The organism is Kribbella ginsengisoli, assembly GCF_039537185.1.
Taxonomy (GTDB): domain Bacteria; phylum Actinomycetota; class Actinomycetes; order Propionibacteriales; family Kribbellaceae; genus Kribbella; species Kribbella koreensis.
The window spans coordinates 1-56,214 of the sequence record NZ_BAABAA010000004.1; the positions used below are offsets into that span (position 1 = coordinate 1).

Annotated in this window: 56 protein-coding genes (1 of these 56 only partly in view); 20 read left to right on the forward strand and 36 right to left on the reverse strand. The window is 68.2% G+C overall.

Features of this window, described 5'->3' with window-relative positions; translation table 11 throughout:
• Window positions 1-460 precede the first annotated feature (460 nt).
• From ABD768_RS16405 to ABD768_RS16440, 8 genes are all read right to left on the reverse strand, one after another.
• Window positions 461-784, reverse strand: a complete 324-nt coding sequence (locus tag ABD768_RS16405) for a DUF2469 domain-containing protein (protein WP_012922325.1) — start codon at window positions 782-784, stop codon at window positions 461-463.
• Entirely contained in the window at window positions 781-1,479 is a 699-nt protein-coding gene (locus tag ABD768_RS16410; RefSeq protein WP_343963359.1) for a ribonuclease HII, read from the reverse strand. The genes ABD768_RS16405 and ABD768_RS16410 overlap by 4 nt, the downstream gene beginning before the upstream one ends.
• A gap of 58 nt (window positions 1,480-1,537) precedes the next feature.
• Window positions 1,538-2,302, reverse strand: a complete 765-nt coding sequence (lepB, locus tag ABD768_RS16415; protein WP_344841424.1) for a signal peptidase I — start codon at window positions 2,300-2,302, stop codon at window positions 1,538-1,540.
• Window positions 2,299-2,946, reverse strand: a complete 648-nt coding sequence (gene lepB / locus ABD768_RS16420) for a signal peptidase I (protein WP_343963364.1) — start codon at window positions 2,944-2,946, stop codon at window positions 2,299-2,301. Before lepB (ABD768_RS16420) ends, lepB (ABD768_RS16415) begins: the two co-directional genes overlap by 4 nt.
• A gap of 119 nt (window positions 2,947-3,065) precedes the next feature.
• On the reverse strand, window positions 3,066-3,428 hold the full coding sequence (rplS, locus tag ABD768_RS16425; RefSeq protein WP_343963366.1) for a 50S ribosomal protein L19: 363 nt from the start codon (window positions 3,426-3,428) through the stop codon (window positions 3,066-3,068).
• A gap of 189 nt (window positions 3,429-3,617) precedes the next feature.
• Window positions 3,618-4,817 (reverse strand): tRNA (guanosine(37)-N1)-methyltransferase TrmD, encoded by a 1,200-nt coding sequence (gene trmD / locus ABD768_RS16430; protein ID WP_344841426.1) that lies wholly within the window; start codon window positions 4,815-4,817, stop codon window positions 3,618-3,620.
• The gene (rimM, locus tag ABD768_RS16435; protein WP_344841427.1) at window positions 4,814-5,368 is read right to left on the reverse strand and encodes a ribosome maturation factor RimM; all 555 of its coding nucleotides are present in this window, start codon (window positions 5,366-5,368) and stop codon (window positions 4,814-4,816) included. The genes trmD and rimM overlap by 4 nt, the downstream gene beginning before the upstream one ends.
• A 42-nt stretch (window positions 5,369-5,410) precedes the next feature.
• Window positions 5,411-5,998, reverse strand: coding sequence for a helix-turn-helix domain-containing protein (locus ABD768_RS16440; RefSeq protein WP_344841429.1), 588 nt, complete (start codon window positions 5,996-5,998; stop codon window positions 5,411-5,413).
• Between the two features lie 164 nt (window positions 5,999-6,162).
• Between ABD768_RS16440 and ABD768_RS16445 the strand changes: the two genes are divergently transcribed.
• From ABD768_RS16445 to ABD768_RS16470, 6 genes are read left to right on the forward strand one after another with little or no spacing between them, the layout of a single operon-like run.
• The gene (locus ABD768_RS16445; RefSeq protein ID WP_344841431.1) at window positions 6,163-7,074 is read left to right on the forward strand and encodes an ABC transporter substrate-binding protein; all 912 of its coding nucleotides are present in this window, start codon (window positions 6,163-6,165) and stop codon (window positions 7,072-7,074) included.
• Between the two features lies 1 nt (window position 7,075).
• On the forward strand, window positions 7,076-7,954 hold the full coding sequence (locus ABD768_RS16450; RefSeq protein WP_343963378.1) for an amino acid ABC transporter permease: 879 nt from the start codon (window positions 7,076-7,078) through the stop codon (window positions 7,952-7,954).
• 8 nt (window positions 7,955-7,962) lie between these two features.
• Entirely contained in the window at window positions 7,963-8,715 is a 753-nt protein-coding gene (locus ABD768_RS16455; protein WP_425558434.1) for an amino acid ABC transporter ATP-binding protein, read from the forward strand.
• On the forward strand, window positions 8,715-9,692 hold the full coding sequence (speB, locus tag ABD768_RS16460) for an agmatinase (protein WP_344841435.1): 978 nt from the start codon (window positions 8,715-8,717) through the stop codon (window positions 9,690-9,692). Before ABD768_RS16455 ends, speB begins: the two co-directional genes overlap by 1 nt.
• Complete coding sequence (locus ABD768_RS16465) at window positions 9,685-11,412, forward strand: thiamine pyrophosphate-binding protein (protein ID WP_344841437.1); 1,728 nt, start codon at window positions 9,685-9,687, stop codon at window positions 11,410-11,412. The genes speB and ABD768_RS16465 overlap by 8 nt, the downstream gene beginning before the upstream one ends.
• The gene (locus tag ABD768_RS16470; protein ID WP_344841439.1) at window positions 11,409-12,824 is read left to right on the forward strand and encodes an aminobutyraldehyde dehydrogenase; all 1,416 of its coding nucleotides are present in this window, start codon (window positions 11,409-11,411) and stop codon (window positions 12,822-12,824) included. The genes ABD768_RS16465 and ABD768_RS16470 overlap by 4 nt, the downstream gene beginning before the upstream one ends.
• Before the next feature lie 65 nt (window positions 12,825-12,889).
• On the opposite strand, the gene ABD768_RS16475 is transcribed toward ABD768_RS16470, so the two are convergent.
• From ABD768_RS16475 to ABD768_RS16490, 4 genes are all read right to left on the reverse strand, one after another.
• Window positions 12,890-13,141 (reverse strand): RNA-binding protein, encoded by a 252-nt coding sequence (locus ABD768_RS16475; RefSeq protein ID WP_328335296.1) that lies wholly within the window; start codon window positions 13,139-13,141, stop codon window positions 12,890-12,892.
• Between the two features lie 5 nt (window positions 13,142-13,146).
• A complete protein-coding gene (gene rpsP / locus ABD768_RS16480) occupies window positions 13,147-13,659 on the reverse strand; it encodes a 30S ribosomal protein S16 (RefSeq protein ID WP_343963388.1) in 513 nt (170 codons plus the stop codon).
• 246 nt (window positions 13,660-13,905) lie between these two features.
• Window positions 13,906-15,249 carry a 6-phospho-beta-glucosidase gene (locus ABD768_RS16485; protein ID WP_343963390.1) on the reverse strand — a complete coding sequence of 448 codons (1,344 nt, stop codon included), beginning with the start codon at window positions 15,247-15,249 and terminating at the stop codon, window positions 13,906-13,908.
• Window positions 15,246-15,998 (reverse strand): DeoR/GlpR family DNA-binding transcription regulator, encoded by a 753-nt coding sequence (locus tag ABD768_RS16490; RefSeq protein WP_344841441.1) that lies wholly within the window; start codon window positions 15,996-15,998, stop codon window positions 15,246-15,248. Before ABD768_RS16490 ends, ABD768_RS16485 begins: the two co-directional genes overlap by 4 nt.
• Before the next feature lie 125 nt (window positions 15,999-16,123).
• Between ABD768_RS16490 and ABD768_RS16495 the strand changes: the two genes are divergently transcribed.
• Genes ABD768_RS16495 through ABD768_RS16510 form a run of 4 tightly spaced genes read left to right on the forward strand, consistent with a single transcriptional unit; the run spans window position 16,124 to window position 20,148 of the window.
• A complete protein-coding gene (locus tag ABD768_RS16495; protein ID WP_344841443.1) occupies window positions 16,124-17,101 on the forward strand; it encodes a carbohydrate kinase family protein in 978 nt (325 codons plus the stop codon).
• A 4-nt stretch (window positions 17,102-17,105) separates the two neighbouring features.
• Entirely contained in the window at window positions 17,106-18,392 is a 1,287-nt protein-coding gene (locus ABD768_RS16500) for an ABC transporter substrate-binding protein (RefSeq protein ID WP_343963399.1), read from the forward strand.
• Entirely contained in the window at window positions 18,389-19,321 is a 933-nt protein-coding gene (locus ABD768_RS16505; protein ID WP_343963401.1) for a carbohydrate ABC transporter permease, read from the forward strand. The genes ABD768_RS16500 and ABD768_RS16505 overlap by 4 nt, the downstream gene beginning before the upstream one ends.
• Window positions 19,318-20,148: a carbohydrate ABC transporter permease gene (locus tag ABD768_RS16510; protein ID WP_425552025.1), complete on the forward strand. Its 831-nt coding sequence runs from the start codon at window positions 19,318-19,320 to the stop codon at window positions 20,146-20,148. The genes ABD768_RS16505 and ABD768_RS16510 overlap by 4 nt, the downstream gene beginning before the upstream one ends.
• Window positions 20,149-20,151: 3 nt before the next feature.
• Here ABD768_RS16510 and ABD768_RS16515 read toward each other — a convergent pair whose 3' ends face one another.
• The 3 genes from ABD768_RS16515 to ABD768_RS16525 are packed head-to-tail and all read right to left on the reverse strand — an operon-like array spanning window position 20,152 to window position 23,086.
• Window positions 20,152-20,799 (reverse strand): maleylpyruvate isomerase family mycothiol-dependent enzyme, encoded by a 648-nt coding sequence (locus tag ABD768_RS16515; RefSeq protein WP_344841446.1) that lies wholly within the window; start codon window positions 20,797-20,799, stop codon window positions 20,152-20,154.
• A 24-nt stretch (window positions 20,800-20,823) separates the two neighbouring features.
• Window positions 20,824-22,701: a caspase family protein gene (locus ABD768_RS16520; RefSeq protein WP_344841448.1), complete on the reverse strand. Its 1,878-nt coding sequence runs from the start codon at window positions 22,699-22,701 to the stop codon at window positions 20,824-20,826.
• 1 nt (window position 22,702) lies between these two features.
• Window positions 22,703-23,086: a hypothetical protein gene (locus ABD768_RS16525; RefSeq protein WP_344841450.1), complete on the reverse strand. Its 384-nt coding sequence runs from the start codon at window positions 23,084-23,086 to the stop codon at window positions 22,703-22,705.
• A 180-nt stretch (window positions 23,087-23,266) separates the two neighbouring features.
• Here ABD768_RS16525 and ABD768_RS16530 point away from each other — a divergent pair, with 180 nt between their 5' ends.
• The 3 genes from ABD768_RS16530 to ABD768_RS16540 all read left to right on the forward strand — a co-directional run bounded on the left by ABD768_RS16530 (window position 23,267) and on the right by ABD768_RS16540 (window position 25,778).
• Window positions 23,267-23,461, forward strand: coding sequence for a hypothetical protein (locus ABD768_RS16530; protein ID WP_343963408.1), 195 nt, complete (start codon window positions 23,267-23,269; stop codon window positions 23,459-23,461).
• Window positions 23,462-23,485: 24 nt separating this feature from the next.
• On the forward strand, window positions 23,486-24,835 hold the full coding sequence (locus ABD768_RS16535; protein ID WP_343963410.1) for a flotillin family protein: 1,350 nt from the start codon (window positions 23,486-23,488) through the stop codon (window positions 24,833-24,835).
• 157 nt (window positions 24,836-24,992) lie between these two features.
• The gene (locus ABD768_RS16540; protein WP_343963413.1) at window positions 24,993-25,778 is read left to right on the forward strand and encodes a M23 family metallopeptidase; all 786 of its coding nucleotides are present in this window, start codon (window positions 24,993-24,995) and stop codon (window positions 25,776-25,778) included.
• Between the two features lie 49 nt (window positions 25,779-25,827).
• Here ABD768_RS16540 and ABD768_RS16545 read toward each other — a convergent pair whose 3' ends face one another.
• The 8 genes from ABD768_RS16545 to ffh all read right to left on the reverse strand — a co-directional run bounded on the left by ABD768_RS16545 (window position 25,828) and on the right by ffh (window position 36,348).
• A complete protein-coding gene (locus tag ABD768_RS16545) occupies window positions 25,828-26,955 on the reverse strand; it encodes a S1 family peptidase (protein WP_344841452.1) in 1,128 nt (375 codons plus the stop codon).
• Between the two features lie 101 nt (window positions 26,956-27,056).
• Window positions 27,057-27,695 (reverse strand): response regulator, encoded by a 639-nt coding sequence (locus tag ABD768_RS16550; protein ID WP_344841454.1) that lies wholly within the window; start codon window positions 27,693-27,695, stop codon window positions 27,057-27,059.
• Window positions 27,686-28,918 carry a sensor histidine kinase gene (locus ABD768_RS16555; RefSeq protein ID WP_344841456.1) on the reverse strand — a complete coding sequence of 411 codons (1,233 nt, stop codon included), beginning with the start codon at window positions 28,916-28,918 and terminating at the stop codon, window positions 27,686-27,688. The genes ABD768_RS16550 and ABD768_RS16555 overlap by 10 nt, the downstream gene beginning before the upstream one ends.
• Window positions 28,919-29,049: 131 nt before the next feature.
• Window positions 29,050-30,441: an N-acetylmuramoyl-L-alanine amidase gene (locus ABD768_RS16560; RefSeq protein ID WP_344841458.1), complete on the reverse strand. Its 1,392-nt coding sequence runs from the start codon at window positions 30,439-30,441 to the stop codon at window positions 29,050-29,052.
• A gap of 195 nt (window positions 30,442-30,636) precedes the next feature.
• Complete coding sequence (locus ABD768_RS16565; RefSeq protein WP_344841459.1) at window positions 30,637-31,731, reverse strand: amidohydrolase family protein; 1,095 nt, start codon at window positions 31,729-31,731, stop codon at window positions 30,637-30,639.
• Between the two features lie 72 nt (window positions 31,732-31,803).
• Window positions 31,804-32,853 (reverse strand): lytic transglycosylase domain-containing protein, encoded by a 1,050-nt coding sequence (locus ABD768_RS16570; protein WP_344841461.1) that lies wholly within the window; start codon window positions 32,851-32,853, stop codon window positions 31,804-31,806.
• A gap of 405 nt (window positions 32,854-33,258) precedes the next feature.
• Complete coding sequence (locus ABD768_RS16575) at window positions 33,259-34,611, reverse strand: lytic transglycosylase domain-containing protein (RefSeq protein ID WP_343963428.1); 1,353 nt, start codon at window positions 34,609-34,611, stop codon at window positions 33,259-33,261.
• A 183-nt stretch (window positions 34,612-34,794) separates the two neighbouring features.
• On the reverse strand, window positions 34,795-36,348 hold the full coding sequence (ffh, locus tag ABD768_RS16580; protein WP_344841463.1) for a signal recognition particle protein: 1,554 nt from the start codon (window positions 36,346-36,348) through the stop codon (window positions 34,795-34,797).
• A 133-nt stretch (window positions 36,349-36,481) separates the two neighbouring features.
• On the opposite strand from ffh, the gene ABD768_RS16585 reads away from it, so the two are divergent.
• Together ABD768_RS16585 and ABD768_RS16590 are read left to right on the forward strand one after the other, a co-directional pair.
• The gene (locus ABD768_RS16585) at window positions 36,482-36,922 is read left to right on the forward strand and encodes a hypothetical protein (protein WP_343963432.1); all 441 of its coding nucleotides are present in this window, start codon (window positions 36,482-36,484) and stop codon (window positions 36,920-36,922) included.
• Between the two features lie 3 nt (window positions 36,923-36,925).
• Entirely contained in the window at window positions 36,926-37,966 is a 1,041-nt protein-coding gene (locus ABD768_RS16590; protein ID WP_344841465.1) for a hypothetical protein, read from the forward strand.
• Window positions 37,967-38,047: 81 nt separating this feature from the next.
• Here ABD768_RS16590 and ABD768_RS16595 read toward each other — a convergent pair whose 3' ends face one another.
• The 5 genes from ABD768_RS16595 to ABD768_RS16615 all read right to left on the reverse strand — a co-directional run bounded on the left by ABD768_RS16595 (window position 38,048) and on the right by ABD768_RS16615 (window position 43,074).
• Window positions 38,048-38,989 carry an ArsR/SmtB family transcription factor gene (locus ABD768_RS16595; protein ID WP_344841467.1) on the reverse strand — a complete coding sequence of 314 codons (942 nt, stop codon included), beginning with the start codon at window positions 38,987-38,989 and terminating at the stop codon, window positions 38,048-38,050.
• Window positions 38,990-39,058: 69 nt separating this feature from the next.
• Window positions 39,059-40,393, reverse strand: coding sequence for a peptidoglycan recognition protein family protein (locus ABD768_RS16600; RefSeq protein ID WP_344841469.1), 1,335 nt, complete (start codon window positions 40,391-40,393; stop codon window positions 39,059-39,061).
• Window positions 40,393-40,581: a hypothetical protein gene (locus ABD768_RS16605; protein ID WP_344841471.1), complete on the reverse strand. Its 189-nt coding sequence runs from the start codon at window positions 40,579-40,581 to the stop codon at window positions 40,393-40,395. Before ABD768_RS16605 ends, ABD768_RS16600 begins: the two co-directional genes overlap by 1 nt.
• A gap of 28 nt (window positions 40,582-40,609) precedes the next feature.
• Window positions 40,610-41,896 carry a hypothetical protein gene (locus ABD768_RS43120; protein ID WP_425558430.1) on the reverse strand — a complete coding sequence of 429 codons (1,287 nt, stop codon included), beginning with the start codon at window positions 41,894-41,896 and terminating at the stop codon, window positions 40,610-40,612.
• A 20-nt stretch (window positions 41,897-41,916) separates the two neighbouring features.
• Window positions 41,917-43,074, reverse strand: a complete 1,158-nt coding sequence (locus tag ABD768_RS16615; protein WP_344841473.1) for a M23 family metallopeptidase — start codon at window positions 43,072-43,074, stop codon at window positions 41,917-41,919.
• Window positions 43,075-43,418: 344 nt separating this feature from the next.
• On the opposite strand from ABD768_RS16615, the gene ABD768_RS16620 reads away from it, so the two are divergent.
• The gene (locus ABD768_RS16620) at window positions 43,419-44,306 is read left to right on the forward strand and encodes an arginase family protein (protein WP_344841475.1); all 888 of its coding nucleotides are present in this window, start codon (window positions 43,419-43,421) and stop codon (window positions 44,304-44,306) included.
• Window positions 44,307-44,317: 11 nt separating this feature from the next.
• Here ABD768_RS16620 and ABD768_RS16625 read toward each other — a convergent pair whose 3' ends face one another.
• From ABD768_RS16625 to ABD768_RS16640, 4 genes are read right to left on the reverse strand one after another with little or no spacing between them, the layout of a single operon-like run.
• The gene (locus ABD768_RS16625) at window positions 44,318-45,358 is read right to left on the reverse strand and encodes a DUF2332 domain-containing protein (RefSeq protein ID WP_344841477.1); all 1,041 of its coding nucleotides are present in this window, start codon (window positions 45,356-45,358) and stop codon (window positions 44,318-44,320) included.
• Window positions 45,359-45,368: 10 nt separating this feature from the next.
• Window positions 45,369-47,630 carry a [protein-PII] uridylyltransferase gene (locus ABD768_RS16630; RefSeq protein ID WP_344841479.1) on the reverse strand — a complete coding sequence of 754 codons (2,262 nt, stop codon included), beginning with the start codon at window positions 47,628-47,630 and terminating at the stop codon, window positions 45,369-45,371.
• A complete protein-coding gene (locus ABD768_RS16635) occupies window positions 47,631-47,969 on the reverse strand; it encodes a P-II family nitrogen regulator (RefSeq protein WP_325036050.1) in 339 nt (112 codons plus the stop codon).
• The gene (locus ABD768_RS16640) at window positions 47,966-49,345 is read right to left on the reverse strand and encodes an ammonium transporter (protein ID WP_425552027.1); all 1,380 of its coding nucleotides are present in this window, start codon (window positions 49,343-49,345) and stop codon (window positions 47,966-47,968) included. The genes ABD768_RS16635 and ABD768_RS16640 overlap by 4 nt, the downstream gene beginning before the upstream one ends.
• A 216-nt stretch (window positions 49,346-49,561) precedes the next feature.
• Between ABD768_RS16640 and ABD768_RS16645 the strand changes: the two genes are divergently transcribed.
• Window positions 49,562-50,161, forward strand: a complete 600-nt coding sequence (locus tag ABD768_RS16645) for a TetR/AcrR family transcriptional regulator (protein WP_343963453.1) — start codon at window positions 49,562-49,564, stop codon at window positions 50,159-50,161.
• Window positions 50,162-50,170: 9 nt separating this feature from the next.
• Here ABD768_RS16645 and ABD768_RS16650 read toward each other — a convergent pair whose 3' ends face one another.
• From ABD768_RS16650 to ABD768_RS16660, 3 genes are read right to left on the reverse strand one after another with little or no spacing between them, the layout of a single operon-like run.
• Window positions 50,171-51,421 (reverse strand): TolB-like translocation protein, encoded by a 1,251-nt coding sequence (locus ABD768_RS16650; protein WP_343963455.1) that lies wholly within the window; start codon window positions 51,419-51,421, stop codon window positions 50,171-50,173.
• Window positions 51,418-51,879 carry a sigma factor-like helix-turn-helix DNA-binding protein gene (locus ABD768_RS16655; RefSeq protein ID WP_343963457.1) on the reverse strand — a complete coding sequence of 154 codons (462 nt, stop codon included), beginning with the start codon at window positions 51,877-51,879 and terminating at the stop codon, window positions 51,418-51,420. The genes ABD768_RS16650 and ABD768_RS16655 overlap by 4 nt, the downstream gene beginning before the upstream one ends.
• 14 nt (window positions 51,880-51,893) lie before the next feature.
• Complete coding sequence (locus ABD768_RS16660) at window positions 51,894-53,081, reverse strand: MFS transporter (RefSeq protein WP_344841482.1); 1,188 nt, start codon at window positions 53,079-53,081, stop codon at window positions 51,894-51,896.
• 38 nt (window positions 53,082-53,119) lie between these two features.
• On the opposite strand from ABD768_RS16660, the gene ABD768_RS16665 reads away from it, so the two are divergent.
• Window positions 53,120-53,683, forward strand: coding sequence for a CGNR zinc finger domain-containing protein (locus tag ABD768_RS16665; RefSeq protein WP_344841484.1), 564 nt, complete (start codon window positions 53,120-53,122; stop codon window positions 53,681-53,683).
• Here ABD768_RS16665 and ABD768_RS16670 read toward each other — a convergent pair.
• Window positions 53,670-54,641, reverse strand: a complete 972-nt coding sequence (locus tag ABD768_RS16670) for an NAD(P)/FAD-dependent oxidoreductase (RefSeq protein WP_344841486.1) — start codon at window positions 54,639-54,641, stop codon at window positions 53,670-53,672. The genes ABD768_RS16665 and ABD768_RS16670 overlap by 14 nt on opposite strands.
• Window positions 54,642-54,725: 84 nt before the next feature.
• On the opposite strand from ABD768_RS16670, the gene ABD768_RS16675 reads away from it, so the two are divergent.
• A complete protein-coding gene (locus tag ABD768_RS16675) occupies window positions 54,726-55,304 on the forward strand; it encodes a helix-turn-helix domain-containing protein (RefSeq protein WP_343963466.1) in 579 nt (192 codons plus the stop codon).
• Between the two features lie 46 nt (window positions 55,305-55,350).
• On the forward strand, window positions 55,351-56,214 hold the 5' portion of the coding sequence (locus tag ABD768_RS16680) for an asparaginase (RefSeq protein WP_343963468.1). 120 nt of this gene lie beyond the right edge of the window; 864 of the gene's 984 nt are visible here — the first part of the coding sequence; its start codon is at window positions 55,351-55,353; its stop codon lies beyond the right edge, outside the window.

Genomic DNA, 56,214 nt, shown 5'->3' on the forward strand with positions numbered 1-56,214 from the left:
GGCAGGTACCGGGCGGCGGTACCGGCGGCTGGGCGGTGGGACGCAGGTACCGGGCGGCGGTACCGGCGGCTGGGCGGTGGGACGCAGGTACCGGGCGGCGGTACCGGCGGCTGGGCGGTGGGAGGCAGGTGCCGGGTGGGCGGATGCGGGCAGCGGGCGGTAGCGCCAAGAGCGGCAGGTAGCAGGCGCTGGTACCGGCTACTGGCTGGCGGGCCGTAGGCGCCGGGCGGCAGGTATCAGCTGCTAGGTGATGGGCGGCAGGCGCCGGGCGGCGGTACCGGCGGTTGGTCGTCCTGACCAGCGGCCGGGCGCGGCCGGGTGCGGCGGGCGGGGAGGAGCAGCGACCTTGAACACCTTTCGGTGGCCTTGGACAAGTTATTTCATGTTCAAGGTCGCCGGAAGGTGTTCAAGGTCCCGGGAGCGCGACGCCAGGGGGCGTCGGTCGGACGGGTGGTGGGGGTTAGCGGCCGAAGTCGCTGTCCTTCGGGACTTCTAGGTCTGATTTGGCCAGTTCTTCGATGTTGACGTCGCGGAAGGTGACTACCTTGGCGTTCTTGACGAAGCGGGCTGAGCGGTAGACGTCCCAGACCCAGGCGTCGGCCATGGTGACTTCGAAGTAGACGTCGCCGCCTTCGGTGCGGACTTTGAGGTCTACCGCGTTGCACAGGTAGAAGCGCCGTTCGGTCTCCACGACGTACTTGAAGATCCCGACGACGTCCTTGTACTCCCGATAGAGCTGTAGCTCCATATCGGTTTCGTACTTCTCAAGGTCGTCTGCGCTCATCGGCTCTCCGCTCCGGTGGGACTGGACACATTCTGTCCCATATCGGGCCGCATACTGCGGCGGACATTCTCGAACCGCCGTCGATGTTGTGGACACGGGCCGTATTCGTCCAGTGCCGCCTGGTGTTCAGGGGTGCAATATCCCTTGTGAACCGCGAAATCGTACTGCGGGTACTCCTCGTGCCAGTGCTGCATGATCCGGTCCCGGGTCACCTTGGCGATCACCGAGGCCGCCGCGATGCAGGCTGCCACCCGGTCACCCTTCCACACCGCGAGGCCCGGTACGCCGAGCCCGTCCACCCCGAAACCGTCCGTCAGCACGTACTGCGGGCGCAGGTCGAGCAGGAAGATCGCCCGGCGGAGCGCCTCCACGTTGGCGACGTGCATGCCCAACCGGTCGCACTCGGCCGCCTCGATCGAGACCACCGACCACGCAAGGGCACGAGATCGGATCTGGTCGTAGCACCGGTCACGTGCCTTCGCCGTCAACAACTTGGAGTCGGCCAGTTCGGGGATCTGGCCGCGTTTGCCGTCCGGCAGGATCACCGCGGCCGCGACCAGCGGGCCGGCGCACGGTCCGCGGCCGGCCTCGTCGACGCCCGCGATCGGGTCGAGGCCGACCCGGCGCAGGGCGCGTTCGTACCCGTAGAGCCCGGCGTCACGCCGGATCGTGCTGCCGCGCGGAAGAGCGCTCATCCATCAACTCACTCGGGAGGCGGTCGCCGGCGAGAGGCTCACCGGCGAGGCGGATAGCTCACTTGGGAGGTGGTGTGAGGGAGATCGAGGGTTTGTCGGGAGCCGGCCCCGCGGCCGGTATCGACTTGAAGGTATCCGGTACTTCGAGTTTGTCGAACCGGTTCGCCGGCCACACCACCAGGATCGCCCGCCCGGTGATCTTGTCCATCGGCACGAACGCCGCATCACCCGGATTGCCTCCGTCGGGACCCGTGTCACTCAGGTGCACCCGGGAGTCACCCGACTCGGACCGGTGGTCGCCCATCACGAAGACCCGCCCGGCCGGCACGGTGACCTGGAACTCCATCGCCGACGGCGCGTCGCCCGGATACAGGTAGGTGCCCTCTTCGAGCGGCTGACCGTTCACCATCAGCCGGCCCCTGGAGTCGCAGCAGGCGACCTTGTCCCCCGGCATTCCGATCAGGCGCTTGATCAGGTGACCGTGGCTGGAGTCCGGCAGCAGACCGACGACCTCGAAGAACCGGCCGATCGAGCCCCGCTTCTGGCCGCTCTCCTCGTCGCCCAGCCAGCCGCCCGGATCCTCGAAGACGACGACGTCGCCCCGCTTGACGTCGGTCAGCTTCTCGACCACGACCCGGTCGCCGACGAGCAGCGTGTTCTGCATCGACTCGCTCGGGATGATGAACATCTGGCCGACGAAGGCCCGCAGGATCGACGAGACGATCAGAGCACCGACCACGATCAGCACGAACTCGCGGGCAGCTGCCGCGAGTCCGGAGCGGTGGGCGGGTTTCTCTTTCGTCGCGGTCGGTGTCTCAGTCACTTCTTCAGCCCCGGCTTCTTGAAGGTTTCCGGAGGACGCAGCATCGTCATCCGGTCAGACGGCCAGATTACGCAACAGGCACGGCCAACCACGTTGTCGACCGGGACGAAGCCGCCGCCGGGCCCGCCCATATGGGCACGGGAGTCCGCGGATTCGGCCCGGTTGTCACCCATGACCCACAGTGAACCAGGCGGCACAACGACGCTGAACGTCGTGGTGGACGGTTTGGCGTCCTTGAGCAGGTACTCGCGCTCGTCGAGCGGGATCCCGTTGACCGTGATCCGGCCCGCCTTGTCGCAGCAGACCACCTTGTCGCCGGCCACGCCGATCACCCGCTTGACCAGGTGACCCTCACCGCTGCGCGGCAGGATGCCGACGAACTCGCCGACCCGCCGCAGCGTGCCGGGCTCCTTCTGCTCCTCGTTCAGCCAGTGGCCGGGGTCCTTGAAGACGATGATGTCGCCCCGGTCCACGTCGCGATGCAGATAGCTGACCTTCTCGGCCAGGATCCGGTCGTTGGTGGTGAGGGTGTCGTACATCGACTCCGAGGGCACGTAGAAGGCCTCGGCGACGAAGAGTCGCAGCACGACGGTGATGACCAGCGCGAGCACCGTCACGGTGGTCATCTCCAGCAGCAGGCTCATCAGCGGGTTGCGCTGTTTGAGCCTGCGGTGTCGTCCTTTACTGCGACGAGCCCTCCTGGCTGGCGGGCGAGCGCGCGTCGCGGTGCTCGGCGCCATTCCTGACCGTCGTCAGTAGACGATCAGGAGGCCGGGATGTTGTCCCGCTTCTCCTTGATCTTGGCTGCCTTGCCGCGCAGCTCGCGCAGGTAGTACAGCTTCGCGCGGCGGACGTCGCCGCGGGTGACGACCTCGACCTTGTCGACGATCGGGGTGTGCATCGGGAAGGTGCGCTCGACGCCGACGCCGAAGCTGACCTTGCGGACCGTGAAGGTCTCCTGCAGGCCACCACCGTGGCGACGGATCACGACGCCCTTGAACACCTGTACGCGGGAGCGGTTGCCTTCGACGACCTTGACGTGCACGTTGACCGTGTCGCCGGCGCGGAAGGCGGGGATGTCGTCACGCTTGCTCGCGTTGTCGAGCTCGTTCAGGATGTTGCTCATCAGGTGTCTCTTCCTCGCGCGTGCCACAGGTCACCCACGAATGGCTCGTATGTGAGAGTCGAAGATGCTGTCATGCGGTGGTCACCCCCTGTGGCAGGAGCACCGAACGGCAACAGCGACCAAGTTTGCCACACAGCGTGAGCCGCCACGAAATCGCCTGCTCCCGGCACCCTCGGCAGAGCCCCGGAGTCAGCGACGTTTGCGCCGTTTGGCGAGGTGGACGAGTTCGACCTTGTCGGTCTGCCGTTCCCGCCTGGTCTCGCGGTAGCCGGCGTTGCGGTAGAGCTGGAGATTGCGCTCGCTGGCGGCGCCGGTGTTCAGCTCGTACGACGTGACGTCCGCAGGCGCGGCCCTCTCGGCCACCCGGAGGAGCTTGGTGGCGATGCCTTGGCCCTGCCAGTCGGGAGCCACCATCAGGCGGGCGATGTAGCCGACGTCGCCGATGACCGTCAGCTGGACCGACCCCACGATGCGGGCGCCGACCACGGCCTTCCAGACGGTCCCTTGGCCGAGCCGGGCGACGCACTCCGCCAGTGACTCGGTCAGCGGCGGAATGCCGAGGTCGTCGTACGCCTGCCCTTCGGTGAGGAAGGTGGCCCGCTGCAGCGTGAGCAACTCCCCCGCATCGGCCTCGGTCGCCGGCAGGACCGGCACCTGCGACGCAGCATCGTCCTCTGCCGCCAGGGAGCTGCCCCAGGCGGCCAGCAGGTCGGGCCTGCGCTCGGCAGTACGGCGAACGGACTCCTCGTGGCGCCACTCGGCGATGAGCTTGTGGTTGCCGGACAGGAGTACTTCCGGTACTTCGTGCCCGCGCCAAGCCGGTGGCTTCGTGTAGACCGGGTACTCGAGCAGTCCATGCCCCGAGTGCGACTCCTCGGCCAGTGACTCCGGGTTGCCGATCACACCGGGCAGTAGGCGGGCAATCGCCTCCACCATGACCAGTACTGCGACCTCCCCGCCGTTCAGCACGTAGTCGCCAATGGAGACCTCGGTGACCTGCATCCGCTCGGCCGCGTGCGCAGCGACCCGCCCGTCGATCCCCTCGTACCGTCCGCAGGCGAAGGCCAGCCACGGCTCGGCCGCGAGCTCGTAAGCCAGGTCCTGGCTGAAAGGGCGACCAGCAGGCGTCGGCACGATCAACCGGGGCTGCGAGGGACCATCGCCCGGCATGACGCTGTCGAATGCCTCTCCCCACGGCTCCGGCTTCATCACCATGCCGGCACCCCCGCCATAGGGAGTGTCGTCGACAGTGCGGTGCCGGTCATGGGTCCAGTCGCGCAGGTCGTGCACCCGGACGTCCAGCAGACCACTCTTGGCCGCCTTGCCCACCAGCGAGACGTCCAGCGCCGCCAGGTACTCCGGGAAGATCGAGAAGACGTCCAGCCTCATCGACCCGAGTCTCCAGGCTCCGACGGGACCACCTCTGCGCCCTCGGGGTCCAGCAGCCCGGGCCGGTCGGCCACCTCTACGTAGCCCGAGTCCAGGTCGATGGACGGGACCAGCTCCTCGACCAGCGGCACCAGTACTGCGTTCCCGGCCGGCCGACGGATCTCCAGCAGGTCCTGCGACGGCAGGTGGATCACGTCGATGACCTCACCGGCCTCCACCCCGTCAGTGGTCCGCACCTTGAGGCCGATCAGCTCACGGTCGTAGTACTCGTCGGGGTCCTCCGGCCGCTCGTCCTCGGCGATCTCGGCCTGGACCTCCAGGTTGCGCAGGTTCTCGGCGGCCGTACGGTCCGGTGAGTCGGTGAACTTCACCAGCAGCCGCCCACTGTGCCAGCGGCTGGACTCCACCGTCAGGGTCCGGGGTGGAGTCGACACCGTGACGAGCTGAGCGCCGTCAGCGAACCGCAGATCGGGGTCGTCCGTCCGGACGATCATGCCGACCTCGCCCTTGATCCCATGCGCCCGGCCGATCCGGCCGACAATCACCAGCACCGCAGTTCCTCTCGCTGACCTCCGACGTAACGCCACAGTGTCTCAGGCGCTACCGCTCCACGGCGCAGGGGTGAGCACCCAGACCAGCTCGGCCCGTTCCGTCTCGCTGGCATTGAGCCAGGTATGCGGCTCACCACCGGGGAAGGTCAGGGCATCCCCCGCCGACAGCGCCACCCGGCGATCGGTGAACAGCATCTCGATCGAGCCGGCCAGCACATACACGACCTCGTACTCGCAGTTGATCGTGTAGAAGTCCTTACCGCCCGTACCGCCGGGCTCGGCGTCGGTGTGCACCACCTGTACCCGGGACTGCCCGCGCGGCGTCATCAGCCGCTCATCCACCCCCGCGCCGCCCAGGTTGATCGCCGGCGCGCTGTCGAGCCGGACCAGCGCGACGTCCGGCACCGTGAACAGGGAGCCGACGTCCAGGCTCATCACCTCGCACAGGGTGATCAGCGAGGCGACGCTCAACGAGGTCTCGTCCCGCTCCACCCGGCTGAGGAATCCCTTGGTCAGTCCGGCGGCGGAGGCGAGCTGGTCGAGCGTGTAGCCGTGCGCCTGGCGGGCGGCCCGGAGCCTCGAGCCGATCCGGATCTCGTTATTCGACGGCGACACCGGCAACGGACGCATCAGGGGCCTTCCACTAGGCGGAACCAAAGAAAACAGCGGACTGACCGCTTGACACCCATCATGCCGCCCCCGATGCTCGTACGACAACCTTTGTTGCCTCTCATGAAACATTCTCGCAACACGAGGCAACAAGACCGCCATCAAAGGTCCGGGAGATACCCACCATGCGGATTCCACACCTCGCCGTCGCCGCCGCCCTGTCGGCGACGCTCGTCACCGCCTCCTGCGCGGCGCCCGACGCGGCCGAGAGCCCCGCGGGCGGCAACGGTTCGACCAGTACGGCGCCCACGCTGACCAAGGACGACGCCGCCGCCGCGCTGCTGCCCGAGGAGATCCGGACGGCCGGCAAGGTGCGGGTCGCCTCCGGCGTGAGCTTCCCGCCGATGGAGTTCTTCGACACCGACAACAAGACCGTGCTCGGCTTCGACGCGGATCTCGGCGCGGCGCTCGGGCAGGTGCTCGGGGTGACGTTCGAGTTCCAGAACACCAACTTCGACGGGATCATCGGCGGCCTCAACGCCGGCCGGTACGACCTGGCGCTGACCAGCATGATCGACAAGAAGGCGCGCCAGGGTACGGCCGATTTCGTCGACTACCTCAACTCCGGCGTCACGTTCATGGTTGCCAAGGGCAACAAGAACAACCTGAAGGAGAAGCTCGATCTCTGCGGCCGTACCGCCGCCGTGGAGAAGAGCGCGACCGGTGACCTGACCGCGGACGACATCACCAAGGAGTGCGCGACGGCCGGCAAGCCTGCCGTCAAGAAGCTGCCGTTCCCGGACCAGGCGAGCGCAGTACAGGCGTTGCAGTCCGGTCGCGCGGATGCGGTCCTCGCGCTGGACCTCACGCTGGCTTACAACGTCAAGCAGGCGCCGGATGCGTTCGAGATCGGGAGCAAGCCGTTCGGCACGTTGCCTGTTGGGATCCCGGTGCCCAAGAGCAATGCGAAGCTGCGTGACGCAGTACAGGCTGCATTGAAGAAGGTCATCGAGAGTGGCACGTACGACGCTCTGCTGGCCAAGTGGAACCTCACGGATCAGGCGCTGAAAGATGCTCCGATCAATCAGGGCAAGTGAGATGAGCACCGCCGACGAGCCGATCGTCCGGCTGCGGCATCCCGGCCGCTGGGTGGCCGCCGCGGTGATCGTGTTCCTGCTGGCCGTGTTCGTGCACTTCGTCGCCACCGCGCCGAAGCTGCGACTCGACCTGGTCGGCGGCTACCTGTTCGAGAAGTCGATCATGCTCGGCCTGCTCAAGACGCTGCAGCTGACCATCATCGCGATGCTGGTCGGCGTCGTCCTCGGCACCCTGCTGGCCGTGATGCGCCTGTCGGAGAACCCGGTACTCCGCGCCGTCGCCGGCGGCTACGTCTGGCTCTTCCGCGGTACGCCGATCCTCGTCCAGCTGCTGTTCTGGTTCTTCCTCGGCACCGTCCTCCCCCAGATCAGCATCGGACTCCCGTTCGGCGGACCCGATCTCGTCAGCTGGCCGACCAACACGGTGATCACCCAGTTCACCGCCGCCATCCTCGGACTCGGGCTGAACGAAGCCGCGTACATGGCCGAGATCGTCCGCGCCGGAATCGGCTCGGTCGACCAGGGCCAACGCGAAGCGGCCGAGGCGCTCAGCATGAGTCCGTGGATCACCTATCGCCGCGTGATCCTGCCGCAGGCGGCCCGGCTGATCGTGCCGCCGACGGCGAACCAGACGATCTCCATGCTCAAGCTCACCTCGCTGGTACTGGTGATCGGATTGCCCGAGCTCACCACGACCGCCCAGCTGATCTACGGCCGCAACTTCCAGCAGATCCCGCTGCTGATCGTCGCGAGCATCTGGTACCTCGTCCTCACCACGATCCTGACCATCGCGCAGAACCGGCTCGAGCGGCGGATGAGCCGCGGCGTCCTGGCCAACACCAGGGCCAACACCAGACGTCAGAAGGCAGGAGTCCGCTGATGACCGCGATGGTGCAAGCAGTCAACGTCCGCAAGTCGTTCGGCAACACAGAGGTACTGAAGGGCATCGACCTCACCGTCGACGCCGGCGAGGTGATCTCGCTGCTCGGGCCGTCCGGCTCGGGCAAGAGCACCTTCCTGCGCTGCATCAACCATCTGGAGCGGCTCGACGGCGGCGAGATCAGCGTGAACGGTGAGCTCGTCGGGTACCGGCGGCATGGCGGACGCAAGTACGAACTGCGACCGCGTGAGACCGCTGCGGCGAGGCGCCACGTCGGGATGGTGTTCCAGCGCTTCAACCTGTTCCCGCACCGGACCGCGGTGGAGAACGTGATGGAGGCGCCGGTCTTCGTCAAGCGCGAGACCAAGGCGTCCGCGCGGGCTCAGGCTCTCAACCTGCTTGATCGGGTCGGCCTGGCTGACAAGGCGGCGGCGTACCCGGCTCAGTTGTCCGGCGGTCAGCAACAGCGGGTCGCGATTGCTCGCGCGCTGGCGATGCGGCCGACGCTGATGCTGTTCGACGAGCCGACCTCTGCCCTCGACCCCGAGCTGGTCGGCGAGGTGCTCGAGGTGATGAAAGGCCTGGCGACCGAAGGGATGACGATGATCGTGGTCACCCACGAGATCGGCTTCGCCCGGGAGGTCTGCCACCGGGTGGTCTTCATGGACGGCGGCGTCGTCGTCGAGGCCGGTCCGCCCGCCGAGGTGCTCACCAACCCCCGTCATGCCCGGACCCAGTCCTTCCTCTCAAAGGTGTTGTGATGACCAACTTCCAAGGCCCGGTCGATGCGACCAAGGTCCCCCGGTACGGCGGTCCCGCGACGTTCGCGCGGTTGCCGCGGATCGACGAGGTCGCTCGTGCCGATGTCGCGGTGATCGGGGTGCCGTTCGACTCCGGCGTCAGCTACCGGCCAGGTGCGCGCTTCGGGCCCGGGCACATCCGCGCCTCGTCCAAGCTGCTGCGGCCTTACAACCCGGTGCAGGACATCGAGCCGTTCGCGCTGCAGCAGGTCGCCGACGCGGGTGATATCGCGTGCAATCCGTTCGACATTCTCGAGGCGGTGCAGCAGATCGATCTCGGCGTGCGCGAGGTGTTGAGTGCGGGCGCCAAGCCGCTGACGATCGGCGGCGACCACACGATCGCGCTGCCTTTGCTGCGGGTGATGCACGAGGCGCATGGGCCGATCGCGGTGGTGCACTTCGATGCTCATCTGGATACCTGGGACACGTACTTCGGTGCGCCGATCACGCACGGTACGCCGTTCCGCCGGGCGTCCGAGGAGGGGCTGATCGATCAGACCGGGTCGCTGCACGTGGGGATCCGCGGGTCGTTGTACTCGCGTGAGGATCTGACCGACGACCAGGTGCTCGGCTTCCAGGTGATCGGCGCGCATCAGTTCGACGACCACGGGTGGCGGGGTGCTGTTGAGCGGATCAAGGCACGGGTCGGCGATCGGCCGACGTACGTGTCGCTGGACATCGACGTACTCGATCCCGCTTTCGCGCCGGGCACCGGTACGCCGGAAGCCGGCGGGCTGACGAGTCGGGAGTTGCTGCAGATGCTGCGGGCGTTCGCGGAGTTGAACCTGGTGGGCGCGGACATCGTGGAGGTGGCTCCGGCGTACGACCACGCGGAGGTCACTGGCATCGCAGCCGCCCACGCGGCGTACGAACTGGTCAGCGCGATGGCGCCCAGAACCGACGGCTCGTCGACCGACGGGGTCCGGGCCGATGGCTGAGGTGGTCACGGGCGGGGCGGCCGTCATCGACGGGCTGGTTGCCAACGGGGTGCGGCATGTCTTCGGGATTCCGGGGACGCACAATCTCGAGCTCTATCGCTATCTCCCGGCGTCCGGGATCAAGCACATCGTCACGCGTCATGAGCAGGGCGCGGGGTATGCGGCCGACGGGTATGCCCGGGTGACCGGTGGACCGGGCGTGCTGATCACGACGTCCGGACCGGGGATCACCAACGCGACCACCGCCCTGGCGACGTCGTACGCCGATTCGGTGCCGACGCTCGCGATCTCCCCCGGCCCGCCGCGTGGCACGGTCGGCAAGGACATCGGTTGGCTCCACGAACTGAAGAACCAGCAGGGCGCGCTCGACGCCGTCTGCGACCGCAGCATCCGGGTCGAGAACGCCGACGAACTCCCCGAGACGATCGCCGACATCTTCACCGGCTTCCACACCCGCCGCCCCCGCCCGGTCCACCTCGAGATCCCAGTCGACGTCCTGGAAGGCGAGTGGGTACGCCGTACCGCCACCGCGCCGTCCAGCCCCGCACCGGCCGCCCTCGACTCAGTTGCCCTAGGCAACATCATCATCGCCCTCACCCAGTCGGTGAAGCCGCTGCTGATCGTCGGCGGCGGCGCCCGAGGTGCCGGCGAGCAGATCCGCACACTGGCGGCCGCCGGCGTACCGGTCCTGACCACCGTCAACGGCAAGGGCATCCTCGACGAAACCGACCCGCTGTCACTAGGCGCATCGATCCGGTTGGCCGCGGCCCACCAAGCAGTCTCGGAAGCAGACCTCGTGATAGCCATCGGCACCGAGCTGGGTGATTCGGACCTCTGGGGCGGAGTACTCCAAGCCGCCAAGGTGATCCGGATAGACGTCGACCCCGCCCAACTACAGAAGAACCTTTCCGCCGACCTCACCGTCACCGGCGATGCCGGACGAGTGCTGCAGGCCATCGTCACCGACAGCCTGTTCACCAAAGCCCGGGTCGCGGAGCGACCGGATCCGACAACAATCGCGAGTCGGCCGGAGGCCGAGCAAGGCATAGCGCCGGCGCAGGCGGCTGCCCGGCCGAAGGCCGAGACCTTCGCAGGACGGGCAGAAGCCGGCACGGGCGCGGGCCGTTGGGAGGTTGGGCACATTGCCGGCTGGCGGAAGGCGATCTTGGCTGAAGCCGCCAAGGATGCTGGGCCCTGGGCGGAGATTCAGCGAGTGCTGGCGGAGGCCTTGCCTGCGGACGCGGTGGTTGCTGGGGACAGCTCGCAGGTCACCTACTACGGGACCGTGCATTACTGGCCGTTCACGCCGGGGAATCGGCTGTTGTATCCGACGGGGTACGCGACGCTCGGGTATGGGTTGCCGGCGGCTATCGGGGCGAAGATCGCGGCGCCGGAGCGGGCGGTGGTCGGGTTGTTCGGGGATGGGGCGGCGATGTTCACCATCCAGGAGTTGGTGACGGCGACCGAGCTCAAGCTTGCGTTGCCGATCGTCGTCGCGGACAACGGTGGGTACGCGGAGATCCGCGAGCAGATGGTGGATCGCGGGATCGCACCGCAAGCGGTTGATCTCTACCAACCGGATCTGCCCGCCCTCGCCCGCGCCATCGGTGCGTACGGCGTCGAAGCCACCATCGACACCCTCGGCGCCCTCACCGCCGAGGCACTGACCGCCGGCCGTCCGACTCTGATCCACCTCGCCATCGAGCGGAGCCACGCGTGACCACACTGACCAATGTCATCGGAGGCAAGCCCACAAGCTCCGGTGAAGTGATGGAGTTCAAGGATCCGGCCACGGCCCAGCCAATAGGTGAGGCGCCGAGGTCGCGAGCAGCGGAGGTGGATGCGGCTGTTGGAGCTGCTGCTGAGGCGTTCAGGAGTTGGCGGCGGACAACGCCGGCGCAGCGGCAGCAGGCGATTCTGGGGTTGGCTGAGTTGGTTGAGGACAACGCGGAAGAGCTGATCGAGTGCGAGGTGCGCAACACCGGCAAACCCCGGGCGGCCACGAGGGAGCTCGAGTTGATCCCGTGTGTCGACCAGCTCCGGTTCTTCGCCGGGGCCGCGAGGGTGCTCACCGGGATCGCGCAGGCGGAGTACGAAGCCGGTTTCACCTCGTCCGTACGCCGTGAGCCGGTCGGCGTGATCGCGCAGATCACCCCCTGGAACTACCCCCTGATGATGGCCATCTGGAAGATCGCCCCCGCCCTCGCAGCCGGCAACACCGTCGTCCTGAAGCCGGCCGACACCACTCCGTGGAGCACAGTCCGGCTGGCCGAGCTGGCGCAGGAGGTGCTGCCGCCGGGAGTGCTCAACGTCGTCTGCGGCGACCGCGACACCGGCCGCCTGCTGGTGACGCACAAGCGGCCGGACATGGTCGCCATCACCGGGAGCACCCGCGCAGGCGCCGAGGTGATGGCCGCGGCCGCGCCGACGCTGAAGAACGTCCACCTGGAGCTGGGCGGCAAGGCACCCGCGCTCGTCTTCGCCGACACCGATCTGCGCAGAACGGCGGAGGAGATCGCGTTCACCGGCTTCTTCAACGCCGGCCAGGACTGCACCGCCGCGACCCGGGTCCTGGTCGAGCAGTCGGCGTACGACGAGTTCCTGACCGAGCTGGCGGCCGCCGCCCACGCCAGCCGGGCCGGTGCCCCTGACGACCCCGACATCACCTTCGGCCCGCTCAACAGCGCGGACCAGAAGGACCGGGTCGAGGAGTTCCTGACCGGGCTGCCGGACCATACCGAGATCGTTGCCGGCGGCACCGGGCACGGGCCGGGCTACTTCCTCGACGCGACCGTGATCGCAGGCGCGAGGCAGGACGACGACGTGGTGCAACGCGAGATCTTCGGGCCGGTACTGACCGTGCAGCCCTTCGCCGACGAGGCCGAGGCGATCGAGCTGGCCAACGGCGTCGACCTGGCGCTGGCCTCGAGCGTCTGGACCACCGACCACGGGCGCGCGACCCGGCTGGCGGCCGAACTGGACTTCGGCACGGTCTGGATCAACTGCCACCAGCTGCTGCCCGCCGAACTACCCCACGGCGGCTTCAAGCAGTCCGGCACCGGCAAGGACCTCTCGGTCTTCGGCCTGGAGGACTACACCCGCCTCAAGCACGTGATGAGCGCCTGGTCCTGAAGCGTCCTGAAACGACGGAAAGGCCGCGCCCCCGAGGGGGTGCGGCCTTTCCGGTGGACCTGAGATCAGCGGCGCGGGCGCCGGTTGAACTCGTCGACGAAGTCGATCCGGACCGACTGCTCGGAGCTGAGCGCCCCGACCACGGTACGGATCGCGGTCGCCGTCCGGCCGTTGCGGCCGATCACCTTGCCGATGTCGTCGGGGTGCACGTGCACCTCGAGAGTGCGTCCACGCCGCAGGTTGCGCGACCGGACGCTGACCTCGTCAGGGTTGTCCACGATGCCTCGGACCAGGTGCTCGAGCGCCTCGGTCTCCATCATCGTCAGGCCTTGGCGTCGTCGGCCGGCGCGTCGGCGGCAGCGGCGTCGGCAGCCGGAGCGGCGTCCTCGACCTTGGCCTCGACGGCGTCGTCCTTCTTCTCGGCCTTGTCAGCCTTCGGCTCCGCCTTCTTGGCGGCGGCCTTCTTGGTCGTGACGGCCTCGGTCTTCAGCGTGCCGTGCGCCTCGGCGAGGGCCTCGTTGAAGATCTCCTGCTTGTCGCGCTTCGGCTCCTTGACCCGCAGCGGCGGCGGGGCGTCGAGGCCCTTGAACTTCTGCCAGTCACCGCTGGCCTTGAAGATGGCCGCGACGGCCTCGGTCGGCTGCGCGCCGACGCCCAGCCAGTACTGCGCCCGGTCCGACTCGACGTGGATGAACGACGGCTCGGCCTTCGGGTTGTACTTGCCGATCTCCTCGATGGCGCGGCCGTCACGCTTGGCGCGGGCGTCCATCACGACGATGCGGTAGTGCGGCGCACGCTTCTTGCCGATGCGCTTCAAACGGATCTTGACTGCCACGTTTGTGGTGTCTCCCTCGGGATTCATGTCTTGGTTGAGCGGCACACCGGCGTCGTGGGGACAACGGGTGACCACTCGGATGGGCCGAACCGGGACGTGGAGTTAGAGGGCTGCACGTGATCCGGACGGACTCAGCCCATCATTCTGCCAGATCAACCGCCCCGCCACCAATCCGCCCCGGACGCGAAACGCCCGGGCGCGGGGTACGGGCGATCAAGCGGCCCGGATCGAGGGTACGACGGGCCCTCAGGCGCGGAAAGCGGCCAGCGCCGGGAGCTGGTCGACATACCCGTCGAGGAGCTGGTGGGCGGCCGTGACGGAGTCGATCAGCGGGTGCCAGGCCAGCGCCCGGATCGCCGCCGCCCGGGAACCCGACGTCGCGGCCTCGATCGTCGACCGCTCGACCGCCTTCACCGCGCAGACCAGCCCGGCCTGATGGTCGGTGAACTGCGAGACCGTCACCGGCCGGGCGCCGTTGGCGTCGACCGTGCACGGGATCTCCACCACTGCATCCGCGTCGAGATGATGCAGCGTGCCCCGGTTGCGCACGTTCAGGATCAGCGACGCCCGCTCGTTGTGCGCGATCGCCCGCATCAGCGACAGCGCGACCTGCTCGTACCCGCCCGCCGACATGTCCCGCTCGTCGCGCTCCCCCGCGTCGGCGATCTCCCGGCTCTCCACCATGTACGTCGATTCGCGCTCGGCCCGCGTCTTCTGCCACAACTCAAGGGCGTTGGCCGGCTGCTCGGCCGTCTCCGCATAGAACCGTGACTGCTGCTCCAGCAAGAACGTCCCTCGCGTCTGCTCGACCGCCTGTACCGCGGCCAGCGTCTCGCGAGCGAAGTAGTAGTAGTGCAGGTACTCGTTGGGGATCGATCCCAGCGACCGCAACCACTCGACCCCGAAGAGCCGCCCCTCCTCGAAGTCCCCGAGCGCGGCCGGGTCAGCCAGCAGCGCCGGCAGGTGATCGACCCCGCCCGACTCCAGCCCACGCAACCACCCGAGATGGTTCAGGCCCGCGTAGTCGTAGAAGACCGCCGAAGGATCGAGCCCCAAGGACAGCGCCGCCCGTCGCCCGAGCCCGGACGGCGAGTCGCAGATCCCGATCACGCGATCACCCAGGTACGGGATCATCGCCTCGGTCACCATCCCGGCCGGGTTGGTGAAGTTGATGACCCACGCCTCCGGCGCCAGCGCGGCGATCCGCTGCGCGATGGCCGTCGCCACCGGCAGCGTCCGCAACGCATAAGCGATCCCGCCGGCGCCGACGGTCTCCTGCCCCAGTACGCCGAGATCGAGCGCGACCCGCTCGTCGATCGTGCGGCCCTCGAGCCCGCCGACCCGGATCGCCGAGAAGATGAAGTCGGCGCCGCGCAGCGCCTCGTCGAGATCGGTCGTCTCGGTCACCGCCGGCGCATCGGCGTACGGCAACGCCTGCTGCCGTAGTACCGACCCGATCGACGCCAACCGCGACCGATCGGTGTCGTAGAGCACGACCGAGGTGATCCGTCCGTCGCCCCGATCCCCCAGCAACGCCTGATAAACGAGCGGAACCCGGAACCCGCCGCCCCCGAGAATGGTCAGTCTCACGCCAGTACCACCTCTACCCCCGCCTCGGTCAGTTGAGTCCGGGTCGCCTGGTCGGCGGCGGGCTCGGTCACCACCATGGAAAGTTCGGTCGGCTCGCACACCTTGGCGACGCCGTGGCCGGGGAACTTGGTCGCGTCGGCCAGCAGCACCACCTTGTCGGCGGCCTTGATCATCGCCCGCTTCACCGGTACTTCGATCATCGTGCTGTCCATCACGCGCCCGTCCGGCCGCACCCCGCTCGTGCCCAGAAACAGCCAGTCGACATGGATCTGCCGCAGCGACTCCTCGGTCAGGTACCCGACGAGTGACCGGTAGCTGCGCCGGACGAAGCCGCCCAGGATGATCAGCTCGATCTGCTCGTCGTTCTGCAGCTCCTCCAGGACCGCGAGGTTGCTGGTCACCACGGTCAGCGAGCGCCCGTGCAACTGCTGGGCGACGCGCAGGGCCGTCGTACCGATGTCGAGCAGCAGTGATTGCCCGTCGGTCACCAGGGCGGCGGCGCGGCGGGCAATCCGGTCCTTCTCGGTGGCGTGCACGGCGCTGACCTCGGCGAACGGCTCGTCACCGCCGTCGACGGCGAGCGCACCGCCGTACACGCGGGTCAGCCGGCCCTGCTCGTGCAACTGCTCGAGATCCCGCCGGATCGTCGCCTCACTGACCCCGAGCTGGGCAGCCAGCACTTTCACGCCCCCGGCCCCGTCGGCCCGAAGCGCGCGAACGATCTGATCCTGCCGCTGCTGTGGCAACACACGGAGACGGTATCACGCAAACTTCGTCATAGTCGCGCATCAATTTGCAGGGGTATTGCGTAGTTTGCTCAGAAGATCCACACTGGCTGCACGAATTTGAGCGACCCTGCAGGAGTGTGCTGCCAATGAGTGAGCTGGACGTGGTTGTGTCCGGCCTGGTCTTCCACGACCTGGTGCTCGGCCTGCCCTCTGCGCCGCGCCCCGGCACCGAGGTCTGGGCGGACGACTCCGCCGAGAGCCCGGGCGGGATCGCCAACTTCGCGGTCGCGCTGGCCCGGCTCGGGCTGCGCACCGGACTGGCCGCGACCTTCGGCGCCGACGATCTCGGCGACCGGCTCTGGGACCGGCTGACGCAGGGCGAAGGCATCGATCTGACTCTCTCCCGCAAGCTCGACGGCTGGCAGACCCCCCTCACGGTGGCCCTTGCCTACGACAACGACCGGGCACTGGTCACCAGGGGTACCCCTCCCCCACTGTCGGCCGACGAGCTGCTCACCACGCCGCCGGCCGCCAGGGCCGTCGCCGCTCACATCGGTCCCTGGCCGAACGAGTGGCTCGCCAAGGCCCGGGCGGCCGGCAGCGTGGTCTTCGCCGACGTCGGCTGGGACCCCACCGAGCAGTGGGATCCCGCCGTACTCGACCAGCTGGAGCACTGCGACGTGTTCCTGCCGAACGCCGGCGAGGCGATGAGCTACACCCGCACGAGTACGCCGGACGAGGCGCTCGAGCGGCTGGCCGAGAAAGTACCCCTCGTGGTCGTCTCCGACGGCGCCAACGGAGCACTCGCGCTCGACGCGGGCTCCGGCGAGCGGGTCGCAGTACCGGCCGTACAGGTCTCGGCGGCGGACACCACCGGGGCGGGTGATGTGTTCGCCGCCGGGTTCATCGCAGCAACGCTGTGGGAGCTCCCACTCGCCGACCGGGTACGGTTCGCGGCCCTCACGGCAGCCATCTCGGTGACCCGGCTGGGTGGTGCCGACGCGGCACCGACCTGGACCGACCTGGCCGGCTGGCACCAACAGCACCCAGAAGACCAATCCCTTGCAGCGCTGATCAGCGCGCACTCCGGAAGCGCTCCCCTGCGCGACCAGTCAGGAAGGTAGAACCATGGACCTGTCACGTCGGACGGTGCTCGCCGGAGGCTTCGCCGCCCTGCTCGGCGGAACAGTCGTCGGCTGTTCGTCCAGCATGGACACGGGATCGACGAAGAAGAACGCGACCGGGAACATCGCCTTGTGGTGCTGGCCGGGCGGCCTGGGCAAGTCGGTGCTGGACGACACGATCGCGCACTTCCCGGACCAGCACATCAAGTACTCCGAGGTCGGCGGCGACTTCAAGCAGAAGCTGCTCACCACCTTCAACGGCGGTACGTCGATCCCCGACATCACCGGTGTCAAGGGTGAGGACATCGCCTCGCTGCTGCCGCAGGCCAACCGGTTCGTCGACCTCAAGACGATCGGCGCGGACTCGTTCCTGGGCGACTACCTGGAGTGGAAGGTCAAGCAGGCCACCACGCTGGACGGCAAGGTGATCGGCATCCCGATCGACATCGGCCCGACCGCGCTGTTCTACCGCGAGGACATCTTCACCGCCGGCGGACTGCCCGGCGACCCGGCCAAGGTTGCCGAGCAGCTGAAGACCTGGGACGACTTCATCGCCGCCGGGGTCGAGCTGAAGAAGTCGAACCCGAAGGCGTTCATCGTCGCCGACGCGACCGACATGTACGGCACGATCGTCAACCAGGGCACCGCGCGCTACATCGACAAGGACAACAAGTTCATCGGCGACCAGGACCACATCCGCAAGGCCTGGGACACCGCGGTCAAGGCGATCACGCAGAAGGTCGACGGCCGGACGCTCGGCGGTTCGCCGGACTGGAACGCGGGTCTGGACCAGGGCACGGTGCCGACCGTGACGGGTGCGGCCTGGGTCGCGCTGGACATCAAGGCCGCCTGCAAGACGAGCGTCGGCAAGTGGCGGGTCGCGCCGACGCCGAGCGGCCCGGCGAACTTCGGCGGGTCGTTCCTCACGATCACCAAGAGCGCGGCGGATCCGGCCGCCGCGCTCGAGGTGATCAAGTACATGCTCAGCCCCGACAACGAGGCCAAGGCGTTCGCCGACGCGCAGATCTTCCCGTCCGCGCCGGCCGCCTACGACAAGCCGCAGCTCAAGGCGGCGGACCCGTTCTTCGGCGGCCAGGTGCCGATCGAGGTCTTCGGGCCGGCCGCGAAGGCGATCCCGATCGCCTACGAGGCGCCCCTCGACAGCGCGGTCGCCACCCCGTTCACCGACGGGCTCAAGCTCGTCCAGGCCGGCAAGAAGACGTCGGACCAGGCGTGGACGGAGGCCGTCGCGAAGGCGAAGCAGATCGGCAAGCGTCAGGGCGTGCAGTGACACTGACCGCGACAGCACCCAGCAGACCCGCCGGTACGACGAAGCCGCGAGGCCGGCGCAGCGTCCGGTCGTACTGGCGGTTCTATCTCGCGCTGTCGCCGTTCTACGTGATCTTCCTGGTCTTCGGGCTGTATCCGGTGGCGTCGACGATCCTGCTCGCGTTCCAGAAGTGGGACGGGCTCGGGCCGCGCACGATGGTCGGCTTCCAGAACTTCCGGTTCCTCGCCGAGGACAGCACGTTCTGGCTGTCGCTGTGGAACACGGTCGTGCTGTTCGTGATGTCGACCGTGCCCACGCTGGTGATCGCGATGGCGCTCGCGGTGATGCTGCACTCGGCGGTCCGGTTCAAGGGCGTCTACCGGATCGCGTACTTCATCCCGAACATCACCTCGCTGGTGGCGGCGGCGATCTTCTTCGGCGCCGTCTTCAGCACCAACTTCGGGCTGATCAACTCGGTCCTGCGCTCACTCGGGCTGCCCACCGAGGACTGGCTGCGGCAACCGTGGGGGATCAAGATCGCGATCTCCACGATGATCGTGTGGCAGTGGGCCGGGTACAACACGATCATCTACCTGGCCGGGCTGCAGGCGATCCCGACCGAGCAGTACGAGGCGGCGAAGGTGGACGGCGCCGGGCCGTTCCGGACGTTCTTCTCGATCACGCTGCCGCAGCTGCGGCCGGTTGTGCTGTTCACCGTGATCATGTCGACGATCGGCGGTTTGCAGACCTTCACAGAGCCACAAGTGATGGTCGGCAACACCGGTGGTACCGGGCAGAGCGGCATGACGGTGGTCATGTACTTCTACCAACAGGCCTTCTTCAACAACGACTACGGGTACGCCGGGGCGATCGCGCTGAGCATCTTCATGCTGGTGCTGCTCTTCACCGCGATCAACTGGAAGTTGCTGGGCGGAAGGGGACGCCAGTGAAGTCACGCATTCGTTGGCCCGGGCTGATCATGCATGTGGTGCTGGCGATCGCCGGGCTGCTGTGCCTGTTCCCGTTCTACTGGACGCTGGTGATGGCGACGAACACCACGTCGGACATCTACCGGTACCCGCCGAAGTTCACCTTCGGGTCGCAGCTCGACGACAACATCCATCAAGTACTGCAGAACGTGGCCTTCTTCTCGTCGATGGCGAACACGCTGGTGGTCGCGGTGTCGACGACGCTGCTGGTGCTGTTCTTCGACTCGCTGGCGGCGTTCACCTTCGCGAAGTTCCGGTTCCCGGGGCGGAACGCGTTGTTCGTGATCCTGCTGGCGACGATGCTGCTGCCGGCCCAGCTGGGCGCGGTGCCGCAGTTCCAGACGATGGCGGCGTTCGGGTGGGTCGGGTCGCTGAAGGCGCTGATCATTCCGGCGTCGGCGAACGCGTTCGGGATCTTCTGGTTGCGGCAGTACTTCCAGAACTCGATCCACGACGAGCTGGTCGAGGCGGCGACGCTCGACGGGTGCAGCTTCTTCGGGATCTACCGGAACGTGGCGCTGCCGTCGGCCCGGCCGGCGTTGGCGTTCCTGGGGATCTTCACGTTCGTGGCTTCCTGGAACGACTACTTCTGGCCGTTGATCGTGCTGACGAATCCCGATCATCTGACGCTGCAGGTCGCGTTGTCGTCGCTGAACCGCAGCCACGGCGTCGACTTCAGCATGGTGATGACGGGCGCGCTGATGGCGATGGTGCCGCTGATCATCGTCTTCGTCATCTTCGCCCGGCAGTTCATCAAGGGCGCGACCGAAGGCGCAATCCGCGGTTGAGGTCTAGCTGCTGAGTCTTGCGGCGAGCTGGTCGGCGCCTTCGCCGGTCAGCTCGTCGCGGGACGCTGGGCGGCCGTTGAGGATCCGCAGCACGGCTTCGCCTTGGGCATGGACTTCAGGACCTTGCCCGTACGACCAGTCGTAGCCGTCGGCAATCAGCCGTACGCCGGTGAGCCGCTTGCGCGCGCTGCCGCCGACCGAGATGGTGGTCGGCCATCTGGCGCCGACCGAGAAGTCGGCCACCGCGTCGAAGGCCTCGGCCGGTACCTCTCGGGGACTGTTCAGCGGACGCCTCATGTCGATCGCGTGGATCACCGCGTCGACCAGGCCGGCGATGAGCGGTACGCCGGTCGGCTTGGCGCCGGACTCGGCGTTGGCGCGGAGTTGGGCGAGGATCTCCGGGGGGCCGCGCCGGGCGTACTGCTTGGAGAGCTCGGCGCTGGCCTTGTTGATCCGGAAGCCCGCCTTGGCCAACGGGCCGATCAGCGCGAGCGGACCCATCACCGGCGCCCAGGCGATGTGCGCGGCGACCTCCTGCACGGTCCACTCACCACACAACGACGGCGTCGCCCACTCGGCCGGGCCGAGTGTGTCGAGGAACTCGATCAGCGCCAGGCGTTCGGTCCTGATCAGTTGGGGCAGGTCGGTCATGGATCGAGTGTGCCAGCCGTGGCTCTACGTCGGTAGAGAGTCTGGCCGGCGGTTTGCGACACCGGCGATGACGAGCAGGTTGCCGAGCAGGCCGGTGAGCAGGACGGAGACCGAGTCGCCCTCCGTCAGGGCCGGGACGACGGCGACCATGCTGATGACCGCGTAGGTGATGGTGGTCGCCGTCAGCCAGACCCTGGTCCGAAGATTCGTCGCCGCGATGGCGAGCCATCCGAGCGCGACGGTGACAACAGGTTCCAGCAGCGCCAGCTTGGTGACGGTGACGAAGTTGATCCCGTCGCTGTGCTTGATCGTCGCGCTGATCACCAGAACGATGCCCCCGGCAACGATCATCGCCATCGACTGAAGATGAACCGGACGTAGCACCGGCCGAGGGGGCTTGAGCACCACCAGCAACACAACGGTCATCACGAAGACGATCAACCCGGCGACCAACCACTCCGCCGTCTCTTCGTCGGCCAGCCCACCGGCAAGAATCAGCACCCCGTCCTCACCGATCGACCCGGTACACCCCAACGCAATCCCCAGCAGAACAAGGCTCCACCGCCCTGCCCACCGCACGAAGAGCCCCACCCCGAGCACCACCACCGACGCCACCATTTCCGGATCAGACCAGCTCCGGAACGTCCTCCACCCCGTATTCGAATCATCCGACCAAACCCGCCGAGACTCAGCCACCCCCGGCCAGTTCACCACCACCAACAACAAACCCCCCACCACCAACACCCCAACCACCCACCAAGGAACAGAAGTTGAGGTAGGCGCTGCCGTGGGTGCCTGAACTGCCGGGGTTGTGGGTGGAGGTGCGACCTGGCCGCTGGCGGGCTCAGGTGAATGCTCCTTCGGCTCGGGCGGGGCCGAGGTAGTTGCGGGTGGGCGTTGGATGAGGGGTAGGAGGGTGGGTGGGGTTTCGGTGAGGGCTTGTTGGGCTGCTTCGGAGACTTTGCGGCTGTCGTCGGTGGTCATCTGGGTGAGGGCAGCGTGGGCGGCTAGGGCGATGCGTTGGTCGTGGCCTGTGAGGCAGTCGCGGAGGTAGTCGACTACTCCGAAGCGGGCGGCTGACAACGGGCTTGTCATCGCTTCCAGTAGTTCGGGGGCCAGGGTGGTGGGGGTCAGGCGGTGGGAGCGGGCGATCAGGAGTTCGCCTTGGGAGCCGAAGGTCCACATCTGGGGGTTCTGGTTGGGGGTTTTGCGATGGACCTGGTCGGTGACGTAGCCGACCAATTCGGTGAGGCCTACCCAGCCGTCGCCGTCCTTGTCGGCGTCGCCGGATTTCAGACCGTCCACCACGGCGCTGGTGAAGACGGACGGCTTCGGCGTACCGGAGGCCAATCGGCCGTCCTCGAAGGCGTACTCCATCGCGCTCGAAGCGGTGACGACGACCCGCCCGCGTCCACCACCGACCCCGTCCTGTCCGGCGAAGGCGTCGCGCACCTGCGCCTCGCCCGCCGCGCGCACGACCAGCCCACGCGGGAAAGCACCGCCATAGCAACAGTCGAGGAACAACGCGATCCGCTGCGCCCGGCTGTCCGCCATCTGCCGGTTCACGAAGTCCGCGGGCACCGCCGTCGACGCCAGCCGCGTCGGCTGGGTGTCGGCGACCGCCAGGAACAGTTCTCCGGCCGCGTTCTTCAAACCATGGCAGGAGAAGTGCAGCAACAGCAGATCCTCCGGCGACCGATCCGAGAAGAAGTCCTCGACGGCGAACCGGATCGTCTGCGCCGACTCGTTCTCCAGCACCGTGACGTCGAACCCGCCGACCTCCGGATCACCCAGTACGCCGGCCAGTGCCGCCGCATCGCGGGCCGGCGCCATCAACCGGCTCAACCCCGGGTTGGCGTAGTCCGCGTTGGCTATGACAAGAGCCTCCCGAGACCCAGCCATCTCACGCGTCCGTCCCCGAATGCTTGCGTACCCACGCGTCCACCAGCCGTTGCTGCACCTCATCGGTCGCGCCGGTCAGCTCGATCGTGTCGCCGTCCATCGACAGCTTGATCGTGTGCCCGCCACCGGATCGACGCAGCCAGTCCCGTACGACGGCCACCACCGCGCCCACCGCCTGCAACCCCGGCACAACCGAAACGCTGAGCAACCCCGCGACCGCAGCCAGCCCACCGCGCGTACCGGCCGGCGCGTCGCCCTCCCGTACCTGCTCGACCGATCGGACGTCGAGCGTCAGCAACTCCTGACGCAGCAGGAGCGCCAGCTCCTCCAGCCGAGCCGCGTCCGCCCCGTCCTCGAGAACCCCAACCCGTACCTCAGCCGCCATCGAACCTCCCCCACCCCCAGGTCGACACTCCAACAATGCGCCGGCGCTACCCCCGACCACAAGGCGTGACGCCCCGGCACGCCCACGACGCGACCGGCGGACCGGCGACGACGAAGCAGGGCCCGGCGAGAACTAAGCTGCGGGAACCGTTTGGTGCAGGGGAAACGTCGGAGGGGCGTCATGGTTGGCAAGCGAGGACGCGTGATCGGCCGGATCGCACCGGGAATCGTCGGCGAGGTGATGCTGCCGGTCCGCGGTGCCACCGAGGCCTTCTACGCTTACCCGGCGGCCGACGAAGTGATCGAGGTCGGCACCCCGATCGTGGTGGTCGAGTACGACCCACCCCGCACGGTGTACGTCGCCCGCGCCATCTGAATCATCTTGTTCCCTGGAGGGGAAATGCTCTGGACGTACCTGATCACCGGCGCCGTCGCGCTGGTGGTCCTCCTGATCCTGTTCCGGATGGTCTGGCGGGTGGCCGAGCCGAACGAGGCCCTCATCATCTCCGGCCTCGGCGCGCACTCGAGCCAGGAGCAGATCAACGAGACGCTCGGCTTCAAGATCGTCGTCGGCCGCGGTACCGCCGTGCTACCGGGTTTCCAGACCGTCCGCCGGTTGCCGCTCGACATCCGGGCCACGCCGCTGACGGTCACCTGCGTCTCGAGTCAGGGCATTCCGCTGCACATCAAGGGCGTCACGGCGTACAAGGTCGGTGACGACTACGGCTCGATCGCGAACGCGGCCCGGCGGTTCCTGGAGCAGAGCGACGAGCAGGTGATGAGCACGATCCACGAGCTGTTCGCCGGTCACCTGCGGGCGATCGTCGGTTCGACCACGGTCGAGGAGATGCTGCACGACCGGGAGACGCTGACCACGAACATCCGCGGCTCGCTGGCCGGCGACATGGAGAAGCTCGGCCTGGTGGTCGACTCGCTGCAGATCCAGGAGATCGACGACGAGTCCGGCTACATCAAGAACCTCGGCCGTCCGCAGGCCGCCGCCGTCGAGGCAGCGGCCCGGATCGCCTGGGCCGAGCGGGACCGCGAAGCCACCGAGCGCGAGCAGGTCGCCGAGGCGGCCAAGGCCGCCGCAGTACGGCAGAGCTCGATCGCTCGCGCCGGGTACCAGGCCGAGGTCGACCAGGCGAACTCCAAGGCGTCGCAGTCCGGCCCGCTGGCCGAGGCGCTGGCCCGCCAGGAGGTCGTGGTCGCCGAGACGGAGACCGCGAAGCTGAACGCGTCGCTGGCCGAGAAGCAGCTGGAGTCGTCGGTGCTGAAGCCGGCCGACGCCGAGGCGTACCGGCAGCGTGCGCTGGCCGCGGCCGCCCGCGACGCCCAGATCGCCGGCGCCGAGGCGCAGGCCCGCGAGGTCACCCTGCGCGGTGAGGCGCAGGCGAAGGCGACCGAGCTGAACGGTAAGGCCGAGGCGCTCGCCGTCCAGGCCAAGGCGATGGCCGAGGCAGCCGGTATCAAGGCGCGGGCGGAAGCCCTTGCCACGAACACCGATGCCGTCGTCGCCCAGCAACTCGCCGAGGCGTACCCGGAGATCGTCCGCGCGGCCGCGTCGTCCTTCGAGAAGGTCGGCAACATGGTGGTGCTGAACGGTGCCCAGGGCATCGAGGACACCTTGGTCAAGACGATCACCATGGGCGGCTCGGGCTTCGCGCTGGCCAAGCAGCTGATCGAATCGCTGTCCAGCAACGGCAAGACGCCGACCCTGGAAGCAGTGCCGGACGACACCCCGGCCTGACCCGGATGGGAAGCCTTTCCACCACAGGTTAATCACTAACTATTCACCCGGATGATCAGTTCCTAAGTCACGAAACCTGCGCTAGCTTGTGAGCACATCACTCCAAGCGTCACGGGTCTCACCATCCGTGACCGGTCGCCCCGAAGGACTGATCACCGTGCCCATCAGACGAGTAATCGCCGTTCTGGCCTCGCTCCTGGTCGGTGCCGCCACCTTGGTGGCGGTACCGACCGAGGCGATGGCCGCCCCCAACTTCAAAGCCCCGTTCCCCTGTGGTCAGCGCTGGACCTACAGCCACCACTCGGCCGAGGTCCGCCGGGCGCTCGACTTCGTCCGTGCCGACGGTGGCGTCACGAACGGAACCCCCGTGCTGGCCTCCGCGGGCGGCACCGCCCACCGGTACTCACAGCCGAGTGGAGCAGGCAACTACATCGCCATCGAGCACGGCGGCGGCTGGAAGACGTACTACTTCCACCTCTCCGCGTACTCCGTCGCCGACGGCGCCCAGGTTTCGCAGGGCCAGCAGATCGGCGTGACCGGTGCCACCGGCAACACGACCGGCCCGCACATCCACTACGAGCAGCTCTACAACGGCGTCGGCCAGGACATCGTCATCAACGGCTCCGGCCTCGCCTACCCGGGCTCGTACAACCAGTACTTCCTGACCAGCGACAACGGCTGCGGCAGCCAGCCCGGGAAGCCCTTCAACACCTGGGGTTCCGGCGTCCGGGTCCGCTCCGACGCGTACTTGAGCTCCCCGGTGGTCGCCACGCTGGGCGGCCCCACCGCGGTCCGGGTCCTTTGCCAGAAGCAAGGAGACACGGTCAACGCGGAGGGCTACACCAACAACTGGTGGGCCAAGCTCGCCAGCCCGGCCGGCTTCGTCAGCAACATCTACATCGACGATCCGAACGCAGTGCTGCCAGGCGTTCCGGTCTGTTGAGTTGAAGCGAGACCGGGCCCACACCCTGGGGGTGGGCCCGGCCTTTCTCTTATGCGGTGTGCAGTGTGAGCCCGTACGTGCTCAGGATCTCGTTGACCGGCTGGAACCAGGTCTCACCACCACTGCTGCAGTTGCCCCAGCCGCCAGAGGTCACGCCCTGGGCCTGGTCACCAGTGATGAACGAGCCACCCGAGTCGCCGCCCTCGGCGCACACGTTGGTCTTGGTGGCGCCGTAGAAGAGCTGGCCGTTGCCGTAGTTGACGGTCTCGTTCTTGCCGGTGACCGTGCCGCAGTGCCAGTGGGTGGTCGACCCGCTGCGGCAGACCGACGTACCGATCGGGGCTTCCCAGGAGCCGCGGACCAGGGCATCGCTGACCTGTCCCCAGCCGAGCACTACCGGTACTGTCCACCAGCCACTGTCGATCTGGACCCAGGAGTAGTCGTTGCCGGGGAACGACGCGCCCCGGAAGAAGCCCTGGTTCGACCCGTCCCAGCCCCACGTCCTGGCCCCTACACCAGGCGAGCAGTGGCCGGCCGAGACGAATCCGCCGTACACGGAGAAGCCGATCGAGCAGCGGACGTTGCCGGTGTAGTACGGGTCTCCCCCGACTGTGCCGGCGGCGAAGGTCCGCGGCGCCTGAGCCGCGACCTCCTTGACCGTGACCGCTCCGGCCTTGGCCAGCTTGGCCACGAAGGCGTTAACGGCCTGGGAACGCTTACCTGCTTGGACATTCACGACCACGCTGCCGGTACGAGGGTCGGCGGCCCAACCACTCACTGCGGCCGGGACTGCCTTCCCGGCCAGCTTGTCGACGGCAGCCTTGCGCTGGTCGAGTTGCTTCGCAGTAGCCGGTACTACGGCCACGTCAGCGCCAGTAGCCCGTACTGCGTCTGCTACCGCCGCGCTGGTCACTCCGACGACCAGGCGCTGCCGGGCGGCGTCGTACCAGGTACCACCGAAGGCGGCTCCGGCAGCGCGCTGGGCGATCGGAACGAGCTTGGTGGCTGCTGACTCGGCCTTGAGCCGGTCATTGGCCTGCTGCGCGGTCAGGCCGAGGTCGGCCTGCATGGCAGCCTGCTGCTGAGGTACTGCGAGTGGCTTGTCGGGCGTAGCCAGCGCTTGGGACGGGACAGCCACCGAGCTTGCGACAAGCACGGCGACGGCTAGAACCTTCATCGGACTCTCCTCACCTAGGGGCGGTTCGGTGCGGTGAGAGCGCTCTCGGAACCGAGAGTGTCCTAGTGACTACCACTCGTCAAGACGTTGGCCGAAAGCGGTCAGAGTCCCAGGTGGGCGAGAACGGCGAGGACGCGGCGGTGGCCGGAGTCGGTCGGGGGCAGGTCGAGCTTGAGGAAGACGTTGCCGACGTGCTTGTGGACGGCGCCTTCGCTGATCACCAGCTTCTGCCCGATCGCGGTGTTTCCGAGCCCCTCCGCCATTAGGGCGAGCACCTCGCGTTCGCGCGGCGTCAGGCGCTCCAGCGGGTCGCTGCGCTTCACCATCAGCTGGCTGACGACCTCGGGGTCGAGGACGGTACCGCTGGCAGCGACCCGGCGTACGGCCTCCATGAACTCGTCCACCCGGGAGACCCGGTCCTTGAGCAGGTAGCCGACCCCCTCGCTCCCGGCGGCCAGCAGCTCGGCGGCGTACACCTCCTCGACGTACTGCGAGAAGACGAGCACCGGGAAGCCCGGTCGCAGCCGGCGGGCCTCGATCGCTGCCCGCAAGCCCTCGTCAGTGAAGGTCGGTGGCAGCCGGACGTCGACCACCGCGATGTCCGGTACGTGCTCGGCGACGGCCTTGGCGAACTCGTCCGCGTCACCGGCGACAGCGGCCACCTCGAACCCGGAGTTGCCCAGCAGCAGGCCGAGCCCCTCGGCGAGGATCGGGTTGTCCTCGAGGATCACTACTCGCACGGCAGGATCACCTCGACCGTCGTCGGCCCGCCGATGGGACTCTGCAGTTCGATCTGACCGTCAATGGCTTCCACGCGATGCACCATCCCACGGAGCCCACTCCCCCGGCCCAGCAGGTCGCTCGCCTCGTTGATCCGGGCACCACCGATGCCATCATCCGTGACGGCCAGGTAGAGCTCAGGCCCGCGCCGCTCGAGTAGTACGTCGACATGGCCGGCAGCGGAGTGCTTGGTGATGTTGGTGAGGGATTCGGCGACCACGAAGTACGCAGCGGCCTCTACTGGCGCCGGTACCGTCCCCAGCTCGCCTACGCGCAGCTCGACCGGGATCGGGCTGCGGGCGGAGAGGGCCGAGACAGCACCGGCCAGGCCGCGGTCAGCCAGGATCGGCGGGTACATGGTTCGCAGTACGCCGCGCAGCTCGGTCATTGCCTGCTCTGCTCCATCCCTGGCGTCGTCGAGGATCTTGGCGGCCTTCTCCGGGTCATCCGCCATCGTCTGCTTGGCAATGCCGATCCGCATGGCCAGTGAGACCAACTGCGCCTGCGTACCGTCGTGAAGGTCCCGCTCGATCCGGCGCAGCTCAGCCCCGTGCGAGTCGACCGCACCCGCTCTGGTCCGGGTCAGCTCCTCCACCCGCTGGTTGAGCCTCGCGGTCTCGAGTTCTTGGGCACTGGGGGCCAGCAGGCCGAGTACGGCCTTGGCGTGGCCGCGGGCGGTCGCCGGGGCGACCCAGCCGAGGAAGCCGATCCCGATCAGGATCTGCAGCGGCCCGAAGACCAGCGCCTTCCACCAGGAGTCGATCGGGACACCCAGAATGCTGGAGTCGCCGTCGGCGAACGGCCAGATCACCATACTGATGATCGCCGACGGCACCGAGAAGATCGCGAAGATCGCCACGAAGAACTCGACGATCACCACCGGCGGCATCAGCAGCAGCCGCAGGCTGCGGACGAACGACCTGTCCTTGAACAGGGTCACCACGTCGCCGGCCTGCCGCGGCAGTGCGTCCGGCAAGGGAACGGCGTCCGGCAGCTTGAGGTAGCGTGACGCACGGTACCGCTCGCTGTTGGCCAGCTTGACCAGCCCGGCGGTGGCGTCAGGGATGAACCACCCCAGCAGCAGGCTGATCGGGAGTGCGACCAGCAGCGTGATGCCCTTGAGGTACCGGATGAACAGGTACCCACTGGCCGGGCCACCGCGGGCCAGGATCTTCGAGATCATCACAGGAGCCTTTCCGTCGTCGTCAGTATCGATCCTGACGCAACAGGGCGGCTCACGTCGGTACAGCAGGCTCTACTCTTCACCCGGGTGCCCGGGGCCCACTCAGTGTGGACCCCGGGGCCGGATCGGTGCTACGGACAGACCGGAACGCCGGGGAGCTTCGGGTTCGGGTCCTGGATGTAGATGTTGGACATGTAGCCGCCCTGGTCGCGCAGCTTGGCCCACCAGTTGTTGGTGGTGCCCTCCGCGTTGACCGTGTCGCCCTGCTTCTGGCAGGTGACGAACACCTGGGTCGGGCCGGGCAGCTCGGTGATGATCGAGGCGGTCAGCTTCGGCTCCGTACGGACCCGGACGCCGCTGCCGTAGGTGGTGAAGTTGTACGTCGGCGGGTTCGGGTCGCCGCCGTTCACCAGCTGCATGTAGTAGTCCCAGTTCCAGTTCGGACCGGGGTCCGTGTGGGTCTGGTTGGGCAGCTCGGAGTGACCCTTGATGTGGGCCCGGTCCTTCGGGATGCCCCGGCGCTCGGCGATGTTCCGGGTCACTGCGGCCGACGAGCGGTACATGGCGTCGGTGAACCAGGACGGCTGGTCGACGAAGCCCTCGTGCTCGATGCCGATCGTGTACGGGTTCTCGGTGCCGACGTGCCAGGCGGTGTCCTTCTCGGCCACCATCTGAGTGACCTGCCCGTCGCTGGACCGGATCACGTAGTGCGCGCTCACCTGGGCCGCGGAGTTCTTGAACCAGCTGATCGTGCCGGCGTACGAGCCCTGGGTGACATGGATGACGATGGTCGTGATCGCCTTGGTCCGGCCGACCCGGTAGTTGCAGGTGCAGGCCGCGTTCCAGATTGCGCCCGGGTAGTCGACCGCCTGGATCGACGACGCGCTCTTGGCGCCGAGCGGAGCCACCTTGGCGTAGGCGCCGCGGTCCGGGGTGACCTTCTTGGGCTGCGTGCCGACTGCGCCGACGCCCTCACCGATGATCCGGTAGACCTCGTCGGTGTAGAGGCGGCCGGTCGGGGCATCCGCGGAGTGCGAGTACTTCGCGATGACCGGGTACCACTTGGCCAGGTTGGTGCGGGCATCCCCGCTCAGTCCGGTCTGGTCGGCGTACGAGTCGAGGACGGCGGCGGCGCCGGTGATGTTGGCGGCCGAGTCCTTGGACAGCTGCTCGACCGGCAGGCCGGTCAGCTTGGCAGCCTCGGACAGGGTCCGGTTCTGCGGGTTGCTGGCAAGGTGCATCAGGCCATAGCCGTTGTCCTGGCTGGGCAGGCCATTGTGGCCGTCCAGGTGAGACTCGGCGTAACCGATGCTGACCAGTACCTCGCGCGGTACGTCGTACTTGGTAGCGGCTGCATCGAAGGCCTTCGCCAGGTCACCTGGGATGGCCGAGCCGGTTTGGGGGCTGGCTGGTTCGGGCGCGGTGGCCGCACTGCTGGGGAGCGCGCCACTGAGGGCGATGGCTCCGGCGGCAGCTGCGGCGAGCAGCGCGGTCAGTCTGGGCACTCGGGCGGTCTTACCCATCGGGGTTCGTTCCTTCCCTTGCGACGTCCGTCGCGCCTCCCGCGACGGGCGTCCCACCGAGGGGCGTCGGCGGGTGCGACTCACGGTAGGGCAAAAACTTCCGCAAATGCCAGTAGTTACGTGAATTTTTCCCGTCACAGCATGAAATTATTCGATCACTCAGCTGTTTCGCCGTGATCCTGCCACTTTTAAGGGTCAGGGGCGGTAGACGCGGCCGCGCAGCACGATGCACTCGGGGTGACTGAGGATGGCCGGGTTGACCCGTGGGTCCTCGGCATACACGACCAGGTCGGCCGGATTGCCCGGGCTGAGGTCGGCGGGGGCGCCTAGCCAGGTGCGGGCCGACCAGGAGCCGGCGGCCAGGGCCTGCTCGCCTGAGAGACCGATGGTGGTGAGTGCCTGGATTTCCTGGGCGATCAGGCCATGGCCCAGTACGCCGCCTGCGTCGGTCCCTGCGTAGACGGGGACGCCTGCCTCTACGGCGGAGCGCAGGGTGTCTTGGCGGCGGGCGTAGAGGTCGCGCATGTGGTCGGAGTACACGGGGAACTTGCTGGCAGCCTGGTCGGCGTACTGGGGGAAGTTCTCGAGCTGGATGAGGGTGGGGACGACGGCGACGCCGCGGGCGGCCATGTCGTCGAGCATGTCGGGCAGTAGGCCGGTGCCATGCTCGATGCAGTCGATGCCTGCGGCCAGGAGGTCGGGCAGAGCATGCTCGCCGAACACGTGGGCGGTCACCCGGGCGTTTAGCTCGTGGGCCCGGGTGATGGCGGCAGTGAGCGCCTCCAGCGGCCAGCAGGCGGTCAGATCGCCTGCGTCGCGGTCGATCCAGTCCCCCACCAGCTTGACCCAGCCGTCGCCACGGCGGGCCTCCTGCTCGACGTACGCGACCAGCTCCTCCGGCTCGATCTCCCAGCCGTAGTTGCGGATGTAGCGCTTGGAGCGGGCGATGTGCCGGCCGGCCCGGATGATCTTGGGCAGGTCCTCCCGCTCGTCGATCCAGCGGGTGTCGGAGGCCGAGCCGGCGTCCCGGACCAGCAGGGCGCCTGCGTCGCGGTCGACGACCGCCTGCCGCTCCTGTACGTCCTTGTCGACCGGGCCGTGCGTGTCCAGCCCGATGTGGCAGTGCGCGTCCACCAGGCCGGGCACGATCCAGCCGCCGGTGTGGATGGTGGTGACGTCCGCAGTGGCGGGCCGGTCGACGACCAGCCCGCCACTGAGGTGAAGCTCCTGCTGCTCACCGGCCGGCAGAACCGTGCCGGCGAGCCGTAGTACACCGGTCTCCGTCGTCATACGGCGACCGTAACCGGAACGGCCCCCTGGCGAGCAACTCCGCGCCAGCTAGCGGTGCCGTGCCCAGTGCCGCTAGCCGTGTGAGCCGCTGCCCTGGGTACAAGGCGTGGGGTTCGTCTCGGCCGCACAAGGCGAGCCGGACGGCGTGGGTGTCGGCGTCGGGGTGTCCGTCGGGGTGGGTGTGGGGGTCGGCGTGGGGGTGGGCGTCGGAGTCGGCGTCGGGGTGTCCGAGGTCGGCGGCGGCGTCGGCTTGCCGGTGGGAGTGTGCGTCGGACGGGTCGGGCGACCGGTCGGCGTGCCGATCGGGTCCGGGATCGTCGGCGGCCGGTTCGTCGACACCGGCACACTCGGCTTGGCGGTCGGCGGCACGGTGGTGCTCGGGTCGTCCGGCACCTCCGGCACCTCGCGCGGGTCCACGTTGGTCTCCACGTTGCCGGTCGTCTTGGGCGTGGCCAGTTTGCCGGTGAGGTTCGGCACCAGGACCGCGCTCTTGCTGTAGACGCGCATCCAGCGCAGGACGGTCGCGACGAAGTCCTTGGAGTGCTGGTAACGCAGCAGCGAGGCGACCAGATCGCGCGGGCGCTTCAGGTCGTCGCCCTCGGAGCACAGGTAGACCGCGACGGTGGTGACGGCGTCGTACACGTTGTTCGGGTTACGGAAGCCGTCGCCGTTGCCGTCGGCGCCGAACTCGTTCCAGACGCCCGGGATGATCTGCATCGGGCCGACGGCGCGGTCCCAGACCAGGTCGGCGTCGTACCGGCCCTTGTCGGTGTCCTTGACCCGGCCGGTCCCGCGCTTGCCGTTCAGCACCGGGCCGAGCAGCTTGCCACGGGTGGTGCCGGCCACGTCGACCTTGCCACCGGAGGCGTGGTCGGACTCGACCTTGCCGATCCCGGCCAGCAACGGCCAGGTGAGCCCACAGTTCGGCCGGACCACGGCGAGATTCGCGGTGGCGCGGCGGTAGGCGGGGAAGACCCCGCGGGGGATGCCGTTGACGGCACCGGGACGTCCCGGCCGGACCACGGACCGGCCGTCGGTGGCTCCCTGGACGGGCACGTCGGCCCGGGCAGGTTTGTCAGATCCGATCCGGCCGTCCACTCCTGGACGCTGCGGGACGATCATGGTCAGTTCGTCGAATTCACCGCTGTTCAGTCCGGCTCCGGGCGAAGGAGCGACCGGACTGTCCGCCGCGAGCTGGCCGGAGGCACCGGCTCCGCCCGAAGCGACTGTGACGATCGCCCCTACCAGCAGGGGGGCCGTGCACAGTGAAGCGATGATTATTTTGACCCGACGGTTTCCACTACGGGTTAGGCGCATAGTTCCCCCAACGACCCACGCGCCAGAAAGTTACCGAGGAACGACGGAAAGTTACCTGAGCCGATAGCCCAGCGGTCCGAGATTTGCGCCGAACGGCCGGGCGCCACGCTCAGCAGGGCCCGGTCAGATGCCTCGGATCAGCCCGGGCGATGGGAAATCTTAACGTTCACGACCCGATTTCGGATCTCACAGGCCGGTCAGAGAGCTGTTTCAGGCCGGAGTGGAGCTCAGTGAGGCAGCCGGGGTCGGCGTGTCCGTCTCCTGCGGGGCAGGGGTCGGGGTGTCCGTCGCCTGGGGGGCCGGCGTGGGCGTGCAGGTCGGGTTCGGCTCGGTCGGCGGCGGCGTCGGCTCGTCCGGCTTGCACGGGGTCGGCGTCGGCGTCGGCGTGGGAGTCGGTGTCGGGGTCGGCGTGGGTGTCGGCGTCGGGGTGTCCGTCGGCGGTACCGGTGTCGTCGGCTTGGTGGGCGGCGAGGTCGGTGTCGTCGGGGAGGTCGGCGTCCCTGGCCTGGTCGGCACGGTCGTCGGCCTTCCCGGCGTACCGCCGTTCGGGCCCTTGGTCGGCTGCGTGGTCTTGCTCGGCGTCGGCTTCGGCGTCAGCGTCGGGGTCTTGCTCGGCGTGGTGGCCGGGGTGGTCGGCGGCGTCGTCACCGGCGTGTTCGGCGGCGGCGTCGGGTCGTTCTGCACGTTGCCGTTGTCGTCCGGCGGGCTGATCGGGTCGGTGCTGTCCGGAATGGTCACGGTGGTGTTGCTGTAGGTCTGCATCCAGCGCAGCACGGTGGACACGTAGTCCATCGAGTGGTTGTAGCGCAGTACCGCCTGGACCAGGCCGGCCGGGTCCTTCAGGTTCGCGCCGCCGGCGCAGAGGTAGTCACCGGCCGCGCGGGCCGCGTCGAAGATGTTGTGCGGGTCCTTCACGCCGTCGCCGTTGCCGTCGGCGCCGAAGGACTTCCAGGTGCCCGGGATGAACTGCATCGGGCCGACCGCGCGGTCCCACTTGGCGTCGCCGTCGTACACGCCCTGGTCGGTGTCGGCGATCGCCGCCATCCCCGGGCCGCCGTCGAGCACCGGGCCGAGGATCTTGCCGCGAGTGACGCCGTTGGCGTCGACCCGGCCGCCGCTCGCGTGGGCGGACTCGACCTTGCCGATACCGGCCAGCAGCGGCCAGGTGATCCCACAGTTCGGCTGCGCCACGGCCAGGTCGTTCGCAGCCTTCTGGTACGCCGCCAGCACGGTGCCCGGGATGCCGGACACGTCACCCGTCACGCCGGGAGTCGGCTGCTGGGGACTGTCGACGGCTCCGGTGACCGGTACCTCGATCTGGGACTTCTGCTCGGTCGGGATGCTGCCGTCGACACCGGGGCCGGACGGGAGGTCACCGGCGAGCTCGTCGAAGACCTGGTCCTGGCGCGGCTGACTCAGCGCCTGGGCGTCGACGATGAACGTGTTCGACGTGACCCCACCGGCCACGAACACGACGACCATGGCCGTCGGCGGCGCAATACAGACCCAGACAGCGGTCAGCTTGCCCCGCCACGTGTCCAGGTTCTTGAACTGCTGCCTCATCCGAACCGTCCCTCACGACGTAGTCCGCAGTACCTGAGTGCTTCGGGCGTAGTGACGATCTTAGCGGTCGGTGGGGGTTGGGCAACCGCGGACGAAGGGGCCCGTGTTGCTGCCCGATGGGAGACTTGCGCTCGCCGCCCGATCCGTGTAGTGGGATCGGGCGACTACCTGGGGTAGCCCCGGTCAGTTCCCGCCGAGCATCTTCTTGAGGTCGTCCGGCAGCTCGAAGTCCCCGCCCGTACCACCGCCGCCGAAGGCCGGCGGGAGCTGGCCCGCCGCGGGGGCGGCCGGCTCGCTGGAGCCCTGGTTGGCGCGCTTGGCCGGGTTGCCCGAACCGCGCTTGGGCTTGCTCTTCTTGGCCTGCTGCTTGGCCTTGCGGCCGCCCGCACCGGCTCCCGGCATGCCAGGCATGCCCGGCATTCCCTTGCCGGACGCCATCGCGGACATCATCTTGCGGGCCTCGAAGAACCGCTCGACCAGGCCGCTGACAGTGGCCACCTCGGTACCGGAACCGTTCGCGATCCGGAGCCGGCGGGAGCCGTTGATGATGTTCGGGTCATTGCGCTCGGCCGGTGTCATCGAGTGGATGACCGCCTCGATCCGGTCGATCTCGCGCTCGTCGAAGTTCTCCAGCTGGTCCTTGAACTGGGCCGCGCCGGGCAGCATGCCGAAGATCTTGGTCAGCGGGCCCATCTTGCGGACCGACTGCATCTGGGCGAGGAAGTCGTCCAGGGTGAACTCCTTGCCACCCTTCTTCTGCAGCTTGGCGGCGGTCTTGGCCGCCTCCTCCGCGTCGAACGACTTCTCCGCCTGCTCGATCAGGCTCATCACGTCGCCCATGCCGAGGATGCGCGACGCCATCCGGTCGGGGTGGAAGACGTCGAAGTCCTCGAGCTTCTCGCCGTTGCTGGCGAACATCACCTGGCGGCCGGTGACCTGCGCGATCGACAGCGCGGCACCACCGCGGGCGTCGCCGTCGAGCTTGGACAGCACCACGCCGTCGAAGCCGACGCCGTCCAGGAAGGCCTGCGCGGTGGTGACCGCGTCCTGGCCGATCATCGCGTCGACGACGAACAGGATCTCGTCCGGCGTGACCGCGTCGCGGATGTCCGCGGCCTGCTTCATCAGCTCCTCGTCGACACCCAGCCGGCCGGCCGTGTCGACGATGACGACGCTGTACTGCTTGGTCTTCGCCTCCGCCATCGCCTGCCGGGCGACGTCGACCGGGTCACCGACACCGTTGCCGGGCTCGGGCGCGAACACCGGTACGCCGGCGCGCTCGCCGACCACCTGGAGCTGGGTCACCGCGTTCGGGCGCTGGAGGTCGGCCGCGACCAGCATCGGCGTCTGGTGCTTGGTCTCCTTCAGCCACTTCGCGAGCTTGCCGGCCAGGGTCGTCTTACCGGCACCCTGCAGACCCGCGAGCATGATCACCGTCGGCGGCCGCTTGGCCATCCGCAGCTCACGCGTCTCACCACCGAGGATCGTGACGAGCTCCTCGTTCACGATCTTGATCACCTGCTGCGCCGGGTTCAGCCCGCCGCGCACGTCGGCACCGCTGGCCCGCTCCTTGACCGCCGCGATGAAGTCCTTCACCACCGGCAGCGCGACATCGGCCTCCAGCAACGCGATCCGGATCTCCCGGGCGGTCGCGTCGATGTCGGCGTCGGTCAGCTTGCCCTTGCCGCGCAGATTCTTGAAGGCGGCGGACAGGCGATCAGAAAGCGTGTCGAACACGAGAACACAGTCCGTTTCTTCCGGTGGAGCAGAACGTCACCAGTACCCCCAGGCAACTCCCCGAGTCTACCGGCCCCCCAACCCTGTGGATAACTCCCACCACACCCCCACCCCACTAGCTATCGTCTTCCCCATGCCCCTGGACATCGCCGCCTTCAACTCGGCGTTCTCGCGCGCCCGCCACAAGATCAAGACCGAGCCCGCCACGGACATCGCCGCAGAACAGGCAGCTCTTCGCCAACTGGTGCCCGCCGACGCCTCCGAACACGACCAGTCATGGACCAAGATCCTGATCGACCGCCTGGCCGAGCCGCCCGCACCGCCCCGGCAATGGAGCGATCTCTACCACCAGGCCGGCGAGATCCACGCCTCCGCCTATCCCGACGGCGGCACCGTAGAGCAACAGATCGCGGTCCTGGAAGACGCGCGGCGCCGGATCTGGGAGATCGCCGACCGGGCCGAGCCCGAAGAAGCACCGCACATCCGCGCGATGACCAGAGCCCTGGAGCACATCGAACGCGAGCTGCGCGAGCCGAGCTGGCCAATGCAGGGCCCGCCCGACCAGGATCACTAGTCGATGGACGACGGTGGCCGGCTGGTACCGCGCGACTCCGCCGTCTATCAGGAGTTCGCACGGCTCTACCGGTTGGCGCAGAACCTGCGTCCGACCGGGATCGACCACTGGAGCGGCGACCTGTATGCCACGCCTGGCGGAAGCTGGGGCGGCTACAGCCCTGTCACTGGCGACATCCGCGTATCCGGTCCGGTTGTGCTCCGCCACCTCGTCGATCCGGCATCAACACCCGCGGAGCGTGCCGAAGCATTCGCAACCGTCCTACACGAGGCGACTCACGCGGGGATGGACCTCGACGCACCCAACGAACCGAACGCCGTCCGGACCGTGCATTCACAGGGCGCCGCAGAAGGCTTCGCCGAACTCCGGACCGCTAACGACTTCGAGACGTTCACCGCGAGCGCGGGCCACCCGGAGCTGATTCTCGGCGAGCCGCAATATCCGGGCGCCTTCGCCGCGATGGAAAGCCTCGCCCAGCAGGCGTCCGGCTTGGCGAAGGATCAGGACTCGTTCATCGAGGAAGGTGTCCATGGGCCGGCAGTGATGCATTTCGACCAACTGGCGGACGGGGTGGTCCGGAATCGGCTGGCCGAGGTGGTGCCGTTCCACGAGGACCACCGCCGGGCGGTGCGAGCAGCGTTGATCGCGACGATGGTGCATCCGGGGTGGCCTGTTCTGAAGGACAGCTCTCGCCGTACCGGCGAGAAGGTGGGCGAGGAGATTCGGCAGAAGCTGAATTCGAAGGTTGATGAGATTCGGGGGCATTACCGGTCCGGGCGGGGTGAGGTGTTTCCGGTGGAGGCTCCTAATGCGGAGGTGGGGCGGGAGCGGGGAGCTGGGCGGGCGGACGGGGTGGCGGAGTCGGGGAAGGGTGGGGCTGGGGGTGGGCATCCGGAGATGCGGTTTTTGAGTGGGCAGGCTGCGGCAGCGGGGGCGGTGCGGCGGCAGCCGGTGTTGGGGGATGGGGCTCGGGGGCGGGGAACGCGTGAGGGACACGGGCGTGAGCCGGGGCGGGATGCCGGGCCTGGGAACGGGCGGGGTTGACGGGCGGGGTCGACGGGCTGGGTTGACGCGCTGGGTTGACGAGCCCGGTTGACGGGCGAGCATCCCTGGGCGGCTACTCGGTTACAGGCGTCTGCCGAGGACTGCTGTGCCCAGGATGGTTAGGCGGTGGAAGCCGTTGGCGCCCTGGCGTTGGGTGGTCAGCATGCCGGCTTTTCGTAGTACGCCGATGTGGTGGCTGATGTTGGCGGCCGAGACCCCCAGTTCGTGGGCCAGCTCGGTCGTGGTGCGGCCGACCGCTACCGCCTCCAGGACGGCGGCGCGGGTGTTGCCGACCAGGGCGGCCAGGGAGGCGTCGGCGACGGGAGCGGGTCGGTTGGCCGGGTAGACCAGGACGGGCGGCAGGCCGGTGTCCTTCAAGGTGATCGGTACGTTCTGACAGAAGTACGACGGGATCAGCTCCAGTCCGCGCCCGCCCAGACGCAGGTCCTGGTCGACCGGGTAGTCGATCTCCAGGACCGGTCGACGCCAGACGGCCATCGGGTGCAGCGTGGCCAGCAGGCGGTCGACGCCGTCCAGGTCGAGGATCCGGCGGCGCGCTTCGGCGTCCTCCGCGACGAGCCGGACCACCGCCGGCCACACCGGCCCGAGGGCGGAGTGGTGGTACGCGCGGACAGCCGTCCCGAGCCAGCGAAGCGCCCGCTCATCGCCGTCCGCGACAGCCAGGTTCGCCGCGCCGAGCCGGCGGATGGCGCCCAGCTCGCGCACATCCGCGGCAATCCGCTCGCGCGGCGTGTGCAGGAGCACGGCGACGGCTTCTTCGATCCCCGCCCCTGGCAGGTCGGGGGTGAGGAAGTCCGGCGAGTACCCCCAGGGCCAGGCGAGCTCGACCAGTGGCTCGGCGCCGTACATCCTGCGCGCGGCATCGCGGCGCCACTCGGTGAAGTGGGGCCCGCCGGTGCTCTGCAGGACGTGGAGGCTCAGCAGAGCCTCCCAGAGTGGGTGCGGGGTGTCGCGGATCTGGAGTCGGGCGATGTCGGTGGCGGAGAAGTGGATCCTGAGCATGGGCCCTCCGGGCGGTGAGGTCCGTCGTCGTGGCAAGCCCGGGCGGACCGGACTTGCCACGACCGCGGATCAGGTCTCCAGTGCGATCGAGCGGACGCTGCCGGTCGGGGCCATCTGCAGCCAGCCGCTGTCGGCGCCTTGTTTGGCGAGGAAGTTGCCGGACCCGACGAAGCCGAACCAGCCGTTGCCGCCCAGGGCGATGTCGGACACCTGACCGCCCGACGCCATCGTCTTCCAGCCGCCGAAGATGTCGAACTTGGCCAGGAAGTCGCCGCCCTGGAGCACCCCGATCCAGCCGTCCTTGAGGACGACGCGGGTGGCTCCACCAGGGTTGATCGCTGTCGGCCAGGGCGAGTCGACGCCGTCCTTGACGATCGCCTGGCCGGCCCCGTTGACGAAGGCGAACCGGTTGTTGTCGATGGCGATGTCCTTCAGCCCCGGCGCGTCGGCCATCGTCCGCCAGGACCCCTGGATCCCCGACTTGGCGAGGAACGAGTCGCCTTGCTGGACACCGATCCAGCCACCGCTGAGGACGACCTTGCTCGCGCCACCACCGTTGATCGGGCTCGGCCACGGCGAGCTGACCCCGTCCTTGACGAGGACCTGGCCGGCGGCGTTGACGAACGCGAACCGGTCACCGCTGATCGCGATGTCCCGCATCCCGGCGCCGGCGGCCATCCCCACCCAGTTGCCGAAGATGCCCGACTTCGCCCAGAAGGTGTCGCCGGTCATGATGCCGATCCACTGGCCGCTCAGCACGACCTTGCTCGCGCCGCCGCCGTTGATCGGGTTCTCCCAGGGCGAGTGCGACCCGTCCTTCACGATCACCTGACCGGCGCTGTTGACGAAGGCGAACCGGGAGATCATCCGGGCGGCCACGTCCGCACGCATCTGGTCGAGATCGACGAAGGCCGGGTCGGGCTTGCCCTCGGTACTGGTCTCGCGGTGGCCGCGGGCATACGAGGCGTCCTTGCCGAGCCGCCGCAACACGGCGGCCGTGGCGGTGACGGACGCGCCGTACTGTGCCGGCGTCATCGCCGTGTCGACGCCGTTGTACTCGATCTCCCAGCCGATCAGCATCGCGTTGCCGTTGCCGGCCGGGATTGGCCCACTGCCGCCGGACGGGCCGGCGTGGTTGGCGCTGTTGGCCGAGATGATGTGAAAGACGCCGTTGTAGTCCACCAGGGCGTGGCACAGCGGCCCGGCCAGGTCGGACCGGCCGTTGATGCAGATCCCGAGCGACGGATGCGGGTTGCCGGGACTGGGATTGCCGGCGGTGTGATGCCAGAGCACGCCGATCGGGTCGAAGGCGCCGCCGGTACCGCGGTTGCGCCAGTCACCCTCTTCGACCACGCTGACACCGGCTTCGCGCAGGACGTCGGCGAGCCAGGGAATGGAGGCCATCAGCGGTCCCCTCCGGTGGTGGGTGCGGCGACCAGGTCGGCGAGACACTGGGGCCGCTTGGCAGGTACGGCGGGCGTGGCAGCAGCCGAGCCGGCGGTGGTGATCGCCAGCGCCGCAGTCATGGCGGGGATGGCGGCGAGCACGGTACGCCGGGCGACGCCGCTGGAAGTGTGGGCCGTAGATGTCATGGTCGTTCTCCTCACTGTCGGTGAAAGCTCAGGTTTCGATGGCGATGTCGCGGACCTGGCCGCCGCCGGCCATGGTCAGCCAGCCGTTGTCCGCGCCTTGCTTGGCGAAGAAGCTGCCTGAGCCGATGAATCCGAACCAGCCGCCACGGCCCAAGGCGATATCGGTGACACCGCCGCCATCGGCCAGCGTCTTCCAGGTACCGAAGATGTCGAACTTCGCGAGGAAACTGCCGCCCTGGATCACACCGATCCAGCCGCTCTCCAGCTCCACCCGAGTCGCGCCACCACCATTCAATGCACCGGGCCACGGCGAATCGGCACCGTCCTTGGCAAAGACGAAGCCGGCGCTGTTCACAAAGGCGAACCGGCTACCGTCGATCGCCACGTCGACGACGTCCGGACCACCCGCCATCACCTTCCAGCCGCCGAAGATGCCGAACTTCGCCAGGAATCCACCACCCTGCAAGACCCCGATCCAGCCGTCGTCCAGCACCACCTTGGTGGCGTCACCGCCGTTGATCGGCGTCGACCACGGTGAATCCGCGCCGTCCTTCACCAGCACCTGGCCGGCCGAATTCGCAAAAGCGAACCGATCCCCGTCGATCGCGATATCCCGCATCCCAGCACCCGAAGCCATCAGCTTCCAGGCACCGTTGATCCCGGACTTTGCCCAGAAGGTGTCGCTGGTCATGATGCCGATCCACTGGCCGCTCAACACGACCTTCGACGCGCCTCCGCCGTTCAGCGCACCAGGCCACGGCGAATGCGAGCCGTCCTTCGCGAACACCTGCCCGGCCCCGGAGTTCACGAACGCGAACCGCTGGATCGCGACCTCGGCCATCATCGACCGTGCTTTGCCTTCGGCCGCGTCGTACCGGTCGGGGTGGGCCGAACGCTGCACGTCCTGGGCGATCTGGCCGGCGGTGAAACCGGGGTTGGCTGCCTCGGAGTTCTTGGCGCGGGTGAAGAAGGAGTTCGATGCGAAGCGAACGTCCATGATCTGCGCCGGTGTACCCCAGCCCTGTGACGGGCGCTGCTGGAAGACGCCGAGCGAGTCCTGGTCGCCGCAGTTGAGGTTGTTCATCCGGGACTCGACCCAGCCGGTCTCGAAACCGGCGAGCATGACCTTGTCGGAGACACCGAGTTCGGAACCGACCTGGTAGACGATCTGCGTGACGGCCAGGTCCCGGTCGGGCGGAATGCTCGGGCAGTCCGCCTGGGCAGGCATCGCGGGCACGAGCACCAGCGCGCCGGCCGTCAGGAGCAGGGCGAGCAGGCGGCGCGGACCGCGCCGCAGTGAGCTGAACTTGGACACCGTGGACTCCTTCATGAGAATCACGTTTCGATGGTGATGTCGCGGACCTGGCCGCCACCGGCCATCGACAACCAGCCCGCGTCAGCACCCTGCTTGGCGAAGAAGTCGCCGGAGCCGATGAATCCGAACCAGTCGCCACGGCCCAAAGCGATATCGGTGACGCCACCACCACCGGCCAGCGTCTTCCAGGAACCGAAGATGTCGAACTTCGCCAGGAAACTGCCGCCCTGCAGAACGCCGATCCAGCCGCTCTCCAACTCCACCCGGGTCGCGCCACCACCATTCAGCGCACCCGGCCACGGCGAATCGGCGCCGTCCTTGGCAAACGCGAACCCGGCACTGTTCACAAAAGCGAACCGATTCCCGTCGATCGCCACGTCGATGACGTCCGGACCACCGGCCATCACCTTCCAGCCACCGAAGATGCCGAACTTCGCCAGGAACCCACCGCCCTGCAACAGGCCGATCCAGCCGTCGTCCAGCACCACCTTGGTGGCGTCACCGCCATTGATCGGCGCCGACCACGGTGAATCCGCGCCATCCTTCACCAGCACCTGACCGGCCGAATTCACAAAAGCGAACCGATCCCCGTCAATGGCGATATCGCGCATCCCGGCACCCGAAGCCATCAGCTTCCAAGCACCGTTGATCCCGGACTTCGCCCAGAAGGTGTCGCCGGTCATGATGCCGATCCACTGCCCACTCAGCACGACCTTCGAGGCAGCCCCGCCATTCAGCGCACCGGGCCACGGCGAATGCGACCCGTCCTTCGCGAAAACCTGACCCGCGGAGTTCACAAACGCGAACCGCTGCACCGGACAGTTGCGGCCCACGTGGGTGGTGGGCGTCGGCCGGTACTCCAGCGCCGTACCGTCGAGCACGATCGGCGCCTGTACGCCGTCGGCCAGCTGTTCGTAGTGCAGGTGCGGACCGGTGGAGTTGCCGGTCGAACCGACCAGGCCGAGGCTTTGACCGGCGTCGACCTGCTGTCCGACCGAGACATGGATGGCGCTGAGGTGGGCAACGCGGCTGGACCAGCCGCCCCCGTGCGACAGGACGACCTCGTTGCCGTAGCCGCCGTTGACGCCGGCCGAGACGACCGTTCCGGCGGCGGAGGCGAGTACCGGCGAACCCAGGTCGCCGCCCGGCGCGCCGATGAAGTCGAGGGCGTTCGGCACCTCGGCGGCGTGATGTGAGTAGGAACGGGATTCCCCGCAGTTCCACGGTGCATGGAAGTCCGGACGGGATCCGGCGGCCTGGGCGGGGGTCGGGACGAGGATTGCGGCGAGGCCGAACAACAGAGCAAGTAGCAGTGCGGTGGATCTTCTCCCTGCGACCATGGCGGGCCTTTCAGCTGGGCGAGGCGGCTTGGCACCACAGCAAAACGGAGATCGCCCACCCCACCAAGGCCCTTCGATCCTGATCTAAATCGTCACCGGATCAGCGCCGGCGACGCCGCGGGTGCACCGGAGCCCGGCGTACTTTTGTGGCCTGACACGCACGGACGAGGAGGTGGGCAGTTTTGCCTGACGCGGTCGTATTGGACGGGCCGTCCAACCTGGGGTTGCGGCCACCGGCAGTTGGGACGGTGCCGGGGTGTTACAAGCTGGCCGGAGCGCTGCGGGATCAGGGTTTCCTCGGCCGGATCGGGGCCGGCGATGCGGGCTGCGTGACCCCGCCCCGGTACGACCGAGGGGACTGGAAGCCTGGCGACGGTGTCTTCAACGCGGCCGCGATGGCGAAGTACACGGTGCAGTTGGCTGATCGAATCGGCAAGCTGCTGGACGACGACAAGTTCGTCGTGCTGCTCGGTGGAGAGTGCAGCAATCTGCTCGGGCCGGCCCTCGCGCTCAGACGCCGCGGCCGGTACGGCGTCGTCTATCTCGACGGGCATTCGGACTTCCGTACCGTCGACAACGACGCGTATGTCGGGGCAGCCGGCGGCGAGGCACTCGCCCTGGTGACAGGGCGCGGCCAGGACGATCTCACTGACCTGGAAGGGCTGAAGCCGTACGTCCGCGACACCGACGCCGTGATGCTCGGCTACCGCGAGGACGAGTCGTACCTGGACAGCCTCAAATCGGCCGGCATCCCCGACTGGTCCGCGCTCGCGGTGATCGACAACCCGGCAGCCGCCGCGGCCGGCGTACTGGAACATCTCGAGCGCGACGATCTCGACGGGTTCTGGGTGCATCTCGACGTCGACATTCTCGATGCCGAGGTGATGCCGGCGGTCGACTCGCCCGACCCGGGCGGGCTACAGCACGAGCACCTGAGGCAGTTGCTCCGGCCGATCCTCGCCTCACCCAAATGCGTCGGCTTCGACATCGGCATCTTCGACCCGGACCTCGACCCCGACGGCCGGTACGCCGCCGAGCTCACCGACACCCTGGTCGTCGTACTGACGTAGGAGAACGGCTCTCATTCCCACTGGACCGGCAGGCCGTGGGCGCCCGAACTGCCCAGGACCTGTCGCGAACCGCCCGGCCAGGTCTCGAGCACAATCAGGAACTCGACCTCCGAGTCAGGCGTACGCCGGTCGTGCTCGAGCCGTAGATGCGCGAGCGGCGCCGTCGAGGTCGCCCGCTCCCCCAGCGCGTCGATCAAGCCGAGCGCCTCCGCCTGCTCGTCGGGCTTCAGGTAGAACCACATGACCGAGTGCCAGATGACCGTGACATGCCCCTCGGACAGCTCTACGTTGCGCAGGAACGACACCGCGTCCTCCCGCCGTACGTCGGCCGGCACCGACCGGGCGATCGCCAACGCACCCCGCAGCCGCTCCAACCGCTCCGCCTGATCCGGCCACACATAGGAGGTCAGCGTGAGCGCACCGCCCGAGCTCAACGCATCCACGGGCGCAACGTCGCTCCCGACCCGCTCCGCGATCCGCAAACCCGGCGCGGGCACCAATGACCGCCCCGACCACGCATCCTCGAACACCACCGGGCTGTCCGCCGGCCCGAAGCTCTCCCCGTCCGCCAGGTAGCGGTAGTGGTCTGCCCGCAGGTTGAGCCCCGCACTGGACCCGATCTCCAGCAACCGCACCGGCAAGGGCATGTCCTCAAGCAGCCGGAGCAGCCCACCGTAGAGAGCGATAGACCGGCCTACCTCGTTGGTCTGCGGCACCTGTGAAAGCAGACTGCGCAGCTCCGGCACCCGCGCCGACAGCAGCTGCTCGAACGCCTCCCAGCCGAGCACCGGGTCCCACTCGCCCCCGACGCTCGGATAGAACACGGCAAGCTCGGGAGCCTCCCCTGTCAGCACCATGCGATGCACCGCACCCAGCAGAGGCAGCGCGACCACATAGTCCTGTGGCAGGTCCTCGCAACCGGCCAGGATCCGGCTGGAGACACCACCGAGCTCATAGTCGTCCACGACCCGCCGGAGCAGATCGGCGTACATGGGCGAGCCGAGCTCTTCGAACTGCTCGATCTGACGCTGGAAGTTCGCTACGAGGTCCACCTGGACGAGACTAGAAGCTCAAGCGATCCAACACCGACTTGGCGGTCGTACGCGCGTCCTCGTCCTCCAGTGGCGAGCCATCCCGGTCGGTCAGGTAGAACACGTCCACACACTCCGCACCGAGCGTGCTCACGTGGGCCGACCTCACGTCCGCCCCTGTCGAGGCAATGGCCGCAGCGACGTCGTAGAGCAGCCCCGGCCGGTCATGCGCCCGCACCTGCAGCACAGTCGCCGTCTCCGATGCCTCTGGCAACAAGTCGACTCGCGACGCGGCACTCTTGCCCCGCGATGCGTCGCGCGCGGCCAACCGGCGTACGAGATCGCTGTCGTCGCGTAGTGCCACCGCAAGCCGGTCGCGCAGCCGCACTGGGTCAGGTGCCGCCCCAGCCACCGACCACTGTGAGATCCCCATCCCGTCAACCGACGTGACCACCGCAGACCGTACTGCGAGACGCTCCACTGCAAGCACCCCCGCCACAGTCGCCAAGGTCCCCACCTGGTCGGGTACGGCCACGTTGACGCGAACATCGCCCCGATGCTCCGACACCGTCACACCCAGCCGCCCCACTCCGACCACCTGGTGCAACTCGGGCACTGGGATCGGCGGAGCGTCCGTCCACAACCCGGCCCCTCCCCCGGACAACTCACCACGCACGCGCCGGGCCAACTCGCCCACCAACCGCATCCGCCACGGCGAGGCGGCCGCCGGGCCGGCAGCGCGCGCATCGGCGTACGTGAGAGCTTCCAGCAGGTCCAGCGTCTCGGTGTCGCCCACGATGCCCGCGACGAGCTCCACAGTCATCGGGTCGTCCAGATCGCGTCGAGTAGCCACCTGCGCCAACACCAAGTGCTGCCGGACAAGCAGTGTGATCGTGTCGACGTCCGCCTCGGCAAACCCCAATCGGCGAGCGACAGTAGTGGCAATGACGGCCCCGGTGACGCTGTGGTCGCCCTCAACTGCTTTGCCGAGGTCATGCACCAACGCGGCGATCAGCAACAGGTCAGGGCGCCGTACGTCCCGGACCATCTTCGAAGCCTCGACACAGGTCTCCAGCAAGTGCCGGTCAACCGTGTAGCGGTGCACTGCCGACTGCGGCGGCCGGAAGCGAACCAGGTCCCACTCGGGGAAGATCCGCGTGATGTACCCAGCCTGGTCCAGCGCCTCCCAGACCTCCAGGAGACCCGATCCGGCTCCGATCAGCGCACAGAGCAGGCGCCGAGCCTCAGCAGGCCAGGGCTCCGGCAACAGCGCAGCAGTGTTCGCCAGCCGAGCACAGACGGCCGGGGACAGTACAAGGTCTCTATCCGCAGCCACAGCCGCAGCACGCAGTCCGAGCGCCGCATCCCGTTCAGGACGGGCATCCGGCATCAGGACGACCTCGCCCTCGTGCTGGCCGACTCCCTCGTCCAGTGCCAACAGCAACGGTCCACCACTACGGCCACGGCGCCGTGATCGAGGCGGACGGGCCATCAGGCTCTCGATCCGCCGCCACGACACGTCACACACGTGCGCCAGCGTCCTGCCGGTCGAATAGATGTGCCGCAGCAGTGCGTCGCGATCCGGCAGCCCAAGCCCGGCAGCGACCTCACCGGCCACATCGGCGACCACCCGGTCAGTTGCCCGGCCGGCGACGGTATGCAGCTCGTCCCGGATGTTCAGCAGGTCCAGCCGGGCCCGCTCGACCACCGGATGCGGTACGTCGATAAGCCACGACGCAACCAATGCGCGCAGCACGACCGCGTCCCGCAGCCCGCCGTACGCTTCCTTCAAGTCAGGCTCGGCGAGGTGGGCGAGCTCCCCCACCGTGTTGGCCCGGTCCCGGCACGCCTCCGCCAGCCCGGGCAGCCGCGTCTTCGCCGTACGACGCCAATCGGCCATCAACAGCGACCGGAGCTGCAGTGTGAGGTGTGAGTCGCCCGCGACATGCCTGGCGTCCAGCAGCCCCAGCGCGACACGTACGTCGTCCGCCGCGGCCGCCTGCGCCTCCCCCAGAGTCCGGACGCTGTGGTCCAGCTTGGTCCGCGAGTCCCACAGCGGGTACCAGATCTGGGCGGCCAGTTCGTCGATCCGCGGGTATCCCTCGGTGTGCAGCAGCATCACGTCGAGATCGCTGTACGGGGAGAGCTCCTCCCGGCCGTAGCCGCCGACCGCGACCAGGGCGACGCCCTCGGCAGGAGTGCCGAGGGCGTCGCATGCCTTGGAGAGGAGCAGGTACAGCAGCGCGTCGGCCTCTTCGGCACGCGCGCGCCGCTGTGCTGCTCGATCCACCATCTAGAGGGCGTCTCCGTCCAGCTCACCGGTACGGACCCGGACGATCGTCTCGACCGGGGTCACCCAGACCTTGCCGTCACCGATCTTGCCGGTCTGCGCGGCCTTCACGATCACGTCCACCACGTCGGCGCCGTCACCGTCCTCGACGACCACCTCGAGCCGGACCTTCGGGACCAGGTCCACCTCGTACTCCGCGCCGCGGTAGACCTCGGTGTGGCCCTTCTGCCGGCCGTAGCCGCTCGCCTCGGTGACCGTCATGCCGGTCACCCCGAACGTCTCCAGCGCGGCCCGGACGTCTTCCAGCTTGTGCGGCTTGACCACCGCGGTGATCAGCTTCATACCTTCGCACCTTCCTTCTCAGCGGTGTCGGTCTCAACCTCGGCGGCCGCCGGACGGGCGATCGCGCTGTGCCCCCGCAGCCCGGAACCCGCGGCCAGGAAGTCGTACGCCGTCTCCGCGTGCTCGGCCTGGTCGACACCGGCGACCTCGTCGTCCTCGCTGAGCCGGAAGCCGATCGTCTTGTCGATCACCTTGCCGAGGATGAACGCCACCGTGAACGAGTAGACACCCACGACCACGTTGGCCAGCGCCTGCTTGCCCAGCTGGCTCACGCCACCACCGTAGAACAGGCCGTTCACCGCGGACGGCGCGGCCGCGCTGCCCAGGAAGCCGATCGCCAGCGAGCCGAACAGACCGCCGACCAGGTGCACGCCGACCACGTCGAGCGAGTCGTCGAAGCCCAGCTTGTACTTGAGCGAGACCGCGAAGGCGCAGATGGCGCCGGCGAGCACACCGAGGATGATCGCGCCGACCGGGGTGACCGCACCACAGGACGGGGTGATCGCCACCAGACCAGCCACAGCACCGGACGCCATCCCCAGAGTGGTCGCCTTGCCGTGCCGGATCCGCTCAACGATCAGCCAGCCGATCACGGCGGCGGCCGTGGCGACCTGCGTGTTGACGAACGTGATCGCCGCGGTGGAGCCGGCGCTCAGGGCGGAGCCGGCGTTGAAGCCGAACCAGCCGAACCACAGCAGACCGGCGCCGAGAATGACCAGCGGGAGGCTGTGCGGACGCATCGGGTCCTTGCGCCACCCCACCCGGCGCCCGAGCACGATGGCCAGCGCCAGGGCTGCCGCACCGGCGTTCACGTGGACCGCGGTACCACCGGCGAAGTCGATCGCCTTCAGCTTGTCGCCGATCCAGCCGCCGGCCCCGTCGTCGAGGAACCAGACGGAGTGCGCGACCGGGAAGTACACCAGGGTGGTCCAGCCCGCGACGAACACGATCCAGCCACGGAAGGTGGCCCGGTCCGCGATGGCGCCCGAGATCAGCGCCGGGGTGATGATCGCGAACATCAGCTGGAAGGCCACGAACGCGAGCGTCGGAATCGTGCCGCTGACCGCGTCCGGCGCGAGCAGGCCCTTCAGGCCCACCGCCGAGAAGTCACCGATCACATGCCCGGAGTCACCGGCGAACGTCAGCGAGTAGCCGACCACCACCCACAAGATGGTGACGACCGCGATGGTGATGGCACTCATCATCATCATGTTCAGCACGCTCTTGACGCGCACCATGCCGCCGTAGAAGAAAGCCAGGCCCGGTGTCATCAAGAACACCAGGGCGGCACTGACCAAGACCCAGGCGGTATCGCCGGCGTTGATCTCCATCAACGTCATCCCTTCCATCGATCTGGGGGTGGCCCGCGTCCTCATTCGGGGAGCTCCACAACGCCGGGAAGCCCGCGCACGGCCACACCGCAAACGGTGTCGGCGCGCCGTTTCAGCCGATCGATCCTGATGTTTCGGGGATGTGACAAAGGCGTGCGTTAAGTGACATCGAGATGACATCGGCCCGGTTGTGGCACTCTGGCCTGACCACACGGCCCGCAGCCGCGCCACTGCGACCGTCCGAAGCTGGGGAAGTACGAAATGGGGATCAACAGCGGGGAGAGGCCACGTCGAGGCAGGCCGCGGGACCCGGACGCCGAACCGAGGATCCGCCGGTACGCCGTGCAGCTGCTGCTCGAGCGTGGATTCGACGGGATGACCGTCGACGACGTGGCCGAGGCGGCCGGCGTCGGCAAGGCAACGATCTACCGGCGGTGGGCGAGCAAGGAGCTCCTCGCCAACGACGCGATGGCACAGCTGTTCGACATCGAGATCCCGGATGCCGACACCGGGTCGATCGCGGGTGACCTGCGCCAGGTCTACCGCGACGCGCTGATGTTCGTGAACACCAAGGAAGGCGTCGCGCTGATCAGGCTCGCCATCACCGAGATGAACCGCGACGAGCAGTTCACCGCGTTCTACCGCGGCTTCCTGCAGCGCCGGATCGCCTTGACGGCGGCGGCGCTGGAGCGGGCCCGGCAGCGCGGTGAGCGGATCCGGGCCGGTGCAGACCCGGTCCTGATGGTGCAGTGGCTGGCCGGCGTCCTGATCCTGCGGGCGATGACCGGCGAGCCGATGCCTGCCGTCGAGGACGCCGATCACCTGGTGGAGATGACGATGAGGTCGATCGTGGACGGCTAGCGGGGAAGGTCAGCCTCGGATGCCTGGTCCGAGGGCGAGACCGTCGACGTCGAGTTCGGTGACCCGGCGGACCTTGCCGGTCTGCAGGTTCCATGCCAGCAGCCAGTCAGTGACCTGGAACAAGGCCGTCTTGTTGTCGTACCAGCCGAGCAGGAAGCAGCAGCCCGGCTCACGGATCCGGTCCGGGCTGGTCCTGCCAGGGGTCGGTGTCGCGGCCGGGGTCTCGCCCAGTACGAGCAACCGGTCGTCGCGCGGCTCCAGTGTCGAGATCGCCGCCAGCACCTGGGCAGCGGATGCGACCGTCGGCACCTGCGGCAGCTGGGTCGCGACGAACATCCGCGCGACCATGTTGCCTCCAGCAAACGTTTGACCGACCCACCGGTCCACCGGCAGCCCTGGGCTGCTGACCTCGACCCAGCCGTTGTTCCCCGCGTACTGGCGCAGCGCCACCTGCCCAGCCGCCCCGTCCAACCGGTACGGCGCGGTCGCGTCCTCCGCGTCGTTGCTCACGGCAACGCCTCCGACGGCCGGCTGCTTGGTCGTCTGCAGGTCCACATCCAGCTGGTACGCCGTACCGGGTCCGCTGACCAGCAGGCGCGTGCTGTTCGCCAGCCAGGACACACTGCGGACGTCCTCCGCGGGTAGCGCGATCAGCCGTGCGTCCGAGGTACTGGCGTCGATCACGTACACCCCGCTGGGTTGCGGGAACGCGACCAGCTTGCCGTCCGGTGCGATCGAGCCGGAGCTCAGCGGCTGCCCGGTGACGATCGGCCGCAACTCCCGGGCGGCCCGGGCCCAATGGCCTTCAGCACTGAGGAAAAGCGGCACATAGCCGCCCCCTTGCCGTGCGAGCGTCACCGCTGCGATCCGGTCCATCGGGTTGGTCTTGAGGTCTCCGGCGTTGTCCGGCAACTGCAGCAGCTCGCCCAGCGGCGTGGTGACCCGGTCGAGGAAGCGTTCGCTGCCGGCGGGCGGCGCGTTCCAGTAGGTGATGCCCGAGATCTGGCCGGCCGGCGGCACATAGCCGGGCGGGGTCGGCGTGGTGTCGGGTGGCGTGAACGCGCTCTTGCCGCCACCCAGCGTCATCACGAGCACGCCGACGACAACCACCAACAGCAAGGCGATCAGCCCGGCGATGATGCTGCGCCGCTGGCGACGGCGGTGGGCGAGTCCTGCTGCCCAGGCCGCGTCGGCCAGCTCAGGTTCGGGGAGCCGGTCGGAGGCCCGCCGCAGCATGAAGGGCACCTCCTCGCGCTTCACCGCGGTTCCCTTCCGGTGACGTCGCGCCAGTCCGGCGTACCGAGCTCTAGCCGGAAGCGGCTGATAGCGGTCATCCCCGTCGCGTGCACGGCCGAGCTGGACATCTTCAGTGCTTCGGCCACTTCGAACTCGGTGAGCTCCTCCAGGTGCAGGAGCACCAGTACTGCGCGCTGCTGCGGGGTGAGAGCACCCAATGCGACCTTGACCGGGTCCTCTTCGTCCTCGAAGGCCTTGACGCTCCGGGAGAACCGCGACATGGCCGCGTCGTACAGGTACCCGAGCACGAAGGCATCCGGGTCGTCGACCTTCCCCCACCGCAACGACAGCCGGGTGAAGGCATGCAGCAGCTGCTCCTCGGCCCGCTCGAGCTCGCCGTACACCAGGTACGCAGCACGGAGCCATCTACCTTGCCGCGCATCGACGTACGCGGCGAACTCTGGGTCGACTGTGTCGCGCATCCACCCTCCCTAGATCATTCAATACCCAAAAGAGGGGGTTGTGACCGCACGAGCCGCCGGAGCTTTGGCTGGAGGGTTGCGAGGATGCAGGCCGCGACTCCGCAGCCGATCCATAAACCGGTCGGGCCCACTACTGAGAGGAGTTGAGTGCCGATCAGTGGGGCTACTGCGGTGGCTACTCCCCAGCTCAGGCCGTAGGTAGCCAGGTAGCGGCCTCGGGCATGCTCCGGAGCCAGCTCGGCGACTACTGAGAGGGCCCGGCCGATCAGTATCAGGTCCCCCAGACTCCAGACGACAGCAGCCGCTACGAACGCGGGGAGGCTGTGCGAGAAGCCGTTGGCGATGAGGCCGGCTCCTAGCAAGACGTAGCCGAGGGTCAGCGCTTGGAAGTTGTCGAGCGCTTGCAGTCGGCTGCCTCGGAGTACTGGCTGTACTGCGACCTGCGCGATCGCCGAGACCGCCAGGATGATCCCGACGCCCGATGCCGAGACGCCCCGGTCGAGCAGGGTGAGAGGTAGCCCGAACACCAGCACCATGGCGAGTACTGCGAAGACAGTGCCCGACCCCATCACCCACAGCAGCCGCCGATCCCGCCAGACCGCCGCAGCCGCCGGCGCCACCTGCACTCCGCCCGGCAGCGCCACGGCCACCAGCACTGCACAAGCCAGACAGCTGGCCGCATCTGCGACGAACAGCCACCGCAGGTCCCACTGCCCCAACCAGGCGGCCAGCAGCCCGGCCACCACAGCCGCCACGGCCATCACCGCGCCCAGCAACCCGTACGCCGCCGGCCGGTCCACCGGCTCCGTCACGTCCGCGATGATCGCCTGGCTCGGCGGCTCGTAGATCTCGAAGGCCAATCCCAACACCACCACCGCAGGCACCGCGGACCACAAGCTCCCCGACGCCGCGATCCAGACCTGCCCCACCGCGCACCCGACCAGCCCGGCGACGATCGTCCACCGCCGCCCCAGCCGATCAGCTAGGTGACCGCCGAACACCCTGGACGGCAAGGTCGCCAACCCGAAGACCGTGAGCACCAGGCCGGCCTGGGCGACACTCGCCCCGAGCTCCACTGTCAGCACCACCGCCAGGAACGGCAGCGTGAACGCCCCGAGCCGATTCACTCCGCGGGCGATCACCAGCACCCAGACAGCCGTCGGCAACCTCTGGTGACTAGCAAAGCCGGTATGGTTGGTCACGACATCGGACCCTACGAAACTTCGGAGTGACTGGTCAAGTGAACTTCGATAGTCACATCCTCAACACGCTGACCGCTGCCGTGGCACTGGTCAACCGACTCACACCCGGCCAGTCCGGGGGTGCCCCCTTCGCAGTCCCCGCAGATCTCGCCGGGGCAACGGCAGATGCCCTCGGCGACGACGGCCGGCGCAGGCCGGCGGTATCCGCCGCCGATGCCGAGCAGCTGACGGCAGTAGCCGTCAGGATGCGGGTGATCTTCGAGGCCTCACATGGCGGCGACACCGATCGCGCCGCTCAGGAGGTCAACGCGCTGCTTCTCGACACGAACGCCCGGCCCCAACTGGACCGCTCCGGCGCCCCCGGATGGAGCCTGCACTTCCACGGCGCCGACGACACCCTGGCGAACGGCTGGGCGGCTGGCTGCGCAGCCGGACTGGCCATGGCTCTTGGCAGCGACCTCGCCGGCCGGCTCGGAGTCTGCTCCGCGCCGGCCTGCGATCGCGTGTTCGTCGATGCCTCCCGCAACAGCGCGCGGCGATTCTGCTCACCCCAGTGCCAGAGCCGGGTGAAGGCAGCCGCGCACCGGGCTAGACAGAAGTAGCGACTGCGTTGCGGTAGAGCTCCACTGCCTGGCGGGTGTCCTCCGCGATCAGGTCACCGTTGATGGCAGCACCCGCCATCAGGCCGGCGGCCGCCGAGGTGACGACCTGACCCATCGGGTCAGTCACGTTGCCGGCCACCCAGACGCCGGGGACATCAGTGGCGCCCGTGGGGTCTGCATCGACAGCAGTGCCGACCACTACTCCCCGACCCTCGCGTGCAGACGTCTTGAGGCCCAGGCCGGTCAGGAAGTCGGCACGCGCCTCCAGCCGGGTCTGGACGGCCAGCGCTTGGCGTGGGATCACTCGGCCGCCTTCCAGACGTACCCCGGTGAGCTTGTCATCGGTCACCTCGAGTGAGGTGACTTTCCCTTGCACCACGGAGATCCCGCGGGCAGCGAACTCCTCCCACTGCTCCTCCGTGGGCTCCAGCACGTCATTGAGGAACAGCGTCACGTCATCACTCAGTTGCCGGAACATCAGCGTCTGATGCCCGGCCATCGGATTGGTAGCCAGTACGCCGATCGCCTGGTCGCGCACCTCCCACCCGTGACAGTACGGGCAGTGCAACACGTCCCGCCCGAACCGCTCAGCCAGCCCGGCCACCTCGGGCAGTACGTCCGCCACCCCGGTAGTGACCAGCAACCGCCGGGCCTCCACCGCCTCCCGCCCAGCCAGCTCCACTACGAACCCGTACTCCGAACCGCCCCGCCGCACGCCCGTGACCGTGTCGATCACGACCTCCCCGCCGTACCCGGCGACCTCGGCGCGCCCGATCGAGTAGAGCTCGGCAGGCGGCACCCCATCCCGGCTCAGGTAGTTGTGCACGTGCTCCGCCGGGGCATTGCGGGGTGTGCCGTTGTCGACCACCAGCACCGACCTGCGCGACCGGACCAGCGCCAGCGCGCCACTCAGCCCAGCGGCTCCCCCGCCGATCACCACCACGTCGTACCGCTTCACGATGTACTCCTTCGTCTTCGATCTCCTGCTCCGACCCTCCGCCGCAGTGTCGAGAATGACAAACTTCTTTGCCAGAATGGCAAGATGGAACCTGATCTCGGCGACGTCCTCGAAGCGGTCGGCCCCCGCCTGCGCGCTCTGCGGCTCGAGCGCGACACGACGCTCACCCAGCTGTCCGAGACGACCGGCATCTCGGTCAGCACGCTGTCCCGGCTGGAGTCCGGCCAGCGCAAGCCGACACTCGAACTGCTGCTGCCACTCGCCCGCGCCCACCAGGTCCAGCTGGACGAGCTGGTCGACGCCCCACCGACCGGCGACCCGCGCGTGCACGCCAAGGCCTTCAAGCGCAACGGCGCGACGATGATCCCGCTGTCGCGTCGGCCGGGAGGCCTGCAGGCGTTCAAACAGATCGTCCCGGCCGGCTGGAACGGCAACGACGTCGAGCAGCGGGTGCACGAGGGCTACGACTGGCTCTACGTGCTGTCAGGCCAGATCCGGTTGGTGCTCGGCGACAACGACTTCATCCTGCGAGAGGGCGAGGTGGCCGAGTTCGACACCCGCGTCCCGCACTGGTTCGGCAACCCCGGACCAGGCCCTGCCGAGATGCTCTGCCTGTACGGCCCGCAAGGCGAGCGGATGCACGTCCGCGCCCGCTCCAAATAGGTAGTACTCTTCCGCGGTCGTCACTCCGATGAGAGGACCCACGTCAGTGAGCGTTGCGTTGTTCACCCTCGGCGGCACCATCTCGATGGCCGGGCGGACGCCCGACGGCGTGGCCCGATTGACCGGTGCCGACCTGACCGAGGCAGTACCCGGCCTGGCCGGGCTGCCGGTGCCCTTGGAGATCCAGGACATCGAGGCGGTACCGAGCGCCAACCTCACCCTCGCCAAGATGCTCGACGTCGTCGACGCGGCCTCGAAGGCGATCAGCAACGGCGCCACCGGCGTCGTCGTGACGCAGGGGTCGGACACCTTGGAGGAGACGGCCTTCCTGGTCGACCAGGTCTGGCCGCACTCGCAGCCGTTCGTGCTGACCGGTGCCATGCGCAACCCGACTCTTGCCGGCCCTGACGGCCCGGCGAACCTCCTGGCCGCTGCCCGGGTCGCCTGCTCCCCCGCTGCGCGCGACCTGGGAGCACTGGTCGTCTTCAACGATCAGATCCATGCAGCACGGTGGGTACGCAAGACGCACAGCACCAGTACTGCGACGTTCGCGTCCCCCAACGCAGGACCCATCGGCCAGCTCGTCGAGGGGCAGGTGCGCATCCTGACGCGGCCTGGCCGACAGGACGGAGTACCAGGTCGCGCTGAGCCTGCTGATCTCGATGCGGCGCAGGTGGCGCTCTACACCGTCACGCTGGACGATGACGGCGTACTGCTCAAGGGGCTGGCCGATACGCACCAGGGCTTGGTCGTTGCGGCGTACGGCGTTGGTCATGTCCCAGCTGCGTTGGCGCCGGTGCTCGGCGAGCTGGCGGAGCGCATCCCCGTCGTGCTGACGTCCCGCACCGGCGGTGGGTCAGTACTGCGCAACACCTACAGCTCACCCGGCTCCGAGTCGGACCTGTTGGCC

What these genes read in the sequence shown, in the direction of transcription:
- ABD768_RS16605 (WP_344841471.1), bottom strand. Translation starts at nt 40,581, where the DNA reads ATGACATCTACGGCCCACACTTCCAGCGGCGTCGCCCGGCGTACCGTG.
- ABD768_RS16450 (WP_343963378.1), top strand. Translation starts at nt 7,076, where the DNA reads ATGAGCACCGCCGACGAGCCGATCGTCCGGCTGCGGCATCCCGGCCGC.
- ABD768_RS16560 (WP_344841458.1), bottom strand. Translation starts at nt 30,441, where the DNA reads ATGGGTAAGACCGCCCGAGTGCCCAGACTGACCGCGCTGCTCGCCGCA.
- ABD768_RS16455 (WP_425558434.1), top strand. Translation starts at nt 7,963, where the DNA reads ATGGTGCAAGCAGTCAACGTCCGCAAGTCGTTCGGCAACACAGAGGTA.
- speB (WP_344841435.1), top strand. Translation starts at nt 8,715, where the DNA reads ATGACCAACTTCCAAGGCCCGGTCGATGCGACCAAGGTCCCCCGGTAC.
- ABD768_RS16545 (WP_344841452.1), bottom strand. Translation starts at nt 26,955, where the DNA reads ATGAAGGTTCTAGCCGTCGCCGTGCTTGTCGCAAGCTCGGTGGCTGTC.
- ABD768_RS16635 (WP_325036050.1), bottom strand. Translation starts at nt 47,969, where the DNA reads ATGAAGCTGATCACCGCGGTGGTCAAGCCGCACAAGCTGGAAGACGTC.
- lepB (WP_343963364.1), bottom strand. Translation starts at nt 2,946, where the DNA reads ATGAGCCTGCTGCTGGAGATGACCACCGTGACGGTGCTCGCGCTGGTC.
- ABD768_RS16520 (WP_344841448.1), bottom strand. Translation starts at nt 22,701, where the DNA reads ATGGCTGGGTCTCGGGAGGCTCTTGTCATAGCCAACGCGGACTACGCC.
- ABD768_RS16655 (WP_343963457.1), bottom strand. Translation starts at nt 51,879, where the DNA reads ATGCGCGACACAGTCGACCCAGAGTTCGCCGCGTACGTCGATGCGCGG.
- ABD768_RS16575 (WP_343963428.1), bottom strand. Translation starts at nt 34,611, where the DNA reads ATGAGGCAGCAGTTCAAGAACCTGGACACGTGGCGGGGCAAGCTGACC.
- ABD768_RS16630 (WP_344841479.1), bottom strand. Translation starts at nt 47,630, where the DNA reads ATGGTGGATCGAGCAGCACAGCGGCGCGCGCGTGCCGAAGAGGCCGAC.
- ABD768_RS16570 (WP_344841461.1), bottom strand. Translation starts at nt 32,853, where the DNA reads ATGATCGTCCCGCAGCGTCCAGGAGTGGACGGCCGGATCGGATCTGAC.
- ABD768_RS16475 (WP_328335296.1), bottom strand. Translation starts at nt 13,141, where the DNA reads ATGGAGACCGAGGCGCTCGAGCACCTGGTCCGAGGCATCGTGGACAAC.
- trmD (WP_344841426.1), bottom strand. Translation starts at nt 4,817, where the DNA reads ATGAGGCTGGACGTCTTCTCGATCTTCCCGGAGTACCTGGCGGCGCTG.
- ABD768_RS16555 (WP_344841456.1), bottom strand. Translation starts at nt 28,918, where the DNA reads ATGATCTCGAAGATCCTGGCCCGCGGTGGCCCGGCCAGTGGGTACCTG.
- ABD768_RS16595 (WP_344841467.1), bottom strand. Translation starts at nt 38,989, where the DNA reads ATGCTCAGGATCCACTTCTCCGCCACCGACATCGCCCGACTCCAGATC.
- rplS (WP_343963366.1), bottom strand. Translation starts at nt 3,428, where the DNA reads ATGAGCAACATCCTGAACGAGCTCGACAACGCGAGCAAGCGTGACGAC.
- ABD768_RS16440 (WP_344841429.1), bottom strand. Translation starts at nt 5,998, where the DNA reads ATGCGTCCGTTGCCGGTGTCGCCGTCGAATAACGAGATCCGGATCGGC.
- ABD768_RS16590 (WP_344841465.1), top strand. Translation starts at nt 36,926, where the DNA reads ATGGACGACGGTGGCCGGCTGGTACCGCGCGACTCCGCCGTCTATCAG.
- ABD768_RS16500 (WP_343963399.1), top strand. Translation starts at nt 17,106, where the DNA reads ATGGACCTGTCACGTCGGACGGTGCTCGCCGGAGGCTTCGCCGCCCTG.
- ABD768_RS16565 (WP_344841459.1), bottom strand. Translation starts at nt 31,731, where the DNA reads ATGACGACGGAGACCGGTGTACTACGGCTCGCCGGCACGGTTCTGCCG.
- ABD768_RS16585 (WP_343963432.1), top strand. Translation starts at nt 36,482, where the DNA reads ATGCCCCTGGACATCGCCGCCTTCAACTCGGCGTTCTCGCGCGCCCGC.
- ABD768_RS16600 (WP_344841469.1), bottom strand. Translation starts at nt 40,393, where the DNA reads ATGGCCTCCATTCCCTGGCTCGCCGACGTCCTGCGCGAAGCCGGTGTC.
- ABD768_RS16535 (WP_343963410.1), top strand. Translation starts at nt 23,486, where the DNA reads ATGCTCTGGACGTACCTGATCACCGGCGCCGTCGCGCTGGTGGTCCTC.
- ABD768_RS16410 (WP_343963359.1), bottom strand. Translation starts at nt 1,479, where the DNA reads ATGAGCGCTCTTCCGCGCGGCAGCACGATCCGGCGTGACGCCGGGCTC.
- ABD768_RS16515 (WP_344841446.1), bottom strand. Translation starts at nt 20,799, where the DNA reads ATGACCGACCTGCCCCAACTGATCAGGACCGAACGCCTGGCGCTGATC.
- ABD768_RS16405 (WP_012922325.1), bottom strand. Translation starts at nt 784, where the DNA reads ATGAGCGCAGACGACCTTGAGAAGTACGAAACCGATATGGAGCTACAG.
- ABD768_RS16445 (WP_344841431.1), top strand. Translation starts at nt 6,163, where the DNA reads ATGCGGATTCCACACCTCGCCGTCGCCGCCGCCCTGTCGGCGACGCTC.
- ABD768_RS16525 (WP_344841450.1), bottom strand. Translation starts at nt 23,086, where the DNA reads ATGGCGGCTGAGGTACGGGTTGGGGTTCTCGAGGACGGGGCGGACGCG.
- ABD768_RS16530 (WP_343963408.1), top strand. Translation starts at nt 23,267, where the DNA reads ATGGTTGGCAAGCGAGGACGCGTGATCGGCCGGATCGCACCGGGAATC.
- ABD768_RS16465 (WP_344841437.1), top strand. Translation starts at nt 9,685, where the DNA reads ATGGCTGAGGTGGTCACGGGCGGGGCGGCCGTCATCGACGGGCTGGTT.
- ABD768_RS16645 (WP_343963453.1), top strand. Translation starts at nt 49,562, where the DNA reads ATGGGGATCAACAGCGGGGAGAGGCCACGTCGAGGCAGGCCGCGGGAC.
- ABD768_RS16640 (WP_425552027.1), bottom strand. Translation starts at nt 49,345, where the DNA reads ATGAGGACGCGGGCCACCCCCAGATCGATGGAAGGGATGACGTTGATG.
- ABD768_RS16675 (WP_343963466.1), top strand. Translation starts at nt 54,726, where the DNA reads ATGGAACCTGATCTCGGCGACGTCCTCGAAGCGGTCGGCCCCCGCCTG.
- ABD768_RS16495 (WP_344841443.1), top strand. Translation starts at nt 16,124, where the DNA reads ATGAGTGAGCTGGACGTGGTTGTGTCCGGCCTGGTCTTCCACGACCTG.